This window comes from Vallicoccus soli (assembly GCF_003594885.1).
Classification (GTDB): Bacteria; Actinomycetota; Actinomycetes; order Motilibacterales; family Motilibacteraceae; genus Vallicoccus; species Vallicoccus soli.
Genome location: NZ_QZEZ01000012.1, coordinates 1 through 56,460 on the forward strand (window position 1 = coordinate 1; position 56,460 = coordinate 56,460).

General features: G+C 77.9%; 55 protein-coding genes, 3 tRNA genes, 1 pseudogene and 1 riboswitch (1 of these 60 only partly in view). Of the genes and pseudogenes, 25 read left to right on the forward strand and 34 right to left on the reverse strand.

Translation table 11 applies throughout. The features are described from left to right. The coding region (locus tag D5H78_RS17940) for a methyl-accepting chemotaxis protein (protein WP_133412094.1) at positions 1-1,155 on the reverse strand (1,155 nt) is incomplete at its 3' end. Positions 1,156-1,286: 131 nt separating this feature from the next. On the opposite strand from D5H78_RS17940, the gene D5H78_RS17945 reads away from it, so the two are divergent. Next, positions 1,287-2,390 carry an FUSC family protein gene (locus D5H78_RS17945; RefSeq protein ID WP_119951889.1) on the forward strand — a complete coding sequence of 368 codons (1,104 nt, stop codon included), beginning with the start codon at positions 1,287-1,289 and terminating at the stop codon, positions 2,388-2,390. 28 nt (positions 2,391-2,418) lie between these two features. Next, positions 2,419-3,543, forward strand: a complete 1,125-nt coding sequence (locus D5H78_RS17950; protein WP_119951890.1) for an NAD(P)/FAD-dependent oxidoreductase — start codon at positions 2,419-2,421, stop codon at positions 3,541-3,543. Here the strand turns inward: D5H78_RS17950 and D5H78_RS17955 are convergent. From D5H78_RS17955 to D5H78_RS17975, 5 genes are all read right to left on the reverse strand, one after another. Beyond that, a complete protein-coding gene (locus tag D5H78_RS17955) occupies positions 3,540-5,075 on the reverse strand; it encodes a gamma-glutamyltransferase (RefSeq protein ID WP_119951891.1) in 1,536 nt (511 codons plus the stop codon). The two genes, D5H78_RS17950 and D5H78_RS17955, sit on opposite strands and share 4 nt — an antisense overlap. Before the next feature lie 242 nt (positions 5,076-5,317). Next, positions 5,318-5,578: a hypothetical protein gene (locus D5H78_RS17960; protein WP_165865793.1), complete on the reverse strand. Its 261-nt coding sequence runs from the start codon at positions 5,576-5,578 to the stop codon at positions 5,318-5,320. A gap of 34 nt (positions 5,579-5,612) precedes the next feature. Then, positions 5,613-6,737, reverse strand: coding sequence for a putative manganese transporter (locus D5H78_RS17965; protein WP_165865794.1), 1,125 nt, complete (start codon positions 6,735-6,737; stop codon positions 5,613-5,615). Positions 6,738-6,813: 76 nt separating this feature from the next. Beyond that, the gene (locus D5H78_RS17970; RefSeq protein ID WP_119951893.1) at positions 6,814-7,674 is read right to left on the reverse strand and encodes a manganese catalase; all 861 of its coding nucleotides are present in this window, start codon (positions 7,672-7,674) and stop codon (positions 6,814-6,816) included. Between the two features lie 139 nt (positions 7,675-7,813). Further along, positions 7,814-8,623 (reverse strand): sensor histidine kinase, encoded by an 810-nt coding sequence (locus tag D5H78_RS17975; protein ID WP_119951959.1) that lies wholly within the window; start codon positions 8,621-8,623, stop codon positions 7,814-7,816. Between D5H78_RS17975 and D5H78_RS17980 the strand changes: the two genes are divergently transcribed. Continuing rightward, positions 8,582-9,250, forward strand: coding sequence for a response regulator transcription factor (locus tag D5H78_RS17980; RefSeq protein ID WP_119951894.1), 669 nt, complete (start codon positions 8,582-8,584; stop codon positions 9,248-9,250). The genes D5H78_RS17975 and D5H78_RS17980 overlap by 42 nt on opposite strands. 100 nt (positions 9,251-9,350) lie before the next feature. Here the strand turns inward: D5H78_RS17980 and D5H78_RS17985 are convergent, their stop codons facing one another. Continuing rightward, positions 9,351-9,875, reverse strand: a complete 525-nt coding sequence (locus D5H78_RS17985; RefSeq protein ID WP_119951895.1) for a hypothetical protein — start codon at positions 9,873-9,875, stop codon at positions 9,351-9,353. 102 nt (positions 9,876-9,977) lie between these two features. Further along, a complete protein-coding gene (locus D5H78_RS17990) occupies positions 9,978-10,328 on the reverse strand; it encodes a metallopeptidase family protein (protein ID WP_119951896.1) in 351 nt (116 codons plus the stop codon). A gap of 123 nt (positions 10,329-10,451) precedes the next feature. Here D5H78_RS17990 and D5H78_RS17995 point away from each other — a divergent pair, with 123 nt between their 5' ends. From D5H78_RS17995 to D5H78_RS18010, 4 genes are all read left to right on the forward strand, one after another. Further along, positions 10,452-12,032: a metallophosphoesterase family protein gene (locus D5H78_RS17995; protein ID WP_119951897.1), complete on the forward strand. Its 1,581-nt coding sequence runs from the start codon at positions 10,452-10,454 to the stop codon at positions 12,030-12,032. Positions 12,033-12,145: 113 nt separating this feature from the next. Beyond that, a tRNA-Glu gene (locus D5H78_RS18000) sits at positions 12,146-12,218 on the forward strand. Between the two features lie 39 nt (positions 12,219-12,257). Next, positions 12,258-12,332 (forward strand) — tRNA-Asp (locus D5H78_RS18005). A gap of 144 nt (positions 12,333-12,476) precedes the next feature. Next, positions 12,477-13,481 carry an iron-containing redox enzyme family protein gene (locus D5H78_RS18010; RefSeq protein WP_119951898.1) on the forward strand — a complete coding sequence of 335 codons (1,005 nt, stop codon included), beginning with the start codon at positions 12,477-12,479 and terminating at the stop codon, positions 13,479-13,481. A gap of 3 nt (positions 13,482-13,484) precedes the next feature. Here the strand turns inward: D5H78_RS18010 and D5H78_RS18015 are convergent, their stop codons facing one another. Both D5H78_RS18015 and D5H78_RS18020 read right to left on the reverse strand, forming a co-directional pair. Further along, positions 13,485-13,820 (reverse strand): CDGSH iron-sulfur domain-containing protein, encoded by a 336-nt coding sequence (locus D5H78_RS18015; RefSeq protein WP_245941706.1) that lies wholly within the window; start codon positions 13,818-13,820, stop codon positions 13,485-13,487. Beyond that, positions 13,817-14,428 carry a hypothetical protein gene (locus D5H78_RS18020; protein WP_218566780.1) on the reverse strand — a complete coding sequence of 204 codons (612 nt, stop codon included), beginning with the start codon at positions 14,426-14,428 and terminating at the stop codon, positions 13,817-13,819. The genes D5H78_RS18015 and D5H78_RS18020 overlap by 4 nt, the downstream gene beginning before the upstream one ends. A 102-nt stretch (positions 14,429-14,530) precedes the next feature. Between D5H78_RS18020 and D5H78_RS18025 the strand changes: the two genes are divergently transcribed. After that, positions 14,531-14,604 (forward strand) — tRNA-Phe (locus D5H78_RS18025). A gap of 56 nt (positions 14,605-14,660) precedes the next feature. Here D5H78_RS18025 and D5H78_RS18030 read toward each other — a convergent pair. Further along, positions 14,661-15,554 carry a GGDEF domain-containing protein gene (locus D5H78_RS18030; protein ID WP_218566781.1) on the reverse strand — a complete coding sequence of 298 codons (894 nt, stop codon included), beginning with the start codon at positions 15,552-15,554 and terminating at the stop codon, positions 14,661-14,663. A 65-nt stretch (positions 15,555-15,619) separates the two neighbouring features. Further along, complete coding sequence (locus tag D5H78_RS18035; protein WP_218566782.1) at positions 15,620-16,036, reverse strand: PaaI family thioesterase; 417 nt, start codon at positions 16,034-16,036, stop codon at positions 15,620-15,622. Positions 16,037-16,092: 56 nt separating this feature from the next. Between D5H78_RS18035 and D5H78_RS18040 the strand changes: the two genes are divergently transcribed. Next, positions 16,093-17,970, forward strand: a complete 1,878-nt coding sequence (locus D5H78_RS18040) for a putative bifunctional diguanylate cyclase/phosphodiesterase (RefSeq protein ID WP_119951899.1) — start codon at positions 16,093-16,095, stop codon at positions 17,968-17,970. Between the two features lie 31 nt (positions 17,971-18,001). Here D5H78_RS18040 and D5H78_RS18045 read toward each other — a convergent pair whose 3' ends face one another. After that, on the reverse strand, positions 18,002-18,952 hold the full coding sequence (locus tag D5H78_RS18045) for a UDP-glucuronic acid decarboxylase family protein (protein WP_119951900.1): 951 nt from the start codon (positions 18,950-18,952) through the stop codon (positions 18,002-18,004). 203 nt (positions 18,953-19,155) lie between these two features. Between D5H78_RS18045 and D5H78_RS18050 the strand changes: the two genes are divergently transcribed. Next, positions 19,156-20,076 carry an endonuclease/exonuclease/phosphatase family protein gene (locus tag D5H78_RS18050; RefSeq protein WP_218566783.1) on the forward strand — a complete coding sequence of 307 codons (921 nt, stop codon included), beginning with the start codon at positions 19,156-19,158 and terminating at the stop codon, positions 20,074-20,076. 68 nt (positions 20,077-20,144) lie between these two features. On the opposite strand, the pseudogene D5H78_RS18055 reads toward D5H78_RS18050, so the two are convergent. The 13 genes and pseudogenes from D5H78_RS18055 to D5H78_RS18115 form a co-directional block, all read right to left on the reverse strand. After that, positions 20,145-21,080, reverse strand: a pseudogene (locus tag D5H78_RS18055) (sirohydrochlorin chelatase); the annotation flags it as partial. After that, positions 21,077-21,664: a precorrin-8X methylmutase gene (locus D5H78_RS18060; RefSeq protein WP_119951901.1), complete on the reverse strand. Its 588-nt coding sequence runs from the start codon at positions 21,662-21,664 to the stop codon at positions 21,077-21,079. The gene D5H78_RS18060 and the pseudogene D5H78_RS18055, both read right to left, overlap by 4 nt. Beyond that, the gene (locus tag D5H78_RS18065) at positions 21,661-21,867 is read right to left on the reverse strand and encodes an ATP-binding protein (RefSeq protein WP_119951902.1); all 207 of its coding nucleotides are present in this window, start codon (positions 21,865-21,867) and stop codon (positions 21,661-21,663) included. Before D5H78_RS18065 ends, D5H78_RS18060 begins: the two co-directional genes overlap by 4 nt. Next, complete coding sequence (gene cobJ / locus D5H78_RS18070; RefSeq protein ID WP_119951903.1) at positions 21,852-23,531, reverse strand: precorrin-3B C(17)-methyltransferase; 1,680 nt, start codon at positions 23,529-23,531, stop codon at positions 21,852-21,854. The genes D5H78_RS18065 and cobJ overlap by 16 nt, the downstream gene beginning before the upstream one ends. 46 nt (positions 23,532-23,577) lie before the next feature. After that, positions 23,578-24,780 carry a precorrin-6y C5,15-methyltransferase (decarboxylating) subunit CbiE gene (cbiE, locus tag D5H78_RS18075; RefSeq protein ID WP_119951904.1) on the reverse strand — a complete coding sequence of 401 codons (1,203 nt, stop codon included), beginning with the start codon at positions 24,778-24,780 and terminating at the stop codon, positions 23,578-23,580. Beyond that, complete coding sequence (locus D5H78_RS18080; RefSeq protein WP_119951966.1) at positions 24,777-25,874, reverse strand: cobalt-precorrin-5B (C(1))-methyltransferase; 1,098 nt, start codon at positions 25,872-25,874, stop codon at positions 24,777-24,779. Before D5H78_RS18080 ends, cbiE begins: the two co-directional genes overlap by 4 nt. 50 nt (positions 25,875-25,924) lie before the next feature. Further along, the gene (cobM, locus tag D5H78_RS18085) at positions 25,925-26,737 is read right to left on the reverse strand and encodes a precorrin-4 C(11)-methyltransferase (protein ID WP_119951905.1); all 813 of its coding nucleotides are present in this window, start codon (positions 26,735-26,737) and stop codon (positions 25,925-25,927) included. Beyond that, entirely contained in the window at positions 26,734-27,462 is a 729-nt protein-coding gene (gene cobI / locus D5H78_RS18090; RefSeq protein WP_119951906.1) for a precorrin-2 C(20)-methyltransferase, read from the reverse strand. The genes cobM and cobI overlap by 4 nt, the downstream gene beginning before the upstream one ends. Then, positions 27,459-28,847, reverse strand: coding sequence for a cobyrinic acid a,c-diamide synthase CobB (locus D5H78_RS18095; RefSeq protein ID WP_119951967.1), 1,389 nt, complete (start codon positions 28,845-28,847; stop codon positions 27,459-27,461). The genes cobI and D5H78_RS18095 overlap by 4 nt, the downstream gene beginning before the upstream one ends. Beyond that, positions 28,844-29,458, reverse strand: coding sequence for a cob(I)yrinic acid a,c-diamide adenosyltransferase (gene cobO, locus D5H78_RS18100; RefSeq protein WP_119951907.1), 615 nt, complete (start codon positions 29,456-29,458; stop codon positions 28,844-28,846). Before cobO ends, D5H78_RS18095 begins: the two co-directional genes overlap by 4 nt. Further along, positions 29,458-31,500 carry a magnesium chelatase subunit D family protein gene (locus D5H78_RS18105; protein WP_119951968.1) on the reverse strand — a complete coding sequence of 681 codons (2,043 nt, stop codon included), beginning with the start codon at positions 31,498-31,500 and terminating at the stop codon, positions 29,458-29,460. Before D5H78_RS18105 ends, cobO begins: the two co-directional genes overlap by 1 nt. 125 nt (positions 31,501-31,625) lie before the next feature. Further along, positions 31,626-31,750: riboswitch (cobalamin riboswitch) on the reverse strand. Positions 31,751-31,821: 71 nt separating this feature from the next. Further along, complete coding sequence (locus D5H78_RS18110; protein ID WP_119951908.1) at positions 31,822-33,468, reverse strand: DUF6297 family protein; 1,647 nt, start codon at positions 33,466-33,468, stop codon at positions 31,822-31,824. Then, positions 33,465-34,121, reverse strand: a complete 657-nt coding sequence (locus D5H78_RS18115) for an ABC transporter ATP-binding protein (RefSeq protein ID WP_119951969.1) — start codon at positions 34,119-34,121, stop codon at positions 33,465-33,467. The genes D5H78_RS18110 and D5H78_RS18115 overlap by 4 nt, the downstream gene beginning before the upstream one ends. 92 nt (positions 34,122-34,213) lie before the next feature. Between D5H78_RS18115 and D5H78_RS18120 the strand changes: the two genes are divergently transcribed. The 6 genes from D5H78_RS18120 to D5H78_RS18145 all read left to right on the forward strand — a co-directional run bounded on the left by D5H78_RS18120 (position 34,214) and on the right by D5H78_RS18145 (position 39,605). Continuing rightward, on the forward strand, positions 34,214-35,707 hold the full coding sequence (locus tag D5H78_RS18120; RefSeq protein WP_119951909.1) for an alpha,alpha-trehalose-phosphate synthase (UDP-forming): 1,494 nt from the start codon (positions 34,214-34,216) through the stop codon (positions 35,705-35,707). Positions 35,708-35,716: 9 nt separating this feature from the next. After that, positions 35,717-36,181, forward strand: coding sequence for a GNAT family N-acetyltransferase (locus D5H78_RS18125; RefSeq protein WP_119951910.1), 465 nt, complete (start codon positions 35,717-35,719; stop codon positions 36,179-36,181). Positions 36,182-36,341: 160 nt separating this feature from the next. Beyond that, positions 36,342-37,085 carry a SprT family zinc-dependent metalloprotease gene (locus D5H78_RS18130; RefSeq protein ID WP_119951911.1) on the forward strand — a complete coding sequence of 248 codons (744 nt, stop codon included), beginning with the start codon at positions 36,342-36,344 and terminating at the stop codon, positions 37,083-37,085. A 30-nt stretch (positions 37,086-37,115) separates the two neighbouring features. Next, positions 37,116-37,787: a hypothetical protein gene (locus D5H78_RS18135; RefSeq protein WP_119951912.1), complete on the forward strand. Its 672-nt coding sequence runs from the start codon at positions 37,116-37,118 to the stop codon at positions 37,785-37,787. 73 nt (positions 37,788-37,860) lie between these two features. Further along, positions 37,861-38,535 carry a haloacid dehalogenase type II gene (locus tag D5H78_RS18140; protein WP_119951913.1) on the forward strand — a complete coding sequence of 225 codons (675 nt, stop codon included), beginning with the start codon at positions 37,861-37,863 and terminating at the stop codon, positions 38,533-38,535. Next, a complete protein-coding gene (locus tag D5H78_RS18145) occupies positions 38,532-39,605 on the forward strand; it encodes a glycosyltransferase family 4 protein (RefSeq protein ID WP_119951914.1) in 1,074 nt (357 codons plus the stop codon). The genes D5H78_RS18140 and D5H78_RS18145 overlap by 4 nt, the downstream gene beginning before the upstream one ends. A gap of 259 nt (positions 39,606-39,864) precedes the next feature. On the opposite strand, the gene cobN is transcribed toward D5H78_RS18145, so the two are convergent. Continuing rightward, positions 39,865-43,479 (reverse strand): cobaltochelatase subunit CobN, encoded by a 3,615-nt coding sequence (cobN, locus tag D5H78_RS18150; RefSeq protein WP_119951970.1) that lies wholly within the window; start codon positions 43,477-43,479, stop codon positions 39,865-39,867. A gap of 62 nt (positions 43,480-43,541) precedes the next feature. Here cobN and D5H78_RS18155 point away from each other — a divergent pair, with 62 nt between their 5' ends. After that, complete coding sequence (locus tag D5H78_RS18155) at positions 43,542-44,795, forward strand: glycoside hydrolase family 3 N-terminal domain-containing protein (RefSeq protein WP_218566790.1); 1,254 nt, start codon at positions 43,542-43,544, stop codon at positions 44,793-44,795. A 22-nt stretch (positions 44,796-44,817) separates the two neighbouring features. On the opposite strand, the gene mctP is transcribed toward D5H78_RS18155, so the two are convergent. From mctP to D5H78_RS18175, 4 genes are all read right to left on the reverse strand, one after another. Beyond that, complete coding sequence (gene mctP / locus D5H78_RS18160; RefSeq protein ID WP_119951972.1) at positions 44,818-46,446, reverse strand: monocarboxylate uptake permease MctP; 1,629 nt, start codon at positions 46,444-46,446, stop codon at positions 44,818-44,820. Positions 46,447-46,499: 53 nt separating this feature from the next. Further along, positions 46,500-46,727, reverse strand: a complete 228-nt coding sequence (locus tag D5H78_RS18165) for a DUF3311 domain-containing protein (protein WP_218566791.1) — start codon at positions 46,725-46,727, stop codon at positions 46,500-46,502. 83 nt (positions 46,728-46,810) lie between these two features. Next, positions 46,811-47,806 (reverse strand): inorganic phosphate transporter, encoded by a 996-nt coding sequence (locus tag D5H78_RS18170; protein WP_119951916.1) that lies wholly within the window; start codon positions 47,804-47,806, stop codon positions 46,811-46,813. Between the two features lie 2 nt (positions 47,807-47,808). Further along, a complete protein-coding gene (locus tag D5H78_RS18175; protein ID WP_119951973.1) occupies positions 47,809-48,438 on the reverse strand; it encodes a DUF47 domain-containing protein in 630 nt (209 codons plus the stop codon). 148 nt (positions 48,439-48,586) lie between these two features. Between D5H78_RS18175 and D5H78_RS18180 the strand changes: the two genes are divergently transcribed. Next, on the forward strand, positions 48,587-49,099 hold the full coding sequence (locus D5H78_RS18180; RefSeq protein WP_119951917.1) for a mycothiol transferase: 513 nt from the start codon (positions 48,587-48,589) through the stop codon (positions 49,097-49,099). 4 nt (positions 49,100-49,103) lie between these two features. Then, a complete protein-coding gene (locus D5H78_RS18185; RefSeq protein ID WP_119951918.1) occupies positions 49,104-49,520 on the forward strand; it encodes a hypothetical protein in 417 nt (138 codons plus the stop codon). 79 nt (positions 49,521-49,599) lie between these two features. On the opposite strand, the gene D5H78_RS18190 is transcribed toward D5H78_RS18185, so the two are convergent. Then, positions 49,600-49,824, reverse strand: a complete 225-nt coding sequence (locus tag D5H78_RS18190; RefSeq protein WP_119951919.1) for a hypothetical protein — start codon at positions 49,822-49,824, stop codon at positions 49,600-49,602. Positions 49,825-49,973: 149 nt separating this feature from the next. Here D5H78_RS18190 and D5H78_RS18195 point away from each other — a divergent pair, with 149 nt between their 5' ends. Continuing rightward, positions 49,974-50,528 carry a hypothetical protein gene (locus tag D5H78_RS18195; protein WP_119951920.1) on the forward strand — a complete coding sequence of 185 codons (555 nt, stop codon included), beginning with the start codon at positions 49,974-49,976 and terminating at the stop codon, positions 50,526-50,528. Here the strand turns inward: D5H78_RS18195 and D5H78_RS18200 are convergent. Both D5H78_RS18200 and D5H78_RS18205 read right to left on the reverse strand, forming a co-directional pair. Next, entirely contained in the window at positions 50,512-52,053 is a 1,542-nt protein-coding gene (locus D5H78_RS18200) for a cobyric acid synthase (RefSeq protein ID WP_119951921.1), read from the reverse strand. The genes D5H78_RS18195 and D5H78_RS18200 overlap by 17 nt on opposite strands. Further along, positions 52,050-52,994: a cobalamin biosynthesis protein gene (locus D5H78_RS18205; protein ID WP_119951922.1), complete on the reverse strand. Its 945-nt coding sequence runs from the start codon at positions 52,992-52,994 to the stop codon at positions 52,050-52,052. Before D5H78_RS18205 ends, D5H78_RS18200 begins: the two co-directional genes overlap by 4 nt. 103 nt (positions 52,995-53,097) lie before the next feature. Between D5H78_RS18205 and D5H78_RS18210 the strand changes: the two genes are divergently transcribed. The 5 genes from D5H78_RS18210 to D5H78_RS18230 all read left to right on the forward strand — a co-directional run. After that, positions 53,098-53,628 (forward strand): NUDIX hydrolase, encoded by a 531-nt coding sequence (locus D5H78_RS18210; RefSeq protein ID WP_119951923.1) that lies wholly within the window; start codon positions 53,098-53,100, stop codon positions 53,626-53,628. Beyond that, complete coding sequence (locus tag D5H78_RS18215; RefSeq protein WP_119951924.1) at positions 53,625-54,395, forward strand: nucleotidyltransferase family protein; 771 nt, start codon at positions 53,625-53,627, stop codon at positions 54,393-54,395. Before D5H78_RS18210 ends, D5H78_RS18215 begins: the two co-directional genes overlap by 4 nt. An 88-nt stretch (positions 54,396-54,483) precedes the next feature. Beyond that, complete coding sequence (locus tag D5H78_RS18220) at positions 54,484-54,738, forward strand: BatC protein (RefSeq protein ID WP_119951925.1); 255 nt, start codon at positions 54,484-54,486, stop codon at positions 54,736-54,738. Between the two features lie 83 nt (positions 54,739-54,821). Next, entirely contained in the window at positions 54,822-56,036 is a 1,215-nt protein-coding gene (locus tag D5H78_RS18225) for a cupin domain-containing protein (protein ID WP_218566792.1), read from the forward strand. Then, positions 56,033-56,460, forward strand: the beginning of a protein-coding gene (locus D5H78_RS18230; protein WP_342782504.1) for a ferredoxin family protein. 487 nt of this gene lie beyond the right edge of the window; only the first 428 of its 915 coding nucleotides appear in the window; it begins with the start codon at positions 56,033-56,035; its stop codon lies beyond the right edge, outside the window. The genes D5H78_RS18225 and D5H78_RS18230 overlap by 4 nt, the downstream gene beginning before the upstream one ends.

Sequence of the window (56,460 nt, forward strand, 5' to 3'; positions counted from 1 at the left end):
CGAGGTGATCACCTTGACCACGTTCCCGATCTCCACCGACGACTCGCCCAGCTTCGCCACGGTGCCGTTCGTCGACTCGGCCACGCCCACCGCCTGGGCCGCGACGCGCGCGGCCTCGTTGGCGTTGTGCGCGATCTCGCGGATCGACGCGCCCATCTCCTCCGAGCCCGTCGCCACCGTCTGCACGTTGCGGGTCACCTGCTCGGCCGCGGCCGACACCCGGTCCGCCTGGCGGGCCGAGTCGTCCGCGGAGGACGCGATCTGCTGCGAGGTCACCGACATCTCCTCCGCCGCCGCGGACAGCGCCTGGGACGAGGAGTGGATCGAGGTGACGAGGGTGCGCAGTCCGTCGACCGCCTGGTCGAGGGCCTGGCCGACCCGGCCGACCTCGTCGCGGGAGGCGACCCCGGACACGTGGGTCAGGTCGCCGCCGGCGAGCGCCTCGGACTGCGCCTGCACCTTGCGCAGCCGCGAGACGATGCCGCGCGCCACGACGAAGCCGAGACCGAGCGCCGCCGCGATGCCGACGACGAGCATCGCCACGACCGTCGTCCGGCTGCTGTCGAACGACTCCTGGGCGCTCTGCACCGCCTCCGCCCCGGACTCCTGCTCGCCCTGCACCAGGACGTCCAGCGCGGCCATCATCTTGTCCGCCTGCGGCCGGGCCTTCTCGTCCCGCAGCTGGGTGAAGCGGGGGATGTCGTTGGCCTCGCTCGCCGGGAGCATCTCGTTGCGCAGGACGTCGAGGTAGGCCGCCAGCCCCTCGCGGTACTCGTCCACCCCCGCCTGCTGGTCCGCGCTGAGGTCGTGGCTCGCCGCGTAGCCGTCGACGCCCTCCTGGATGGACGCGACGCTCTCGTCGATCTTGCTCCGGTACGAGTCCATGGTCGCCTGGTCAGGGCTGATGGCGTGGTTCACGGCGTCCAGCCGCATCTGCACGGTGAGGCGGCGGAGCTTGGCGGCCTCGTCGAGGCCCGTGAAGTTCTCCGTGTAGAGCTGCTGGGTCGCGTGGTTCGTCGAGCCGAGCGCGGTCAGCCCGACGACCCCGACGAGCAGCGCGACGAGGCCGGCCACGGCGATGGAGCCGAGGATCTTGACGTTCGCGCCGAGGTCGTCCAGGCGGGGGCGCCGGCGGGAGCCGTCGGTGCTTGCCACGGTGGTTCTCCTTGTGCAGGGCCCGCTGGGTCGGGGCCGTCCACCGGACCCATCGGCAGCCACCTCACGGACCTTGATCGTCGCCAGGTCCGGACCCCGGGGCGCCGCCACCCGCGCGCTACCGTGCCGCCGTGCCCCCCGGTCCCGCGCCCGCAGCCCGCCGCGGCGGGGCGGTCCTGCGCGGTCGGGCGGCCGCCGGCACCGACCGGGCCCGTACGGCCGTCTGGCCGGCCCTGCAGGGCGCGGTGGGGGCCGCGCTGGCGTACGGCCTCGCGCAGCAGCTGCTGGGGCACCCGTACCCGTTCTTCGCGGGCGTGGCCGCCTTCGTCTGCCTCGGCCTCACCGACGAGCGGCGCCTGCGCCGGGTGGCCGAGCTCGCGGCGGGGGTGACGCTGGGCGTGCTCGTCGGGGACGCGTTCGTCCTCACCTTCGGCAGCGGCCCCGTGCAGCTCGCGGTGGTCCTGTCCACGACCGTGCTCGTCGCCGTCCTGCTCGACGGCGGGAACCTCGTCGTCACGCAGGCGGGGGTCCAGTCCTTGCTCGTCGTCGGCCTGCCGCCGACCGCGGGCAGCCCGTTCGCGCGGTGGCAGGACGCGTTCGTCGGCGGCGCGGTCGCCCTGCTCGTCGCGGTCCTGCTGCCCGCGGACCCGCGCCGGCTCGTACGGCGCCGCCTGCGCGCCCTGCTCGACGAGCTCGCCGCCGTGCTCGGGCTCGTCGCGGACGCGCTGCGCCGCGCCGACGCGGCCGCCGCCGAGGCCGCGCTGGAGCGCAGCCGCGCGACCCAGCCGCTCGTCGACGCGGCGCAGGCCGCGGTGCGCGGCGGCCGCGAGGTCACCCGCCTCGCGCCCCGGCGCCGGCGGCACCGCGCGGAGGTGGCGCGGCTCGCCGTCCTCGCCGGCCACGCCGACCTCGCCGTGCGCAACGCGCGGGTCCTGGCGCGGCGCGCCGTGAGCGCGGCGGAGGACGGCCGGCCCCGCCCCGAGGTGGCGGCCGCCGTCGCGGACCTCGCGGACGCCGTACGGGTCATGGCGGCGGTCGACGTCCCCCGCCCCGCGGGCTGGGCGACCCGCCCACGCCTGGAGCGCACCGCGGCCCGGCTCGGTGCGGGCGGGCCGTGGCGCGAGGACCTGGCGGGGACGGCCCTCGTGCTGCTCGTGCGCCCCCTCGTCGTCGACCTGCTGGAGGCGACCGGGCTCGACCACGAGACCGCCCGCCGGGCGCTCCCGCGGACCTGAGGGGCGCAGGGCGGCGGCGCCCGCCAGGATGGGGCGGGTGTGGGACCTCGTCGTCGTCGGAGCCGGCCCCGCGGGCAGCGCGGCCGCGCTCGGCGCGCTGACGGCCCGCCCCCGCGCCCGGGTCCTCCTGCTCGACCGCGCGGACTTCCCCCGCGACAAGCCGTGCGGCGACGGGATCGCCCCGCACGCGCTCGACGTCCTCGCCCGGCTGGGCGTGCACGGGGTCGTGGACGGCTACCGGCCCGTCGCGGGGCTCCGGCTCGCGCCGCCCGCGGGCGCGCCGGTCGCCGGTCGGATGGCGCGCCCGGCCCACGTCGTACCCCGCCGCGTCCTCGACGCCCGCCTCGTCGCCGCGGCGACCGCCCGCGGCGCGGTGCTGGAGCGCCGGCGGGTCCGGTCCCTGGTGCGCGAGGTCGGGCGCGTCCTCGTCGACGGCGAGGTGGCGGCCCGCGCCGTCGTGGGGGCCGACGGGGCGCACTCCGTCGTACGCCGGCTCGTCGGCGCGGGCGAGCCGGGCCGGGTCGCGCTGGCGCTGCGGGGGTACGCGCCGGTGGCGGCCGATGCCCCCGACGCGCAGGTCATCGCCTTCGGCCCCGGTGCGGGGCCGACGTACGCGTGGTCGTTCCCCGTCGGCGACGGGCGGGCCAACGTCGGGTACGGCACGGTCCTCGGGACGGGGCCCGCGCCCACGCGCCAGGGGCTGCTCGACGGGCTCGAGCGGCTCCTGCCCGGCGCCGGGGCCGGCGGACGGGACTGGCGCGCGCACCACCTGCCCCTCTCGTCGCACCGGCCGCGCCAGCCGGACGGCCCGGTGCTGCTCGCCGGCGACGCGCTGTCGCTCGTCAACCCCGTCACGGGCGAGGGGATCTACTACGCGGTGCTCTCCGGCGCCCTCGCCGGCGCCGCGGCGGTGCGGCCGGGCGACCCGGGGCGGGCGTACCGGCGGTCGTTGGACCGCGCGCTCGGCCGGCACCTGCGCCACACCGCCCTCGCCGCCCGGATCGTCGCGCGGCCCCGGCTCCTCGCCGCGGGCCTCGCCGCGTCGGGGCGCGACGGCCGCGCCTTCGACGACCTCGTCGAGCTCGGCCTCGGCGGCGGCACGCTCACGCCGCGGGTGCTCGGCGGGACGCTGCGGGCGCTCGTCCCCGGCTAGGGCTCGACGACCGCCACCGCGGCGTCGCGGCGCGGGTCGGCCGCCGCCTGCAGGGAGCCGTCGCCGCGGCGCAGCGCGGCCTGCACGCCGCCGAAGAACATCGACCGCGGGTCGTGCACCCGTACCCGGGCCGTGAGGCCCGCCGCCTCGGGCAGGTCGAGGTCGCGCTCGACGTGCAGGACCGTCCCGTCCGGCCCGGGCTGCACGTGCAGGCGGGGCAGCGCGATCGCCGTGTCGAGCGGCAGGCCGCCCATGAACCCGGCCACCGCCTGCGTGAGCGCCGTGGTGATGCGGTCGGCACCGGGCGACCCGATCGCGAGGACCGACCCGTCGGGGTGGCGCGCCACCGTCGGCGCCATGTTCGAGGGCAAGCGCTGTCCCGGGGACCAGCCGTGGAAGCCGCGCCGGTTGAGCTCCGGCTCTCCGAGGCAGTTGTTGAGCCAGAGGCCCGTACCGGGGGTCATCACGCCCGAGCCGTAGCCCGCCGACGCCGTCACCGCGCACGCCCCGCCCTCGGCGTCCACGACCGACACGTGGACCGTCGACCCGCTCCCGCGCACCGCCTCCACACCGCCGGGCAGCAGGTCGAGCAGGGCTAGGGCGGCGGCCGTGCGGTCCTCGGCGGCGTCGAGGTGCCTCACGCGGTGGGTGAGGACGGCCTCCTGGACCGCCGCGAGGCGCAGCCGGTCCTGCGGCGTCCAGTCCCCGCGCGGCCGGCCGTCGAGCAGCGCCAGCATCGCGGCGAGCGACACCCCGCCGATGGCCGGCGGAGGGTTGGTCGCGACGTCCCAGTCCCCCACCCGGACGTCGAGCGTCGGCGACACCGCCGGCTCGTACGCGGCGAGGTCGGCCGCCCCGAGCAGGCCGTCGTGCGCGGCCATGTCGGCGGCGACGAGCTCGGCGAGCCCGCCGGTGTAGAGGGTGCCCGGCCCCTCCTCGGACACCTGGTGCAGCGAGTCGGCCAGGTGCGCGATGCGCAGGCGCTCGCCCTCGACGACCGGCGAGCCGTCCGCGTGGTGCAGCGCCCGGCGGCTGTCGGGGTGCCAGCCGAAGACCGGCTCGCGGACGAAGCCCAGGTAGTACGCCGACGCCCCGCCCAGCGGGAAGCCCTCCTCGACCGCCTCGAGGACCGGTGCGACGACCTCGCGCCAGGGGGCGCGGCCGTAGCGGCGGTGCGCCTCCCCCAGCGCCGCCAGCGCGCCGGGCGTCGCCACCGACCCGTGGCCGATCGTCGTGGTGAGGCCGCCGCCGTACGCCGTCGTGACGTCGAAGGCGCCGCGGCCGAACGCCTCGGCCGGCTTGCCCCGCCCGGGCATCTCGACGTTGCCGTCCACCGTGACCGACGGCCCGTCGGCCGGCGCCACCGTGACGAAGGCACCGCCCGCGAGCGCGCAGATGCCGGGCTCGCACACCATCGCGACGAGCACCGCGGCGAGCGCAGCGTCCACGGCGTTGCCGCCCTGCGCGGCCAGGCGGGCGCCCGCCGCCGCCGCCAGCGCGTCGCTCGCGGCCACCGCCGCACCCGTGCCCATGGGGCGCGATCCTCTCAAGCGCCCGGGCTGCGCCATGAGGGGCACCCCCAGGCGGCGCGGTCCCCTGAGGGGCACCCTCAGCAGAGTCGAGCCTGCTGAGGGGCACCCTCAAGCGTCGGGGGCGCCTGAGGGGCACCCTCATGCGTCGGGTGCGCCTGAGGGGCACCCTCAGCAGAGTCGAGCCTGCTGAGGGGCACCCTCAAGCGTCGGGGCGCCTGAGGGGCACCCTCATGGGGCCGCGCTCAGGCGGTGGCGCCCCGGCGGGCGACGCGGCAGCCGGCCTCGCGCAGCACGAGCACCGCCCCGAGGGCGACGGCGGCGACGACGTGGCCGGCACCGCCGGCGGTCACCGCGGCGACGAGGGCGAGGGCGTACACGGCGAGCAGCAGGGCGTGGGCGAGGCCGGGGCGGCGCTCGTCGAGGGGGCCGCACACCGCGCGCTCGACGCGGTCGCGGTGCAGCGGCGCGGGGCGGGCGGCGGCGACGGGCGGGTGGAGCGACACGGGGACCTCCGGGGTCGTGCGGGGGACGGCGGGATCAGAGGACGAGGAGGGCGACGCCGCCGACCGCGAGCGCGGGCAGGGTTGTCAGCGCCGAGGTGGCCATGGCGGCGCGGGGGGCTCGGGCGAGCATCGGGAACAGCGCGTCGCCGTCCTGGCTCACGGCGTTGGCGAGCAGGGTCGACAGCGGCACCGCGCCGGAGACGAACAGGCCGGTGAAGACGATCTGCAGGGCGCAGCCCGGCACGAGCCCGACGAGGGCGCCGACGCCCACACCGACCAGCCCGACGAGGGCGAGGTCCGCGGCGTCGAACCCGGTCGCGGCCACGAGCAGGGACCACCCGGTGGTGGCCACGGCCACGCACGCCGTCACGAGGGCCGCCTCGCGTGCCGCGCCCCGCAGGACGCCGCTCAGGTCGACCGGTGCGTGCGCGTCGGGACAACGCTCTCCGCCACGACCGGCGACCAGCACCCACAGCGCCGCGAGGGTCCCGGCGACGCCGGTGACGAGGTACGGGTCGACCCCGCCCAGCGCCCGGGTCAGGGGTGACAGGTCCGCCTGCGCCATGACCACCGGGAGGCCGACGACCAGGCCGGCGGGGACGAGCAGCCAGAGCGCCGCCACGGGGGCCCCCAGCTCGTCGACGCTCAGCGCCGACAGGCGCAGGGCAGGGCGGGCCGGCGCGGCACCCAGCGCCGGCGACAGGGTCCGCCCGAGGGCGGCGCCGACCGGGATGGGGGGCGCGGGCTCCGGGTCGCCCGGGAGCGTTGGCACGTAGCGGGCGGCGTCGACGGCGTACCCGGTGAGGACACCCGCGACGAGGAGCACCGAGTGCACCTGGAGGGCGAGCACGGGGTCGGCGGCGATGAGCACCCACGCCGAGTCGCCCATGGTGGCGACGACGGCCGCGACGACGGTGCCGTAGGACACGGCGCGGCGCAGGAGCAGCGTCACGAGCACGATCTCCGCGCCGCAGCCGGGCACGGCGCCGAGGACGGCCCCCACGGCGGGGCCGAGCCGCGCGTGGCGCAGCAGCCACTCCGTCAGCCGGTCCCCGTGCCGCAGGCGCGCCCAGCCGAACAGCGCGACGAGGACGAGGACAGGCAGCCCCACCTCGTGGAAGGAGTCGGCCAGCGGGAGCAGGACGAGGTCGGTCGGCACGAGGATCACCTCCCTGGCGGGGCCTCCCGGCCCGGGCGCGTCGTGCGGCGCGCCCGGGCCGTGCGGGGTGGGACCGTCAGGTGAGCTTCTCCTTGATGGTCTGGATCATCCCCTTGGCGTCCATGGGGGGCGTGCTGTAGAGGCGCGGGTCGCCCGGGGGCAGGGTCGGGCGGGAGCCGTACGCCTCCGGCGTCTCCTGCACGGTGACCTGGTGGCGGCCGTCGAAGGACTGGCCCTGCGCCCAGCGACCCTCCGTGGCCTTGTCGCCGTCGCTCGCGTGCACGTAGAGCGCGGCGAACTCGTCGATCTCGTTCTCGAGGTCGAAGGCCTCCGGCACCGGGACGCCGTCGAGCCCGTCGGCCTGCAGCTCCTCGATGGCGCGCAGCCACTGCATCTGGTGCATGTGGTCGCGGGTGATGAGGAACTTGAGGAGCTCCTTGACGCCCGGGTCGTCGGTCATGTGCCACAGGCGCGCCACCTGGAGCCGGCCCTGCATCTCGGCGGTGGCGTTGAGGTGGAAGTCGGCGTAGAGGTTGCCGCTGGCCGTGACGAACAGGCCGTTCCAGGGGTTGCCCATCGAGTCCATGGGCGACGCGGCGTTGCCGTTGTGGATGGGGTGCTGCGGGTTGGAGTGGGCGTACTGCGCCTTGAGCGTGTCGGTCTTGGCGTCGTCGAGCGAGAGCGGCGCCGCGTCGAGCAGGCGGTCGATCATCGTGACGATCATCTCGACGTGGGCGAGCTCCTCGGTCCCGATGTCGAGGAGCATGTCCTTGTACTTGCCGGGGAGCCGCGTGTTCCACCCCTGGTAGAGGTACTGCATCGCGACCGTCATCTCGCCCCACTTGCCGCCCAGGACCTCCTGGAACCGGCGGGCGAAGGCGGGGTCCGGGCCGTCGGGCTTGGCCTCGAACTGCAGGTCCTGGACGTGGCTGAACACAGGTGACCTCCGGGGGCCTCGTCGTCAAGCGGTCGCCGGTGCGTCTGCCCCGGCACCCCCTGCATCCCCGGCCCCGCTGGCCCGCTCGTGCCAGGGAGCGTCCCCGCGGGGCCCTTGTCGCGGCTCGACGAGGAACGCGCTATCCGACGACGGCGCCGGCGACCGGGAGGTGCACCCACAGCGCGAGCCCCCCGCGGTCGCGCGCACCCATCGAGCCGCCCATCGCGAGCGTGAGGCGGCGGGCGATCCACAGGCCCAGCCCGCGCCAGCCGGCCGGCGGCTCGTCGCTCTCGAGGTGCTCGCGCAGCTGAGGGGTCAGGCGCCCCCCGTCCCGGACCTGCAGCGCGAGCCCGCCGCCGCGGCGCAGGCGCGCCGTCACCTCGATGGCCCCCGTCGCGGGCCCGTGCCGCTGGGAGTTCTCGACGAGGTTGGCGACCACCCGGGCCGCCCGGAGGCCGTCCACCGGGACCCGCCCGGCCGCCCGGCTGACCCGCACGGCCACCCGGCCGTGCTCGACGTCGGCGCAGCCCACCGCCTCGCGCACCACGTCGGCGAGCGGGCGCAGCTCCGGCGCCCCGCAGTGCTCGGTGGCCAGCAGGTCGTGCGCCTGGCGCAGCAGCGCCTGCAGCGCGCGGGCGTTGGCCTCGGCGAGCTCGGCCAGCTCCCCCGTCTCCGCCGACGCGCCGGCGCCCGCCCGCGGGCCGAGGTCCTGGCGCAGCCGCCGGGTGATGCCCGCCAGCGAGGCCACCGGCGTGCGCAGCTCGTGGCACAGCGCGCGCACCACGAGCAGCGCGGCGCCGTCGGCCCCCGGGCCCGGTGACGCGTGCCCCGCGGGGGGAGTCAGGCCGGGGTCCGCGGGAAGGGGGTCGACCGCAGCCGGCGCGCGCCGGCGTCGAGGAGGTGGGACGTGCTCGTCGAGGGGCTCGGCGTGCTGCTGGTGGACGACCACCCGCTGTTCCTGCGGGGGCTGGAGATCCTGCTGCCGTCGGTGAGCGACGGGCGCATCCGGGTCGTCGGCACCACCGACGACGCGGCCGCGGCCGCCGGGCTGGTGCGCCGGACCGCGCCGGACGTCGCGGTGGTCGACCTGCACATGCCGGCCCCGGGCGGCGTACGGGCCATCGCGGCCGTCCGCCGCGCGGACCCCCGCGTCCGGGTGGTCGCGATGTCGGGCACCGATGACCAGGAGCTCGCGCTCTCCGCCCTCGAGGCCGGTGCCGAGGGGTACCTGCCGAAGACCGCCGAGCCGGAGGACCTGGTCCCGCCGCTGCTCGCCGTCGTCGAGGGGTGGTCGGTGCTGCCCGCGCCGCTGCTCACCGCGCTGCTGCAGCGCCGCAGCGGCAGCGCCCCCGCGAGCGTGGTCAGCAACTTGAGCCAGGACGAGCTGCGCCTGTGGCGGCTCGTGGCCGCGGGCCGGAGCACGGTCGACATCGCCGCCGAGCTGCACGTCTCCGAGCGCACCGTCAAGCGCTTCACCGCCGCGCTGCTGCGCCGCCTGCACGTGGCGACCCGTGCCGAGGCGGCCGCCCTCGCGGGGCGCACCGGGCTGCTCGACGGGGACGGCGCCCCTGCGTAGGTCGTGCATCCCACCCCTCCCGGCCGGTCCGGGGCGGGATGGCCCCTGGCGCCCGACCGAAACCCGCAGCAGCGGGGACGGCCCCGGGGGGCCAGGGGCGTCAGCGGGTGCGCAGGGCCCGGGACTCGAGGGCGCAGGCGTCGCCGAGCGCGCGCAGCTCCTCCGCCTGCACGGCGCTGCCGCTCGCCAGGAGGGCGCCGCGCAGGTCGGCCGCCGAGCGGGTCACGACCTCCACCTCGGCGCGCAGCCCGGGCAGCGCGCGCCGCACGACGTCGGCGTCGGGCTCGCGGCCGAGGGTGCGCAGCCGCGCGTCGAGCTCGCGGGCCGCGCTCTGGAGCCGGCCGACGAGGGCGGGGGCGTCGCCGAGCGGCAGGCCCTGCTCGCGGGCGGCCGCCACGGCCCGGCGGGCCGCGTCGAGCTCGGTCCGCAGCGCCAGGCGCAGCCGCCCGACGCTCGGGCGCCGGCCCACGCCGTACGAGGCCGCCCGCAGGGTGAGGTCGCCCAGGCCCTCGGACGCCGCCAGGACCAGCCGGCGCGCGACGAGGACGAGGACCGCGACGCCGGTGCCCAGGGCGCACGCGGCGACGACGAAGAGCACGAGGGCCAGGCCCAGCATCTCCTCCATGGAGGAAGGGTAGGCCACCGCGGCCGTCGACGGCGGGCTCGCGCAGGGGGCCGGGGACCGGGGGCTGGGGGCTGGGGGGACGTGCCGCCGGCGACGGGGGTCTCAGCCCCAGCCCAGCGCGTGCAGCCGGTCGTCGTCGATGCCGAAGTGGTGGGCGACCTCGTGCACCACCGTGACGAGCACCTCCTCGACCAGCTCGTCCCGGTCCTCGCACATCGCCAGCAGGTTGCGCCGGAAGAGCAGGATGCGGTCGGGCAGGACCCCCGAGTACCACTCGCCGCGCTCCGTGAGCGGCGTGCCCTCGTAGAGCCCCAGCAGGTCCGGGTCCTCCGGCGGGGCCTCGTCCTCGACGAGGACGACCACGTTGTCGAGCAGGCGCGCCAGCTCCGGCGGGATCTGGTCGAGGGCGTCCGCGACCAGCCCGTCGAACTCGGCGTCGTCGACCTCCAGCACGCGGCCAGTCTGCCGCCCTGCCGCCGCGGGCGCCCGCGCCCCGGCCCGCACCCCACCGGGAGGTGGGACGGACGCGGCCCCGCGGACGTTGCAGGAGCGGACGCAGGGGGCAGGAGCAGCACGATGGCGACGACGGCGGGCGGACCGGTCACGGGGCCGCGGGATGCCCGCGCGCTCCTGGCCGCGGCGCGCCGGGGCGCGGGGCGCGCCCGGCGCTCGGGCCCCGTCCGCTGGGCGGCCGTGGTCGTCGTGGCGCTGCTCGGCGCCTGGCTGGGGGTCCTCGCGGCCGGCACCTCCACGGCCGACGTCGGCCCCGTCGAGGCACGGCTCGCCGTCCGCCCCGCGCTGCAGGGCGAGACGCTGCTGCGCGTGCCCCCGCTCGGGTCGGTCACCCTGGACACCCACGCGGGCCCGCTCCGCCTCGACGTGCAGGTGGTCGGCGTCGACCCGGTCGCCGCCCAGCGCATCGTGCAGGACCCCAGCCGCCTCACCGGCATCGAGGCCCGCATCGTCGCGGACGTGCGCGATGCCGTGCGCGCGCTCGTGGTCCGGGTGGCGGTGGTCGCCGCCCTCGGCGCGGCGCTCGCGGTGCTGCTCGTCCTGCGGCGGCCGCGCCGGGCGCTGGTCGGCGCGGGGACGACGGTCGCGGTGCTCGCGGCGAGCGGCGGCGTCGCCGCGGCCACCTTCGACCCCCGCGCCATCGCCCAGCCGCGGTACGAGGGCCTGCTGACGCTCGCACCCACGGTGGTCGGGTCGGCGGAGGACATCGTCGCGGACGTCGGGAAGTACGGCCAGCAGCTGGCCCAGCTGGTCACGAACGTGACCCAGCTCTACGACGTGGCGTCCACCCTGCCGGCGTACGCGGCCTCGGACGACACGGTGCGGGTCCTGTCGGTCAGCGACATCCACCTCAACCCGGTGGCCTTCGACGTCATCGCGTCGGTGAGCGAGCAGTTCCAGGTCGACCTCATCATCGACACCGGCGACCTCACCGACCACGGCTCGTCGGCCGAGGGCCGCTTCGCGGCGCTCGTCGGTGACCTGGGCACGCCGTACGTCTTCATCCGCGGCAACCACGACTCGGTGACCACCGAGGCGGCGGTGGAGGCGCAGGCGAACACCACGGTGCTGCGCGAGGGGCAGGTGGTCGAGCTGGCGGGCCTGCGGATCGCGGGCATCGGCGACCCCCGCTTCACCCCCGACAAGACCACGCGCGACCAGGACCCGGCGCCCACGGTGGAGGCCAGCGGCGAGCGGCTGGCGGAGTCGCTGCGGGACGCGGCCGAGGACGGCGAGCCCGTCGACGTCGCGCTCGTCCACGACCCCGAGGCGGCCGCCCCGCTGGACGGGCTGGTGCCGCTGGTCCTGGCCGGGCACGGGCACGAGCGGGAGGTGCGCGCGCTCGACGGCGGGACGCTGCTCTTCGAGCAGGGCTCCACCGGCGGCGCCGGGCTGCGCGGCCTCGAGGGCGAGGACCCGACGCCGATCCAGCTGAGCGTCCTGTACTTCGACCCCGCGACCGGCGACCTGCAGGCGTGGGACGACATCGACATGGGCGGGCTCGGGCTGACGTCGGCGGAGATCGACCGGCACGTGGTCACCGAGGCGGACGAGGCCGAGGGCAGCACGGTCTCCACGCCCGGGGCGACGCCGCCCGCCGCCCCGCCCGCGCAGACGCCGGCGCCCGCGCCGGCACCGCGGTGAGCGCCCGCACGGGCGCCTCCCGCGGGAGGAGCCGGGCCACCGCTTTGGTGGTCGGGGCCCTCGTCCCCTATGCTCTCCACGTCCCCGACGGGCTCGGGAGACGGCGGGCCCACGCCCTCATCGTCTAGCGGCCCAGGACACCGCCCTTTCAAGGCGGCAGCACGGGTTCGAATCCCGTTGGGGGCACGCAGGACAGCTCGACCGGCAGGACCAGCACGACCACGGGGTCCCGTGGAGCAGTTTGGAGTGCTCGCCACCCTGTCAAGGTGGAGGCCGCGGGTTCAAATCCCGTCGGGACCGCAGGACGCGGAGGGCGTCGGCCACGAGGCCGGCGCCCTCCGCGCGTACGGGGGACCGGTCGCCCGGTCGCACAACCCGTGGCGCGGTTCGACCGCTCGCCAGCGGGAACGCCCGGCAGGTCGGAACGACCTCGGAAGGGCACCCATGCGACTGCCGGACCCGCGCGGCACGATCTCCGCCGCGCTCGTCGACCACCTGCGCGACGACGCGCCCCTCGACCCCGCCACCGTCGAGCGGCTGCGCGGGCTCGCGGCCGCCGTCGAGGACCCGCTCGGCGACGGCGACCTGCAGCTGGCGCTGGCGGTCGCGTACGAGCCCCACTACAGCGGCTTCGAGGGCGTCGGCGACCACTGGGAGTGGGACCCGGGCCTGCTCGGGGTGCGGGCGGGGCTGGAGCGGCGGTTCGAGGAGGGGCTGCGCGCCGAGGTGGGCGACGCGGCGCAGGTGCGCGCGGGCGTCCCCGTCGACGTCGCCCTGCGCGACGTCCTCGAGCACCCGCGCCTCACCGCGGGCCCGTCGCTGTCGCGCTGGGTCATGCGCCACGCCGACGAGGAGCAGTTCCGCGAGATGCTGCGCCAACGCTCGGTCTACCAGCTGCGCGAGGCCGACCCGCACACCTGGGCCATCCCGCGGATCACCGGACCGGCCAAGGCCGCGCTCATCGAGATCCAGGCCGACGAGTACGGCGGCGGGCGCTACGAGCGGATGCACAGCGTGCTCTTCGCCCGCACGATGCGCGCGTTCGGCCTCGACACGACGTACGGGGCGTACTGGCCGCTGGCCACGCCCGCCACCCTCGCGACGAACAACCTCATCACGTACTTCGGGCTGCACCGGCGCTGGCGCGGCGCGCTCCTCGGGCACCTCGCGGGCGTCGAGATGGACTCCAGCGCGCCGTGCCGCCGCTTCGCCAACGCCCTGCGCCGGCTCGGGTACGGCGAGGACGCGACGTTCTTCTACGACGAGCACGTGGAGGCGGACGCGGTGCACGAGCAGCTCGCGGCGGTCGACATGTGCGGCGGCTTCGTGGGCGAGGACCCGCAGCGCTACGCCGACGTGCTCTTCGGCGCCGCGTCGCTCGTCGCGGTGGAGGGCCGCTTCGCGCAGGCCCTCGTCGGGCCCTGGGAGGCGGCGGCCGCCGCGGCCTGAGCCTCAGGCGCCGCGGCGGTGCGTGCTCTCCCCGGAGCGGAAGCGCGCCGCCTTGTGCGAGCCGTCGCAGAAGGGCTTGAGGGCGGAGCGCCCGCAGCGGCACAGCGCCACCGTCGCGCGCCCCGGGTCGAGCTCGACCCCGTCCTGGTCGACGATCCGGAAGTCCCCGCGCACGACGAGCGGCCCGTCGCGGTACGGGGTGATGGTCACCTCGTCGCGGGGCAGGTCGGGCAGGCCGGTCAGGTCGGCGGGACGCTCGCGCAGGTCGACGACCTCGACGACCTCGACGGCGTCGACCCGCTCGTCCTCGTCGCCCCTGCGGGCGGGCACGGTGCTCACCGCGGGTGCGTGCCCGGGGCCCCCGCCGGGGAAACCCCGAGCACCCGGAGCCGGGCCGGGCCGCGGCGCAGCGCTCCGGACGTGAGGGGCGCCGCCCGCACGCCGCCGCGCCCGCGCAGCGCCCGGAAGGCGCCGGGGGCGAGCACGACGTCCATCCACGCGCAGGGGTTCGCCGGGCGCCCGCAGCGCAGCAGCACCGGGCCCTCGCCGCAGTCGAGCTCCACGTCGTGGCCGCGCAGCGCGTCGACGTCGGCGCCGCGCAGCACCACGTTGCGCCGCAGCAGGGCCGGGTCGGGCGGCTCGGCCAGCCCCAGGTCGCGGGCCACGGCCTCGAGGTCCTCGACCGCGAGCAGGGTCACCGAGGCGCGCGCGTGCGCGGGCCGGGCGAAGTAGCGGTCCCCGCGCAGCCCCTTCCCCGCGACGACCTCGACCCGGTCCAGGTCCTGCGGCGGCGGGGCCGACGGCCCGTCGGCCGGGCGGCCCTCGTACGCGTGCCGGGCCGCGACGAGCAGGTGCAGCACCTCCACGTCCTGCCGGACGGCGTCCGGGTCGCCAGGGACGGCGGGGACGCCGGGGACGCCGGGGACGCCGGGGCGCGGGTGCTCCACGGCGCTCGAGGCTACGGCGCGGCCGGCGCCGGCGGGGCGTGGGCTACACTCGCTCCCGATCGCAGGGGGACCTGCGCATCGCCGACGGGCCCCGGCCCGCCGGGGCAGGTAGCTCAGTTGGTACGAGCGTCCGCCTGAAAAGCGGAAGGTCGGCGGTTCGACCCCGCCCCTGCCCACCCCTCCCGGCCCGCGCACCGCGCGGGCCGGCGCCCTGCCCGCCCCGGTGGACGCTTCAGGCCGCCCGGCGATCGCCCCGCCGGCGGCGGTGCGTCTTCACCCCGTACATGTGCCGGTCCGCGGCGGCGAGCAGCTCCTCGGCCGCGGCGCCGGCGCCCCCGATCGCGACGCCGATGCTGGCGCCGAGCCGGACGAGCCCGTGCGTCGTGGCGTGCGGCGGCTCGAGCGCCGCCTCGAGCCGGTCCCGCAGCGCCGAGGCCCCCGCCTCGTCGGCCCCGGGGCGCAGGACCACGAACTCGTCGCCGCCGTAGCGGGCCACCAGGTCCTGGGGCGTCGTGGCGTCGAGCAGGCGCCGTGCGACGTCGCGCAGCAGCGCGTCGCCGACGTGGTGCCCGTGCGTGTCGTTGGCGGCCTTGAAGCCGTCCAGGTCGCAGAAGAGCACCGTCGCGCCGGCACCGCAGGCCAGGCCCTCCTCGAGGGCGCGCAGCAGCGCGGCGCGGTTGCGCAGGCCGGTGAGGACGTCGCTCTCCGCGCGCTCGCGCAGCAGGGCCTCGGCCGCGCGCTGCGCGGACACGTCGGCCCCGACGCAGACCATCGCGCGCGGGCGGCCCCGCGCGTCGCGCAGGACGCTGTTCTGCATCGCCACCCGCCGGTGCCCGCCCCAGCGGTCCAGCCAGTCGCCCTCCTGCGGCGGCGCGTCGCCGGTCGCCAGGGCGCGCGCGATGGCGTCGGCGGCCAGGTGCCGCTCGTGCGGCACCGCGAGCACGTCGACGAACGGCCGGCCGGCGACCTCGGCGGTCGACCAGCCGGTGGCGCGCTCCAGCGCCGGGTTGAGCAGCACGATCTCGCCGCGCTCGCCGATGACGCACACCAGCGCGGTCGTCGTCGCGACGATCGCCGTGCCGAGGCACCCCACCGCGTCGTGCACCTCGCACGTCCGCTCGTCCACGACCGGCCCCCCTCCGCTCGGGTACGCCGTCCGTCTCGGCCGGCCCCCCACGGACCTGAGCGGTGTCAGCCGGCGCGGTCCGCGCCGTCGAGGTTCTGCAGGCGCACCTGCCCGCGCGCCACCCGCCGCCCGTGCTCGTCGACGACCTCGACCGCCCACACCTGCTGGCTGCGCCCGCGGTGCAGGGGCGCGGCCGTCGCCGTCAGCGCCGTGCCCTCGCGGGCCGCGCGGAAGAAGTCGGTGCTGTTGGACACGCCGACGACCGAGCCGCGGTCACCGAGCCACAGCGCCGCCCCGACGCTGGCCGCCGTCTCGACCACGGCGCAGTGCACCCCGCCGTGCAGCAGCCCGACGGGCTGCAGGTGCTCGGGGCCCACCGTCCAGCGCACGACCACCCGGTCGCCGGACGCCTCGGGCATCTCCAGGCCGAGCAGGTCGAACAGGCCGCCGGTGAGCGCGGGCGGCGCGGGGGTGCCGGTCACCCGCAGGACCCTAGCGCCGGCTCAAGCCCGGCGCCCGCGCTGCCGACAGCAGGACGGTGACCACCCCTGCCCCCGCCCCGCGCCGGCCCGCGCTGCGCGCGCGCCACCGGGCGGCGGTCGACCTCGCGCTGAGCGCGACGCAGGTGGTGCGCCTCTACCACGGCGTCGGCGCCGCGGCCCTGCTCCTGGGTCTGGCCCTGCCCGACCTCGGCCAGTCCCGCGCGGTCATGGCCGGGCTGGCCGCGGCGATGCTCCTCGTCACGCTCGTGCTCGCCGTGCGACCGCGCCCGCTGAGCCGGGTCGCCTGCCACGTGGCCTGCACCGCGGGCGTGGTGTCGCCCTGCCTGCTCGTCGCGACCGGCGGGGACGGACCGGTGGGCGCGGCGTACGGGACGTACCTCGTCTGGACCACCCTCTTCGCCGCCACGTTCTTCAGCCCGCGGGCCACGGCCGCGTACGCCGCCCTGGGGGTGGCCGGCCTCGCCGCCGCCGGCAGCGCCGCCCACCCGCCGGCGACCGCCGTGCTGCTCGCCGTCGTCACCACCTCGGCCGTCGGCGCGGTCACCCTGGTCACCGCGCGGGTGGCCGCGGCGCGCGCGCTCGGGCTCATCACCGACCCGGTGACCACCCTGCTCGACGGCCGCGGCCTGCCGCCCGCGCTCGAGCGGGAGCTCGCCCGGACCGAGGACGAGGGCGCGGGCCCGCTCGCGGTGCTCGTCGTCTCCGTCGACCGCTTCCGCGACGTCAACGACGCCTTCGGGCACCGGCACGGCGACGACGTGCTGTCCGGCGTCGCGCGCGCCCTGCTGCAACTGCCCGTCGAGCCGCTGCTCGTCGCCCGGCTGGCCGGCGACGAGTTCGTCCTCGCCGCGCGCCCCTCGCGGGCCCTGCCGCGCACCGGGCTCACCGGCGCGGAGTGGGCCGCCGCCCTCGCCGAGCGCCTGCGCACGGCCGTGGCGGGGCCGTACCGGGTGCGCGACGTGGACGTCACGCTCGAGACGAGCGTCGGGTGCGTGCTGGCCCCGCAGCACGGGCGCACCGCGGAGACCCTGCTGCGCCGCGCCGAGCGGGCCGTCCTCGAGGCGAAGGCGCAGGGGCTCGGCGTGCAGGTCTGGCAGCCCGCCCCGGACACCGCCTCGGCCACCGACATGCTCCTGCTGGCCGAGCTGCGCGGCGCCGGGGAGCGCGGGGAGCTGCGCCTGCGCTACCAGCCGCAGTGCGAGGCGGCCACGGGCCGGCTGCGCGGGCTCGAGGCGCTCGTGCGCTGGCAGCACCCCCGGCTCGGGCTCCTGTCCCCCGCCTCGTTCGTGGAGCTCGCCGAGCGGACCGACACCATCGTCGACCTCACCGACTGGGTGCTGGCCGAGGCCGCGCGCCAGTGCCGGGCGTGGCGCGACCAGGGCCTCGACCTCGAGGTGTCGGTGAACGTCAGCACCCGGGTGCTCCACGGCGGCGCGCTGGTCCCGCAGCTGCGCTCCGTCCTCGCCGAGCACGGCCTGCCGCCGTCCGCCCTGCGCCTGGAGATCACCGAGACGACGGTGCTGCGGCGCCCCGAGCGGGCCGCGCTCGTCCTCGGCCAGCTGCGCGAGCTCGGCGTCGCGGTGTCGGTGGACGACTTCGGCACGGGCTACACCTCGCTCGCCATGCTCAGCGAGCTGCCGCTCGACGAGCTCAAGCTCGACGCGCGCTTCGTCTCGGGCCTGCTGACCCGCCCCGCGGACGCGGCCATCGCCACCTCGGTGCTCGAGCTCGCCCACCGGCTCGGGCTCGTCACCGTCGCCGAGGGCGTGGAGGACGAGGAGACCGCCGAGGAGCTGCGGCGCATCGGGTACGACACCCTGCAGGGCTACCTCTTCGCCCCTCCGCTCGACCCCGCGGCGCTGCCGCTGTGGCTGCGCGCGCGCGAGGCGGCGGCCGCGTCCCCGCTCCCCTGACCCGGCCCGCGCCGGGCGGGGGCCGTGCGGGTCAGCCGACCTGCCCGGGCGGGAGCTGCTGGAACCAGGCGATGGTGCGCTTGAGCCCGTCCTCGAGGCCGACCACCGGCTCCCAGCCCAGCACCTCGCGGGCCAGGGTGATGTCCGGCCGGCGCACGGCCGGGTCGTCCTGCGGGCGGGGGACGTACCGCACCGTGCTCCGCGAGCCCACGAGGTCGCGGACCGTCTCGGCGAGCTCGAGCACCGTGACCTCGTGCGGGTTGCCGAGGTTGACCGGGCCGGGGTGCCCGCTGCGCAGCATCCGCACGACCCCCTCGACGAGGTCGTCGACGTACTGGATGGAGCGGGTCTGCGAGCCGTCGCCCGCGACGGTCAGCGGCTCGCCGCGCAGCGCCTGCCCGACGAACGCCGGCACCGCCCGGCCGTCGTGCGGCCGCATGCGGGGCCCGTGGGTGTTGAAGATCCGCACGATGCCGGTGTCGACGCCGTGGTGGCTCCGGTACGCCATGGTCAGCGCCTCGGCGAAGCGCTTCGCCTCGTCGTAGACCCCCCGCGGGCCGACCGGGTTGACGTGGCCCCAGTACGACTCCGGCTGGGGGTGGACCTGCGGGTCGCCGTACGCCTCGCTCGTGCTGGCCAGGACGAACCGGGCGCCCTTCTCCATCGCCAGGCCGAGCGCGTGCAGGGTGCCGACCGAGCCGACCTTCATCGTCTGGATGGGCAGCTCGAGGTAGTCGACCGGGCTCGCGGGCGACGCGAAGTGCAGGACGTGGTCCACCCGGCCGGGCACGTGGACGTAGTCGGTGACGTCGCTGCGCAGCAGCCGGAACGGCCCCCGCTCGGCGAGGTGGGCCACGTTGCCCGGGTCGCCGGTGAGGAAGTTGTCGAGGCAGACGACCTCCATGCCCTCGTCGAGCAGCCGCTCGCACAGGTGCGAGCCCAGGAAGCCCGCCCCGCCCGTGACCACCGCGCGCTCCGCCACCTGCGCCCTCCTACCGTCCCCCGCCCTCCCGGCGGCACCGCTGCTGGTCCTGCCCCGCTCCGGGCGCTCCACCCCTCCTGCGCCCGCGCGCGCCCGGGGTACGCCGTCCCGACACCCGCCCGTCGACCGGCGCTGCACAGCGCGTCACCGGCGGTGCCCAGGGTGGGGCCGTCCGCACCCGTACGACCCCCTGGGAGCCACCCGTGCGCCTGCGCGCCGCCCGACTCCTCGCCCTGCCCGCCGCCGCGGCCCTGCTCGCGCTCGCCGCGCCGCTGGCGGCGCCCGCGGCCGCCGCGCCCGCCGCCCCCGGCGCCCGGGCAGCCCGGGCCGCCGACCCGGCGGGTGCGCGCGGCCCGCAGGCGCCGGACCGCGCGGTGGTGGTGGCGTCGTACAACATCCACCACGGGGTCGGCGTCGACGGGCGGCTGGACCTCGAGCGCATCGCCCGCGAGGTCCGTGCCACGGGCGCGGACGTGGTCGGCCTGCAGGAGGTCGACCGGCACTGGGGCGAGCGCAGCGGGTTCCGCGACCAGGCGGCCGAGCTCGCGCGGATGCTGCGGATGCACGTCGCGTACGGCGCCAACCTCGACCTCGACCCGCTGCAGCCGGGCCAGCCCCGCCGCCAGTACGGCACCGCCGTGCTCAGCGACCGGCCGATCCTCGAGGCGCGCAACACCCTGCTGCCGCGGACCGGGGGCCGCGAGCAGCGCGGCGTGCTCGAGGTGCTCGTCAACGTCCGCGGGGTGCCGCTGCGGGTCTTCGGCACGCACCTGCAGCACGACAGCCAGCAGGAGCGGCTGCTCCAGGTCGCCGCGCTCAAGGAGGTCATCGGGACGCCGGACGAGTCGGTCGTCGTCGTCGGCGACCTCAACGCGCGCCCGGGCACGCCGGAGATCGACGCGCTGCTCGAGGACCTCGTCGACGCATGGGCCGAGGCGGGCGTCGGGGACGGGTACACGCTGCCCGCGGAGGACCCGACGGCGCGCATCGACTACGTCATGCACAGCGGCGACGTCGTGGCCCGCACCGCGGCCGTCCTCGCGACCGAGGGCTCGGACCACCGGCCGGTCGTCGCCGACCTCGCGCTCCCCGGCGCGGAGGTGGGCCTCGGGCGCCGCGGCTGAGCCGCGGGCCGGCCCCGCCCCCCCCGCCCCCCGCGCAGGGTCGCGGCGGGGGGGCCGGGCGGTCAGGGGTGGGCGTGGGCGTGCTCGTGGTGGTCGTGGGAGTGCCCGTGGCCGTGCCCGTGGTGGCCGTGCGCGTGCGTCGGGTCGTCGGGGTGGTCGTGGGGGGTCTGGGCCCGCCCGACCTTGTCCTCGAAGCCCGGCATCGCGATGCGGTAGACGCAGGTGTCGCAGTTCATCCGGATGTCGCCGAGCAGCGCCTCGCGGTAGCGCTCGACGACGAGGCCCGCGAGGTCGTCGGTGTCGCCGAGCACGTCGGCCACCCGCACGTCGAGGCCGGGGTGGGCCTGCGCGAAGGCCCGCGACTGCTCGACGATCCGGTCCGGCAGCACGCCGGGGAAGAGGAAGTACGGCGCGACGACGACGCGGCGGGCGCCGAGGAGGCGTACGCGCTCCAGCGCCTCCGGCACCGACGGGTGCGCGAGCGAGACGAAGGACGGCTCCACCATCGCGTAGCCCCGGCCCTCCCACTGCAGGCGCGCGACCTTGGCGACCTCGGCGTTGGCGTCCGGGTCGCTCGAGCCGCGCCCGACGAGCACGACGGCGGTGCCGTCGCGGTCGTCGCCCGCGAGCGCCTCGTCGACCCGGCGGGTGAGCACGTCGTGCAGCGCCGGGTGCGGGCCGAGCGGGCGGCCGTAGCGGTAGCGCAGGCCCGGGTGGCGCACCTGCTCGCGGGCCATGGCCCCGGGGATGTCGCCCTTGCCGTGCCCCGCGGCGACGAGCACGAGGGGCACGGCGACGACGTCGCGGTGGCCCCGCCCGACCAGGTCGGCGACGGCCACGTTGACCGGTGGCGGCGCCAGCTCGATGAAGCCGCCCGCGACGTCCACGCCCTCGGCGGCCAGCCGGCGCCCGGCCCGCGCCACGAGGGCCGCGAACTGCTCCACCCCCGCGGCGCTGCGGGTGCCGTGGCCGACGACGAGCAGGGGCAGGGGGCTGGTGCTCACGGGACCTCCGCGTAGAGCAGGGCGTTGAGGGCGGCGGCGGCGACGGCGGAGCCGCCCTTCTCCGAGGCGTTGCTGACCGCGGGCAGGCCGCTCGCGCGCAGCGCGGCCTTGGACTCGGCGGCGCCGACGAAGCCCACCGGCAGCCCGACGACGAGGGCCGGGCGGGCGTCGAGCGCGAGGAGCTCCACGAGCGCGGTGGGCGCGCAGCCGACGACCCAGACGGCGCCGGGCCCGACCTCGTCGAGGGCGAGGCGGACCGCGGCGGCCGAGCGGGTCAGGCCGGCGCCGCGCGCGAGGTCGGCGGCGCGGGGGTCGCGCACCCGGCACACGACCTCGCGACGGGTGATCCCCGCGGCGACCATCTCGACGTCGGCGACCACCGGCGCCCCGGCCCGCAGCGCTGCGTGCGCCGCGTCCAGCGCCGGCTCGTCGAGGACGAGGTCGTCGACGTAGTCGAGGTCGGCGCTCGCGTGCACGACCCGCTCGACCACGGCCCGGGACAGCGGCGCGAGGGCGGACAGGTCGGCGCGCGCGCGGAGGATGGCGTACGACTCCTGCTCGATCGGGTGGACGGTGCGCGTCACGCCGCGCCCACCAGGGACAGCGCGTCGACGGGGCAGACCTCGACGCACTCGCCGCACCCGGTGCACCGCTCCTCGCGCACGAGGAGCGGCCCGCCGTCCTCGGCCGGCACGGGCAGCAGGGCGTGCTCGGGGCAGGTCAGGAGGCAGGCGCCGCAGCCCTGGCACCCGGCGACGGCGACGGGGGCGCTCACGCGGGCATCCACCGGTAGCCGCGGGGGGTGACCATGCGACCGCCGTGCAGGCGGGTGTTCGTGCTGCCGACGACGACGACGCTGAGCATGTCCACGACCGCCGGGTCGAGGTCGGCCAGCGTGGTGAGCAGGACCTGCTCACCCTCGCGGCTCGCGTTGCGCACCACGCCGACCGGGGTGGTCGGCGGGCGGTGGGCCGACAGGATGGCGAGCGCCTTCGGCAGCTGCCAGTCGCGGTCGCGGCTGCGCGGGTTGTAGAAGGTGACGACGAGGTCGCCCTCGGCCACCGCGCGGACCCGGTGCTCGATGGCGTCCCAGGGCGTGTGCAGGTCGGAGAGGCTGACCATCGCGTGGTCGTGCCCGAGCGGGGCCCCGAGCAGGGCGCTGGCGGCGAGCGCCGCCGTGATGCCCGGGACGCCCACGACGTCGACGTCCTCGCCGACGATCTCCAGCGACGGGGAGGCCATCGCGTAGATCCCGGCGTCGCCCGAGCCGATCAGCGCCACGGCCCGCCCGGCCCGGGCGTGCTCCACGGCGGTGCGGGCCCGCTCCTCCTCCTGGCCGAGGCCGGAGGCGAGCACGGTGGTGCCGGGGCGCAGGAGGTCGCGGACCTGCTCGACGTACTGGTCGAGCCCGACGACGACCGACGCGCGCCGCAGCTCCTCGACCGCCCGCGGGGCGAGCAGGTCGCGCGCGCCGGGCCCGAGCCCGACGAGCGCGAGCCGCCCGCGCGGCGGGCGGCGCACGACGGCGACCGTCGCGGCCGAGGTGGCGCGCTTGGGGACGACCAGCTCGCCGCCGCCCAGGAGGGCGGCGGCCTCGGCCACGCTCGGGGTGCCGACCGCGCCGCGGACCACCTCGGACGGGTTCGGCACCTCGACCTGCGCGAGGTCCTCGGCGCTGTGCACGAGGACGTCCCAGCCGCGCCGCCGGGCGGCCTCGAGGATGCCCTCCTCGTCGGCCTTGGCCTCGACGGTCGCGACGTGCGTGACGCTCGCCGGGCTCAGCCCGGCGTCGGCCAGGGCGGTGTCGACGAGCGAGCCCACCTCGTCGGGGGTGACGCCCCGGCTGCTGCCGACGCCCACGACGAGGCTGGGCGGGCGCAGCAGCGCGGTGCCGGCGTCGCCGTGCAGGTCGAGGTCGGTGACCCGCAGGACGTGCTCGGCGCCCGGCGCGTCCTCGCGGACGTTGGGGGGCAGCGCGGGCAGGGGCCAGGCCGCGTCGGTCTCGAGGCGCACCGGGGCGCCGTCGAGCACCGCCCGCCCCACCCTGCTCACGGCGCCCTCGACCGGCCAGCCGAGCTGGTCCAGGCCGGGCACGCCGACGGCGTCGGAGCCCGTGGTGACCACGGGGCGGCAGCCCAGGACCGCGCTGACCTGCCGGGCCAGCACGTTCGCCCCGCCGGCGTGCCCCCCGACGAGGGCCACGGCCCACTGGCGCGCCTCGTCGACGCAGACCACGCCGGGGTCCTCGTCCTTGGCGCCCACCTGCGAGCCCAGGATGCGCACCGCGACCCCGGTCGCGCAGAACGCGACGACGCGGGTGCTCTCCGCGAAGGCCCGCGGCAGGGCCTCGGTGGCCGGGCCCTCGTAGAGGCGCGTGCGTCCCGGCCACGCCGACGCCAGCTCCGAGGCCGCCTGGCGGCCGGCGGCCGTCAGCGCGACGAGGCCGATCACGGGGACACCTCCGGCGCAGGGGCGCTCGGGCGGGTCGGGCGGGTCGTCATGGGCGGGCTCCCCAGAGCACGAGGACGGGGTTGAGGGCGGCGAGGCGGGATGCTCCACCGGCGCCGGGGAGGGGCTCCAGGCGACTGCTGTGCAGCATCGCACCCTCCACCGAGAACCCGCCCGCCAGCAGCGCCCCGCGCGTCGGCGCGAGCCGCTCCAGCGTGGCGAGGGTCACGACGACGCGGCGCGGGCCGGCGGCGGCGCAGGCCGCCACCACCTCCGGCCCCCCGCCGCCGACGAACACCGCGTCGGGGGCCGGCAGCCCGGCCAGCGCCTCCGGCGCCTCGCCGTGCACCACGCGCACGTCCACGTCGTGGGCCGCCGCGTTGCGGGCGGTGCGGGCGCACTGCTCGGCGTCGCGCTCGACGGCGACGACGGCCGCGCCGAAGCGGGCGCACTCCACGCCCACGGAGCCGCTGCCGGCCCCGACGTCCCAGACCATGGTCCCGAGCCGGGGGGCCAGCCGGGCCAGGGCCAGCGCGCGGACCTCCGCCTTGGTGACCATCGCGCCGCGGTGCTCGTACGCGTCCTCGGGCAGCGCCCAGCCGTCGGGCGCGGTCGGCGGCCCGGCGAGGACGACGGGGCCGGGGCGGCCGGTGCGCCGCGGCGCGAGGGAGAGCACGACGTTGGGCTCGCGCCAGTCGTCGCGCGCCGCGGCCTCCTCGGGCGTGCAGCGGGTGACGCGCTCGTACGGGCCGCCGAGGCCCTCCGCGACGACGAGCGAGCGGCCGCTGCCCCGCAGGGCGGCGCCGAGCAGGGCCGGGCCGGCCCCCGGCGCCGTGAGCACGGCGACCGTGCGGGCGGCCAGGCAGGCGTTGACCGCGGTGCGCGGGTCGCGCCCGTGGGCGCTCACGACGACGGCGTCGTCCCAGGGGACCCCGGCGCGGGCGAAGGCGAGCGCCACCGACGAGACCGCGGGCAGCACCGCCGGCGCGTGGCCCCGCGCGCGCAGGGCGCGCAGCACGCCGAACCAGCCGGGGTCGCCGGAGGCGAGGACCACGACGTCGCCCCCGGCGGCGGCCTCGGCGTCGACCGCGTCGAGCGCGCCCGCGAGGTCGCCCATCGCGACGGTGCGCCCGGCGACCGGCCCCACGGCCTCGAGGTGGCGGCGCCCGCCGACGACGAGCGCGGCGCCGGCGAGCGCCTGCGCGGCGGCGGGCGCCAGCGCGCCCCCGTCGAGGCCGACGACGGTGATCACGCGGCGCCCGCCCAGTCCGCGCGGGTCGCGCCGACCACGCGACGGCCGGTGAAGTCGACCATCGCGACCTCGGCCGCCACCTCGCCCTCCGCGGCGCGCACGAGGACCTCCTGCACCCGCCGGCACAGCTCGTCGCCGGCCGCGCGCAGCAGGCCGGCGCGCTCCCAGATCTCGTACGCGTGCCGCCCGGTGTTCGCCGCCGCCACCTCGGCCGCCAGCGCCGCGTCGCCGCCGGCGGCGCGGGTGACGTCGCCGAGCAGGCCGAGGTCGACCTTGCTGCGCGTGTAGTGGGTCATGAGGACGCCCGCCGCGAGCTTCGCGAGCTTGCCGGCCATGCCGACGAACACGACCTCGCCGACCCCGACCTCGCGGGCGCGCCGCAGGGCCGCCCCGGTGAAGTCGCCCACCTCGACGAAGGACACCTCGGGCAGGTGCGGCAGCAGCGCCATGGCGCCCTTCTCGGTGCGCCCGCCGGTGCAGAGCACGACGGTGCCGACGCCCTGGGCGCCCATGACCGACACGGCCTGCTCGACGGACGCGCGCCAGGACGCGGTGGAGAAGGGGCGGACGACGCCGGTCGTGCCGAGCACGGAGATGCCGCCGAGGATGCCGAGCCGGGCGTTGGTGGTGCGCCGGGCCATGACCTCGCCCTCGGGCACCGAGACGACGACCCGGAGCCCGCCCTCGGGCAGCGCCTCGCGCACGGCCTGCACGATCATCCGGCGCGGCACCTCGTTGATGGCCGGGCCGCCGACCTCCAGCCCGAGCCCGGGCTTGGTGACCACGCCGACCCCGACGCCGCCGTCGAGCTCCACGCCGTCGCCGGCGCCGCGGGTCACGGTGGCCGTGAGGTGGGCGCCGTCGGTGACGTCGGGGTCGTCGCCCGCGTCCTTGACGACGACGGCGGTGGCGCGGCGGGGGTCGTACGTGCAGGAGTCCACCGCGAAGGTGACCCGCCGCCCGCTCGGGAGCGCGACCTCGACGACCTCCTGGGGCTCCTGGTCGCGCAGTGCGGTGGCGGCGGCCTTGGCCGCGGCGGACGCGCAGGTGCCGGTGGTCCAGCCGGTGCGCAGCGCCCGGGGGCGCACCTTCATGGTGCGCGGGAGGTCGGGCTCGCGGATCGGCGGCAGCTCGGGGGGCCCGCTCACGTGGCGCCCTCGGCCCGGAGCCGGCGGCGCGCCTCCCGGTCCGCCTTGCGGAAGCCGTGGAAGTGCCCCGGGTGGTAGAGGTGGCTGCGGGTGCCGCCCGCGCCGAGCGCGGGGCCGACGAGGAAGAGCGTGTGCTTCCAGAGCCGGTGCGCCTTGACCGTCTCCTCGAGCGTCCCGACGGTGCAGGTGACGACGAGCTCGTCCGGCCAGGTCGCCTGGTACGCCACGACGACGGGCGTGTCCTCGGCGTAGCCGCCCTCGAGCAGCTCCTCCTGCAGCTGGCCGGACCGCGCCGCCGACAGGAACAGCGCCATCGTGGTGCCGTGGCGGGCGAGCTCGCGGACCTCCTCGCCGGGCGGCATCGGGGTCTTGCCGCCGCCGAGGCGGGTGAGGATGACCGACTGGGCGACCTCGGGGATCGTGAGCTCGCGCTGGGCGATCGCCGCGACGGCGGAGAAGGCGGACACCCCGGGGACGACCTCGGTGTCCAGGCCCAGGTCGCGGCACCGGTCGAGCTGCTCCTGCACGGCGCCCCACAGCGCCGGGTCGCCGGAGTGGATGCGGGCCACGCGCAGGCCCTCCGCGGCCGCGCGCTCGTAGAGCGGCAGCACGCCCTCCATCGGCAGCTGCGCGGAGTCGACGACCTCGGCGCCCTCGCGCACGTGCTGCAGGACGTCCTCGTGGACCAGGCTCGCCGCCCAGACCACGACGTCGGCCTCGGCGATCGCGCGCGCGGCGCGGAAGGTCAGCAGGTCGGCCGCGCCGGGGCCCGCCCCCACGAAGGTGACCTTGCCCCTGGTGGTGCTCACAGCTTCCCGCCCCTCGTCGTGCGCCGTGCCGGGACGACCAGGGTGGAGAGGTACGGCGCGGGGCCGTCCACCTCCGCCGCCGGCCGCACGTCCTCCTCGGGCAGCCCGAGCGCCGCGCCGTGCACTGCGCCGTCGAGCCTCCCGGTGCGTCGCAGCACCTCGAGCAGCTCCGGCAGGTGCCGGCCGCCCTTGTACGCCACCACGGTGTCGAAGCGCCGCAGCGCCTCCTCGAAGGCGCCGACGCCCGCCGTGATGGGCATGAGCGCGAGCGACTCGGTGCCCTCGCAGAGCACGGTGCCGCTGCGCGCCGCGAGGTCCTGCATCGCCGTGATGCCGGGGACCGTCTCGACGACGAGGTCCTCGACCCGCCCGCGCACCGACGCCGCGAGGTAGGCGAACGTCGAGTAGACGTTGGGGTCGCCGATCGTGGCGAACGCGACGGTCCGGGCGCCGTCGTGGAAAGCGCGTGCCACCGTGTCGGCCGCCGCGTCCCACGCGGCCGCGCGCCGCGGCGTCACCCCGCCCCGGTCGTCGAGGGCGAAGACGCAGCGCTGCACGCGGTCGTGGTCGACGTGCGCGCGGACCGTCGCCTCGGCGCGGCCGGTGACGTCGTCGCCCATGACCGGGACGACGACGAGGTCCGCCTCCCGCAGGACGCGGACGGCCCTCACGGTCACGAGCTCGGGGTCGCCCGGGCCGGTGCCCACCCCGACGAGGGTGCTCATGCCGGCACCGCCGTGCGGGCCGCGGCCGCGACGAAGCGGGCCGCCATCTCGGGCCGGCCGGCCCAGTGCAGGTGGAGGTACGAGGCGTGGACGCCGCCCCGCACGAAGCCGTCGGTGCCGCCGCGCCAGGCCCAGGCGGGCTCGGGGCTCGCCGGGTCGACGGCGGTGCGGTGGAACTCGTGGCCACGGACCCGGGTGCCGACGTCGGCCAGCACGCTCGGCACGCCGGCCACCGCCTCGCGGTAGCCCAGGGTGAGGCGCGGGGTCATCCGCGCGCTGGTGCCGAGGACGCCGCACATCGGCAGGCCGTCGAGGTCGTCGGCGAGGTAGAGCAGGCCGGCGCACTCGGCGGCGACCGGCGCCCCGGAGGCGGCCAGCCGCGCGACGTCGGCCCGGAGCCCGGCGTTGTCGGACAGCGCTTGCCCGTAGACCTCGGGGAAGCCGCCGCCGATGACCAGGCCCGCCGCGCCCTCTGGCAGCCGCTCGTCGGCCAGCGGGTCGACCGTGACGACGCGGGCGCCGGCGGCGTGCAGCAGCTCGGCGGTCTCGGCGTACGAGAACGTGAAGGCCGGGCCGGCCGCCACCGCGACCACCGGCTCCGCACGAGCACGGCCGAGGTCCTCGCGGTCATCGTGCGCGGACGGTGCGGCGGCGAGGGCGTCGTACGGGTCCCAGGCGGGCCCGGGCAGGTCGGGGGCGGAGCGGGCGAGGGCGAGCACGGCGTCGAGGTCGAGCGACGCGGCGACGACCTCGCCGAGGGCCCGCACGGTCGCCAGGGCCTCGGCCGAGCGCTCGGCGGCCGGGACGAGCCCGAGGTGGCGCGACGGGGTGGCGAGGGCGTCGTGCCGGCGCAGGACGCCGAGCACCGGCACGCCGGTGTCCTCGAGCGCCTCGCGCAGGATCCGCTCGTGCCGGTCCGACCCCACCCGGTTGAGGACGACGCCGCCCACGCGCACCGAGGTGTCGTACGTGGTGAAGCCGTGCACCAGGGCTGCGACGCTGCGGCCCTGCGCCGCGGCGTCGACGACGAGCAGGACGGGGGCGCGCAGCAGCCCGGCGACGTGCGCCGTCGAGGCGAAGGCCCCGTGGCCGGCGGCGCCGTCGTGCAGGCCCATGACGCCCTCGACGACCGCGACGTCCGCGCCGGCGGCCCCGTGCAGGAGCAGCGGCGCGATGCGCTCCTCCCCCACGAGCCACGGGTCGAGGTTGCGCCCGGGCCGGCCCGCGGCGAGCGCGTGGTAGCCGGGGTCGATGTAGTCGGGGCCGACCTTGTGCGGCGACACCGCCAGCCCCCGCTGCGCGAGGGCGCGCAGCAGGCCGGTGGCCACGCTCGTCTTGCCGTGCCCGCTCGCGGGCGCGGCGACGACGACGCGGGGCAGGCTCACCACTCGATCCCCCGCTGGCCCTTCTGGCCCGCGTCCATCGGGTGCTTGACCTTCGTCATCTCGACCACGAGGTCCGCGGCGTCCACGAGCCGCGGGTCCGCGCCGCGGCCGGTGATGACGACGTGCTGCTGCCCGGGACGGGAGGCGAGGGTGGCGACGACGTCGTCGACGTCGACCCAGCCCCACTTCATCGGGTAGGTGAACTCGTCGAGCACGTAGAACCGGTAGGTCTGCGCGGCGAGGTCGCGCTTGACCTGCTCCCAGCCCTCGCGGGCGTCCGCGGCGTGGTCGGACTCGGTGCCCGGGCGCTGGATCCAGGACCAGCCCTCGCCCATCTTGTGCCAGGTGACCGGGGCGCCCTCGCCGGTCTGCTCGTGCACGCGCCCCAGCGCCCGCAGCGCGGACTCCTCGCCGACCTTCCACTTGGCGCTCTTGACGAACTGGAACACCCCGACCGGCCAGCCCTGGTTCCACGCGCGCAGCGCGAGGCCGAAGGCGGCGGTCGACTTGCCCTTCATCTCGCCGGTGTGGACGACCACGAGCGGGCGGTTGCGCCGCTGGCGGGTCGTGAGGCCGTCGTCGGGGACGGTGCTCGGCTGGCCCTGCGGCATCAGGCGGCCCTCCTCGGGGTCGTCGGGCCCGTCGGCCTCGTCGTGGTCGCGCGGACGGTGGCGGCGAGGGCGTCGGCGCCGAGCTCCTCGAGGCGTACGAGGTCCGCCTCCAGCACCGCCGCGAGGTCGCCGGCCATGCCGAGGCGGACCGGGCCGGACTCGCAGTCGACGACGACCGCGCTCGTGCCGGTCGCGGCGAGCAGCCCGGCGGCGCGGTGGGCGGCCGGCACCCCGCCGCTCGTCGCGCGCCCGTCGGTGACCAGCACGAGCAGGGGGCGCCGGCGCGGGTCGCGCAGCCGCTCGACCCGCAGCACCTCGTGGGCGCGCAGCAGGCCCGCCGCCACCGGGGTGCGACCGCCGGTCGGCAGGGCGCCGAGGCGGGCCGCGGCCGCGTCCACCGACGAGGTCGGCGGCAGCGCCACCTCGGCCCCGTCCCCGCGGAACGTCACCAGCCCCACCTTGTCGCGCCGCTGGTACGCGTCGAGCAGCAGGCTCAGCACCGCGCCCTTGACCGCGGTCATGCGCGAGCGGGCGGCCATCGAGCCGCTGGCGTCGACGACGAAGAGCACGAGGTTGCCCTCGCGCCCGACCCGCCGGGCCTCGCGCAGGTCCTCGCCGCGCAGCCGCAGCCGGCCGCCGTCGGCCCGCCCGCGGGCGCGCTGGTGCGGGGCCGCGGCCAGCACCGTCGCGGGCAGGTGGATGCCGCGGGCCCGGCCCCGCGGGCGCCGGCTGCCCACCAGCGCGCCGGTGTCGCCGAGCGCGCGCGAGCGGCGCCCGGCGGGCCCGCTGCCCAGGCCGCGGGCCTCGAGCCGGCGGACGCGGTACGCCTCCCCCGCCTGCGCCGTGACCGGCTCGCGGCGGGGGGCGTGGTCGCCGCCGGGGGGCGGGGCGCTCTGCGCGCCCGCCGGGCCGCCGGCCTCGGGGACGCCCGCCTCGGGGACGCCGCCCTCGGGACCGGGGCCCTCGGGACCGGGACCGCCGCCGTCGGGACCGCCGTCGGGGCCGCCGTCGGGGCCGCCGTCGGGGCCGCCGTCGGGGTCGGTCGGGTCCTCCGGGCCGTCCTCGGGCGCCCCGTCGGCGAGCGCCTGCTCGAGCTGGTCCTCGTCGAGCCCGGGGGCGTCGAACGGGTTGCGGCGGCGCCGGTGCGGCAGGGCGAGCCGGGCGGCGACCCGTACGTCCTCCGCCGTCACCTCGACCCCGCCGCGCCAGGCGGCGTGCGCCAGGGCGGCGCGGGCGGTGACGAGGTCCGCGCGCAGCCCGTCCACGTCGAAGGAGGCGCACACGGCCGCGACCTGGCGCAGCGCGGCGTCGGACAGGAGGACCCCGGGCAGCCGGCGCCGCGCCTCGGCGATGCGCCCGGCGAGCGCGCGCTCCTCCTCGGCGAACCGCCCGGTGAACGCGGCGGGGTCGTCGTCGTGGGCGAGGCGGCGGCGCACCACCTCGGCGCGCAGGCCGGTCTCGCGCGGCGCCGCGACCTCGACCGTGAGGCCGAACCGGTCGAGCAGCTGCGGGCGCAGCTCGCCCTCCTCCGGGTTCATGGTGCCGACGAGGAGGAAGCGCGCGGCGTGGCGGACCGAGACGCCCTCGCGCTCGACGTACGAGGTCCCGAGGGCCGCTGCGTCGAGCAGCAGGTCGACGAGATGGTCCTGCAGGAGGTTGACCTCGTCGACGTAGAGGACGCCGCGGTGGGCGGCGGCGAGCAGGCCGGGCTCGTACGCCGCGACGCCCTCGCCGAGGGCCCGCTCGAGGTCGAGGGAGCCGACGAGGCGGTCCTCGCTGGCGCCGACGGGCAGCTCGACGAGCCGGGCCGGGCGGGTGGCGGCGGGCGCGCCGGCCGGGTGCGGGCCGTCGGGGCAGGCCGGGTCGGGCGCGGCGGGGTCGCAGGAGAAGCGGCAGCCCTCGACGACGGCGACGGGCGGCAGGACGGCGGCGAGCGCGCGCACGGTCGTCGACTTGGCCGTGCCCTTCTCGCCCCGCACGAGCACCCCTCCCACCGCGGGCGACACCGCGTTGAGGACGAGGGCGAGGCGCAGGTCGTCCATGCCGACGACGGCGGAGAACGGGTACGTCACGGGGCGGGCCGGGTGGTGGCCGCGGGCGGGCGTGCGCAGGTCATGCGGGTCCTTCCCCCGGGTCCGCGCCCGGAGCAGGTCGGCGCGACGGCGGGAGTCTCCTGGCTCCCGGATCGGCGCCCTCCCCCGGCCTTCCCGCCGCGGTGCGGCAGTGGCCGTGCGCGGGGTCGGGCTCCCCGGTGACAGTGGCGGGACCGCGCCGGACTCGCACCGGCTTCCTCCACTGCCGTCGCAGTGCAGGGGCCATCCTGCGCCCTGGGCGAGCACCGGTCAAAGCAGCGGCGCGGCGCCTCACGCGCGGTGGTGGGCCCCGGCCTGCTGGCGCGCCCACCAGCCGAGCGCCGCCGTCACGGCGGCGGCCCACCCGAGCACCGCCGGCACCGGTACCGGGGCCGCGACCAGCTGCGGGACCAGCAGGACCGGCGCGAGCCCGGCCAGCGCCGCGAGCGGGGCGCGCCACGTCCAGGCCAGGACGCGCAGCGGCCCGACGCTGCCCGCGCCGGTGTCCGGCCCCAGGAAGAGGTGCGGGGGCACCGGCCCGCGGCAGGCGGAGACGAGCGCCGCGAGGACGAGCGCGGGCAGGCCGAGGACGAGCAGCCAGGCGCCCTGGGCGGCGCCGCCCAGGGCCGTGAGGACCCCGGCGGCCAGGGCGCCGCCGGCGGTGAGCGCGAGGGCGGGCACCTCGCCGTGGCGCAGCACGAGGGTCCGGAACCGCAGCGGCAGCACGCGGGAGCGGGTGGTGTCGTCGGCCTCCAGGCGCGCGCCCTCCACGAGCTGCGCGGCGGCGCCGTAGCCGGCGAGCAGCGCCCCCAGCAGCAGGACGGCGCGCGCGGCGCCCGTCGCGGCGGAGGAGACCTCGACGAGGCCCAGGGCCGTCGCGAGCAGCACGGCCGCCCAGGCCGGGCGCGCCGGGTCGCGGCGCCAGCCGACGAGGGTCCGCCACGCGACCGCGAGCCGGGCGCGCCGCGGCGGCGCCGGCAGCCGGCGGGCCGGCACCCCGTCCGCGGTGCGCGTGAGCTGGCGCGCCAGGCGCAGGTCGAGCACCGTCGCGGCGGCGACGACGTCGTCGACCGCGCGGGCCCGCCGGCGCAGGGCCGCCGACGGCACGCCCCCGGCGGCCCGGTCCCCGAGGACGGCCGCTGCCGCCGCGGCGGCCGCGAGCAGCGCGAGGCCCAGCGGCCAGCCGGGGACCCCCGCCCCGGCGCTGAGCACGAGCGGCTGCGCGGCCCACCCCCAGGGCCCCGACCACAGCAGCACGGCGCCGACGGGCCCGGGCACGGAGCCGGCGGCCGTCGCCGCGGCGAGGCCGCCCAGGGCGACGGCGACCCAGCGCAGCCGCAGCGCCGCGGGCGGCACCCGGTCGCGCTGCGCGGCGAGGCCGGCGGCGGCGGCCAGCGCGCCCAGCGCCGCACCGGCGCCGGCCGCGGGCAGCAGGGTCCAGCCGAGCGCCCCCACGCAGACCACGCGCAGCACGAAGGCCGCGGCCGCGGCGAGCGCGGCGCCCAGGGCGGCGTACAGGGCCACCGCCAGGCGCCAGCGGGGGCGCAGGAGCGCGCCGCGGCGCACCGCGGTCGGGAGCAGCCAGTGGGCCGACGCCGCGTCGAGCAGCACGGGCCCGCGCCAGCGCCCGTCGGCCGCGGCGAGGACGAGGGCGCCCAGGGCCAGGGCCGTCGCGCCGGCGGGGGCGCCGGCGGCGAGCCACGAGGCCCACGGCTCGCGCGGGCCGTCGGACACCCGCACGGCGGCGGAGGCGTACGGCACGGCGTAGAAGAGCCCGAAGAGCAGGACGACGTAGAGGACGTACGCCGTCTCGCGCCGCCGGCGCCGCAGCCCGGCGCGGCGCAGCACGGCCAGCCGGGCCAGGGCGTCCTGCGTGACCTCGTCCCACCACGGGTCGTCGCGGCCGGGCAGGACGTCGTCGTCCGGGCGTGCGCTCACCCGGGCAGCACCGCGTGCGGCGGGCCGTCGGCCACGACCCGGCCGTCGGCGAGGACCAGGACGCGGTCGGCGACGGCGCGGGCCAGCTCGGCGTGGTGCGTGGCCAGGAGCACGCCCACGCCCCCCGCCGCCTCGGCCCGGACGCGGTCCCCGAGCCGCTCGCGCGCGCCGGGGTCGAGGCGCTGCTCGGGCTCGTCGAGCACGAGCAGGTCGCGGGGCCGCACGAGCGCGGCGGCCAGCAGCACGGCCTGCACCTGCCCGGAGGACAGGTGCGCCGGCCGGGCGTCGGCGTGGTCGGCGACCCGGCGGTCCTCCAGCGCCCAGTCGACCCAGGCCGCGGCGTCCTCCCCGACCCCGTGCGCCGCCGCGACGAGCTCGAGGTGCTCGCGGACCGTGAGGTCGGGCCAGAAGGCGGGCGCGTCGGCGACGACCGCGACCCGCGCCCGCACGACGGGGTCGTCCTCGTCCACCGGCGCGCCGTCGAGCAGGACCTCCCCCGCCGTGGGGGCGTCGCGCCCGGTGGCCAGGCGCAGCAGCGTGGACTTGCCCGAGCCGTTGTCGCCCATGAGGGCGACGCACTCGCCGTCCCCGAGCCGCAGGTCGACGGGGTGCAGGGCGGTGCGGGGGCCGTACGAGCGGCTCGCCCCGCGCATCTCCAGCAGCACCCTGGGCACGTTAGCCCGCGGGGCGCCAGGAGGGCTGTGCCAGGATCGGCCCCGCCCCCCGAGCCAGGAGCTGGTACGACGTGAGCGACCCCGACCGACCCGAGCCCGGCGAGTACGACGTCGTCGTGGTCTCGAACCGCCTGCCGGTCGACCGCGTGGAGGAGCCCGACGGCTCCGTGTCCTGGCGCAGCAGCCCCGGCGGGCTGGTCGCCGCGCTCGAGCCGTTCATGCGCCGCACCGACGGCGCGTGGGTCGGCTGGTCGGGCGCGCCGGGCGACGCCCCGGAGCCGTTCGACGAGCACGACATGCACCTCGTGGGCGTCCCGCTCTCGGAGGGCGAGGTCGCGGAGTACTACGAGGGGTTCAGCAACGCCACGCTGTGGCCGCTCTACCACGACGTCATCGCGCCGCCGGTGTTCCACCGCCGCTGGTGGGACGTCTACGTGCAGGTGAACCGGCGCTTCGCCGAGGCCGCCGCCCGCCAGGCGTCGCAGGGCGCCACGGTGTGGGTGCACGACTACCAGCTGCAGCTCGTGCCCGGGATGCTGCGGGAGATCCGGCCGGACCTGCGCATCGGCTTCTTCGACCACATCCCGTTCCCCGGGTACGAGATCTTCGCCCAGCTGCCGTGGCGGCGGCAGGTCGTGGAGGGGCTGCTCGGGGCGGACCTGCTGGGCTTCCAGCGCGGCGCCGACGCGGCCAACTTCCTGCGGGCGTGCCGGCGGGCCGCCGGCCTGCGCACCTCGGGCTCGACGGTGCGGGCCGGGGACCGGACGGTCACTGCGCGGGCGTTCCCCATCTCCATCGACACGCCGGGCTTCGGCGACCTCGCCCGCCGGGACGACGTGCAGGCCCGCGCGAAGGAGATCCGCGAGGCCCTCGGCGACCCGCGGCACCTGCTCCTCGGCGTCGACCGGCTCGACTACACCAAGGGGATCCTCCACCGGCTCAAGGCCTTCGGCGAGCTCCTCGACGACGGCCGCCTCGACGTGCACGACACCGTGCTCGTGCAGGTGGCGAGCCCGAGCCGCGAGCGGGTGGAGCAGTACCAGGCGCTGCGCGACGAGGTCGAGGCGACCGTGGGGCGCATCAACGGCGACCACGGCGAGCTCGGCCACCAGCCCGTGCACTACCTGCACCACTCGTACCCGAAGGAGGAGATGGCCGCGCTCTACCTCGCCGCGGACGTCATGCTCGTCACCTCCCTGCGCGACGGCATGAACCTCGTGGCCAAGGAGTTCGTGGCCTGCCGGCACGACGAGACCGGCGCGCTGGTCCTCAGCGAGTTCACCGGCGCCGCCGACGAGCTCGGCGGGGCGTTCCTCATCAACCCCCACGACATCCAGGGCGTCAAGGACACGATCGTGCGCGCGGTCGAGTCGGGCGAGCGCGAGCAGCGCCGGCGGATGCGGACCATGCGCAAGCGGGTGCGCGAGCACGACGTGTCGCGGTGGGCCTCGGACTTCCTCGGCGCGCTCGACGCGGCGGGCGGCGCCCGCGACGACGCGGGGGCCCCCGGCGAGGGCGGGGACGCCGCGACGGCGGGGGACGGGGCCGCGGCGGCGCCCGCGTAGCCTGGGACCGTGCCCACGCCCGTCCTCGACCTGCGCCCGGCGCGCTACGACGACCCGGTCGCGGCCCGCCTCGTCGCCGAGCTCCAGCAGGAGTTCGTCGTCCGCTACGGCGGCCCCGACGAGACCCCCGTCGACCCCGCCGAGTTCGCGCCCCCGCGGGGCACGTTCCTCGTCGCCTGGGACGGCGACGAGCCCGTCGGCTGCGGCGGCTGGCGCATCGTCGAGCCGGGCCTCGGCGAGATCAAGCGGATGTACGTCGTCGCGGCCCACCGCGGCAGGGGCCTGTCCCGCATCGTCCTCGCGGCGCTCGAGGACGCGGCCCGCGCCGCCGGCCTCACCCGCCTGCGCCTCGAGACCGGCGACCAGCAGCCCGAGGCGCTGCGGCTCTACGGGACCAGCGGCTACGCGCCGATCCCCCGCTTCGGCTACTACGCCTGCCACGAGTCCTCGCTGTGCTTCGCGAAGGACCTCTGAGCGGCGCGCTGCCGGCCCTGTCGACCACGCGGAGCACCCGTACGGGTGCCTCGCGAGGCTCCCTGGCCTCGTGAGGCACCCGTACGCCTCGTCCGGCGCGCTCCCTGTCGGCGCCGGCGCCTAGCGTCGCGGGCCTCACGACGAGACGAGGGGGACGTACGTGGACCTGCGCGCCGCGCTGGGGACGGCCCGCGAGCTGCTGGACTCGCACGGGCTGCACGACTGGGAGGTCGGGCTCGACGGAGCGCGGCGCCGTGCTGGCGCCTGCCACCACGGGCGGCGGCTCATCAGCCTGAGCCGGCACCTCACGGAGCTGCACGGGCCCGCGGAGGTGCGCGAGACCGTGCTGCACGAGCTGGCCCACGCGCTCGTCGGCCCCGAGCACGGGCACGACGCGGTGTGGCGGGCGCGGGCGCGGGCCCTCGGCTCCACGGGCGAGCGCTGCCTGCCGGAGGACGCGCCGGTCGTCGCCGGCGACTTCGTCGGCCGCTGCGCGCACGGGCACGAGGCCACGCGGCACCGGCGCCCGGAGCGCGTCGTCGGCTGCGGGCGCTGCGGGTCGCGCACCGCGCTGCTGTCCTGGACGTGGCGCGGGGTCGCCGTGCGCATGCACCCCCGCTACGTCGCGGACCTCGTCACGCTCGCCCCGCGGCACCCCGCCGCCCGCGAGCAGCTCGAGCTCGACGCCGTGCTGGGCGGAGGGCCCGGCCAGCCGGCGGTGCAGGCGCTGCTGGCGCCGCCGGTCGCCCCGGGCACGCGGGTACGGCTCGGGGGGACCGGCCGCTTCGCCGGGCAGGTCGGGGTCGTCGAGTCGCGCGGGCGCTCGCGCTACCGGGTCCGCACCGCGCAGGGCCTGCTCACGGTCCCGCCCGCGCTGCTCACCCCGCTGCGCACGGGGGGCTAGCCGGGCCCCGGCGGCGGGTAGTCGGCGGGGGTGAGCCGCAGCAGCGCCCTGCCCCGCGACGCCTCGACCGCCGAGGCGGTCGCCGCGCGGCTCGACAAGCCGATGGGCGCGCTCGGCGTGGTGTTCGTGCTCGTGGTGCTCGGCCAGTCGCTCGCCGAGGACCCCCGGGTCGTGCGCGCGCTCACCGTGGTCGGCTGGCTGCTGTGGTCGGTGTTCGTGGCCGAGCTCGCGCTGCGCGCGTACCTCGCCCGGGACCAGCGGCGCTTCTGGTCGCGCAACTGGTGGCAGGTGGTCTTCCTCGCGGTCCCCTTCCTGCGCTTCGCCCGGGCGCTGACGCTGCTGCGCGCCGCGCGGGTGGGCAGCGTGCTCTCGGCGGCGGTGCGCGGCTCGCGGTCGGCGGGTCGGCTGCTGTCGAGCCGGGTGGGGTGGCTCGCCGTGGTCACCGTCGTCGTCGTGCTGGCGTCCAGCCAGCTGCTGCTCGTCCTCGGCTCGTACGACGACTACGGCCCGGCCCTGCACGACGCGGCGCTCGCCACCGTCACCGGGGCGGAGCTCGCGGCGGACGACGGCTTCGCCCAGGTGCTCGAGGTGGTCCTCGCGGTCTACTCGGTGGCCGTCTTCGCGACGCTGGCGGCGGCCCTTGGCGCGTACTTCCTGCAGCCGCAGCAGGCGGGGCGGGAGCAGGAGCCGGGTCGGGGGTGAGGCGGGGCCGCGTGTGGCCGCGCCCGCTCCCGGGGAGCAGACTGCCGCAGCCCGCTCCCCCACCGGAGGTCCCGTGCCCCTCGCCACCCGGCCGCGCGCCGTCGTCCTCGACGTCAACGAGACGCTGTCCGACCTCGCGCCGCTCGGCCCCGCGTTCGAGGAGGAGGGCGCGCCGGCGCACCTGGCGCCGCTGTGGTTCGCGTCGGTCCTGCGGGACGGCTTCGGGCTCTCGCTGGCGGGCGCTCCGAGGCCCTTCGTCGAGGTGGCCGCGGGCGCGCTGCGCCCGCTCCTGGCGGCGGCGGGGGTCGAGGACCTCGACGGCGCCGGGCAGCGGGTCCTCGACGCGCTGGGCACGCTGCCGGTGCGCGCCGACGTCCCCGAGGGCCTGCAGGCGCTGGCGGCCGCCGGGCTGCGCGTGGTGACGCTGACGAACGGCGCGGTCGCGACGACGGACGCGCTGCTGCGCCGGGGCGCCGCCCGCCCGCACGTCGACCTCCTGCTCAGCGTCGAGGACGCCGGGGCGTGGAAGCCGGACCGGCGCGCGTACGAGCACGCGGCGCGCGCGACGCGCCTCGCACCGCAGGACCTGCTCCTCGTCGCCGTGCACCCCTGGGACGTCGACGGCGCGGCCCGGGCCGGCCTGCGGACCGCCTGGCTCGACCGCGCCGGGACGCCGTACCCCTCGCACGCGACGCTGCCGGACCTCGTCGCCCGCGACCTCCTCGACCTCGCGGGGCAGCTCGCGTGAGGGTCGTGCTGTGGACCGACGCCACGGGTGTCGGCGGGGCCGAGATCAGCGTCGCCAACCTCGTGGGCGCCGCGCCGGCCGGCCTCGACCTCGTCGTCGCCGGCGTGCACCGCGGGACGGTGGAGCGGCTCGCCGGGGGGCGCGCGGAGCCCGTCGTGCTCGGCGCCGGGCCGGCGGCGACCGCGGCGGGGCTGCGCCGGCTCGGGCCGGACGTGGTGCACGTCAACCGCTACGTCCCCTGGTCCTCGGCCACCGCGGTCGCCGCGGCGCTCGCGCTGCCCGCGGCCCGCGTCGTCACCGTCGACCAGCTGCCGCTGCGCACGACCGCGGCGCACGAGCTGTGGCGCACGCGCGCCCTGACGCTGCGCGCGGACGCCGCGGTCGCCGTGGGCCGGGTCAGCGCCCGCCGCATCGAGGACTTCTACGCGCTCGGTCGCGGCAGCGTGCGCTCGGTGCCCAACGGGGTGCCGCCCGTCGACGTCCCGGTACGGCCCGCCGACGCGGACCTCGTCGTCGGCTCGCTCGGCCGCCTCGACCCGATGAAGGGCTTCGACGTCGCGCTGCACGCGCTCGCCGACGTGCCGGGGGTGCGGCTCGTGGTGCACGGCAGCGGCGGCGCGGGGTCGGACCTGGCCGCCCTGGCCGGGCGGCTCGGCGTGGCCGACCGCGTGCGCTGGGCGCCCTGGACCGACGACCGCGAGGAGGCCCTCGGCGGTCTCGACGCCTTCGTGCTGCCCTCGCGCACCGAGGGCTTCTCGCTCTCGCTCGTGGAGGCGATGTCCGCGGGACTGCCCTGCATCGCGTCGAGCGTCGGCGGCGCCGAGGAGGCGCTCGACGGCGGGCGGGCCGGGCTCCTCGTACGCCCCGACGACGCCGCGGGGCTCGCCGGCGCCCTCACCGCCCTGCGCGACGACCGCGGGCTGCGCGACCGGCTCGGGGCCGCCGCGCGGGAGCGCGCCCGCTCGCTCTACACCGCGCAGGCCATGGCGCGGGCGTACGCCGACCTGTGGGCGGAGGTCGTCGACCGGCCCCGGGCCCCGCGGCTCCGCCCGCCCCGGCCGCGGGCCTGACCGGGGGCGCTCCTGGGCGGCGCGCCGCCCCGGGGCTGCGTGTCCCGGCCGCGCGGCCGCAGGCTCGCGCCCGTGCAGCTGCATGCTCGCCGCCGGGGTCGTGCACGTCCACGGGCGGGGAGCTGCATGATCGCCGCCGGGGTCGTGCGTGATCACGGCCGGGGAGCTGCATGATCACGGTCGGGGTCCTGGATGATCGCGGCCGGGGGGCTGCATGATCGCGGCCGGGGAGGTGCAGGGTGGCGCCGGTGGGGCGGGGTCAGCCCTCGAGGTCGCCCTCCAGCTCGAGGTAGACCTGCTGCAGCGCCTCGAGGGTCGCGGCGTCGGGCTCCGCCCAGAGCCCGCGGTCGGCGGCCTCCAGGAGGCGCTCGGCGATGCCGCGCAGCGCCCAGGGGTTGGAGCGGCGCATGAACTCGCCGACCTGCTCGTCGAGGACGTACGACCGGGCGAGCTGCTCGTACATCCAGTCGTCGACGACGCCGGCGGTGGCGTCGTAGCCGAAGAGGTAGTCGACGGTGGCGGCCATCTCGAAGGCGCCCTTGTACCCGTGGCGCTGCATGGCCGACACCCACTTGGGGTTGACCACGCGCGCGCGGAAGACCCGGTGCGTCTCCTCCCCCAGCGTGCGGGTCCGCACCGCCGAGGGCACCGCGGAGTCGCCGACGTACGCGGCGGGCGAGCGGCCGGTGAGGTGGCGCACCGTGGCGACCATGCCGCCGTGGTACTGGAAGTAGTCGTCGGAGTCGACGATGTCGTGCTCGCGGGTGTCCTGGTTCTTCGCGGCCACCGAGATGCGGCGGAACGCGCTCTCCATGTCGGAGCGCGCCTCGCGCCCGTCGAGCCCACGGCCGTAGGCGTAGCCGCCCCAGACCGCGTACACCTCGGCGAGGTCGGCGTCGGTGCGCCAGTTGCGGGCGTCGACGAGCGGGAGGAGCCCGGCGCCGTACGCCCCGGGCTTGGAGCCGAAGATGCGGGACGTGGCGCGGCGGCGGTCGCCGTGCGCGGCGCTGTCCTCGTCGGCGTGCGCCTTGAGGTAGTTGTCCTCCGGCGCCTCGTCGAGCTCGGCCACGGCGCGCACCGCGTCGTCGATGAGCGCGACGACGTGCGGGAAGGCGTCGCGGAAGAAGCCCGAGATCCGCACGGTCACGTCGATGCGCGGCCGGCCGAGCTCGGCGAGGGGCACGACCTCGAAGCCGGTGACGCGCCGCGAGGCGTCGTCCCACGTCGGGCGGCAGCCGAGCAGCGCCAGCACCTCGGCGATGTCGTCGCCCTGCGTGCGCATCGCGGACGTGCCCCAGACGGTGAGGCCGACCGAGCGCGGGTGCTCGCCGGTGTCGGCGAGGTGCCGGGCGACGAGCGAGTCGGCCAGCGCGACGCCGACGTCCCAGGCGTTGCGCGACGGGATCGCCTTCGGGTCGACCGAGTAGAAGTTGCGGCCCGTCGGCAGCACGTTGACCAGGCCGCGCGTGGGCGAGCCCGACGGCCCCGCCTCGACGAAGCGGCCCTCGAGGGCGCGCAGCACGTTGGCGACCTCGTCGGTCGTGCGGTCCAGCCGCGGCACGAGCTCCTCGACGGCGAACCGCAGCACCGCCTCCACCGCCGGGACGTCCGCCCCCAGCACCTTGCGCACCACGGCCTCGGGGTCGCGGTCGTGGCGCAGCAGCGCCACCAGCTCGAGCGCCTGGTCGTCGAGGCGGTCGACGGCGGCGGACGCGCGGACCCGCCCGGCGTCCTCGTCGCCGTGCCGCAGCGCGTCGGGCACGGCCACGAGGGCGCCCGGCTCCGCGAGCAGGTCGGCCTCGGAGAGGCCGTGGTGCTCGGCAAGCGCTGTCCTGATGCCGGGCAGCGCGCCGTGGCGGCCGCCCCAGACCTGGGAGGACCGCAGCACCGACAGCACGAGGTTGTCCTGCGCCTCGTCCTGCGGGGCCGCGCCGAGCACGTGCAGCCCGTCGCGGATGAGGACGTCCTTGACCTCGCACAGGTAGCCGTCGACGTGCAGGACGAAGTCGTCGAACTCGTCCTCGCCGGGCATCTCCTCCTGGTGGAGGTCGTGGTGCAGCTGGGCGGCCTGGATGAGCGTCCAGATCTGCGCCCGCAGCGTGGGCACCTTGTCCGGGTCGAGCGCCTGGACGGTGGCGTACTCGTCGAGGAGCTGCTCGAGGCGGGCCATGTCGCCGTACGAGTCCGCCCGGGCCATCGGCGGGACGAGGTGGTCGACGACGACGGCGTGCCCGCGGCGCTTGGCCTGCGTGCCCTCGCCCGGGTCGTTGACGATGAACGGGTAGACCAGCGGCAGGTCGCCCAGCACCGCGTCGGGCGCGCACTCCGCGGACAGCCCGAGGCCCTTGCCCGGCAGCCACTCCAGCGTGCCGTGCTTGCCGAGGTGCACCACCGCGTCGGCGCCGAAGGAGGCGTCGAGCCACCGGTACGCCGCGAGGTAGTGGTGCGACGGCGGCAGGTCGGGGTCGTGGTAGATCGCGACCGGGTTCTCGCCGAAGCCCCGGGGCGGTTGCACGAGCAGGACCACGTCGCCGTACACCTGCGCGGCGAGGACGATGTCGTCGCCGTCCACGTAGAGCGAGCCGGGCGGCTCGCCCCACGCCGCGACGACGGCCTCGCGCAGCGGCGCGGGCAGGGCGGCGAACCACTCCTCGTACTGCCTGAGGGGCACCCTCACGGGGTTGGCGGCGAGCTGCTCCTCCGTCAGCCACTCCACGTCGTGCCCGCCGGCGGCGATGAGCCGGTGCACGAGCTCGTCGCCGTCCTCGGGGAACCCGTCGACGCGGTAGCCCGCGCCGCGCAGCGCGCGCAGCAGCGCGACCGCCGAGGCCGGGGTGTCGAGGCCGACGGCGTTGCCGACGCGCGCGTGCTTGGTCGGGTACGAGGAGAGGACCAGCCCCAGCTTCTTGCCCGCGGCCGGCGTGCCGCGCAGCCGCGCCTGGCGCACCGCGATCCCCGCCACCCGCGCGGCGCGCTCGGGGTCGGCGACGTAGACCGGCACCCCGTCGGGCCCGGACTCCTTGAACGAGAACGGCACCCCGACGATGCGCCCGTCGAACTCCGGCACCGCGACCTGCATGGCGGCGTCCATCGGCGAGAGCGCCGCGTCGGACGCCTCCCACTGGGCGCGGGACGTGGTGAGGCACAGCCCCTGCACGACCGGCACGTCGAGCGCCCGCAGCGCGCCCGCGTCCCACGCCTCGTCGTCGCCACCCGCGCTCGCGTCGGCCGCGCGGGTGCCGCCCGCCGCGAGCACCGTCGTCACGAGCGCGTCCGCGCGGCCGAGGAGCCCGAGCAGGTCGGGCCCCACCTCGCGCAGCGACGCGCAGAAGACCGGCAGGGCGTTGGCACCCTGCGCCTCGACCGCGTCGCACAGCGCCTCGACGAACGCGGTGTTGCCGCTCAGCGCGTGCGCCCGGTAGAGCACCACGCCGACGGTCGGCCGGTCGGGCGCCTGCACCCGGTCGCCGAGGACCCCGTGCAGCGGCATCTCCCGCGGCGGGGCGAAGCCCTCCCCGGTGAGCAGCAGCGTGTCCGAGAGGAAGGCGGCGAGCTCGCGGAGGTTGTCGACGCCGCCCTCGCGCAGGTACGCGAGCACCTCGGTCGCCACGCCCGCGGGCACCGTCGAGAGCGCCATGAGCTCGGCGTCGGGGGCGGCCTCGCCGCCGAGCACGACGGCCGGGACGCCGCTCGCCAGCACCGCGTCGAGGCCGGCCTCCCAGGTGCGGCGGCCGCCGAGGAGCCGTACGACGACCGCGCTCGCCCCGCCGAGCAGCGCCGCGACCTCCTCGGGGGACGTGCGGGAGGGGTTCGCGGTGCGCCAGCCCGCGCCGCTCGAGCGGGCGGCGAGCAGCTCGGTGTCGGCGGTGGACAGGAGCACGGGCACGGCGGTCGTCACCGGCCCGATGCTAGGCCCGTGTGGCACGGTGGGCAGCGATGGCACCGACGAGCGGGCACCGGCGGCACCACGAGCGCATGGTCGCGGCGGGGGTGGTGGTGGCGGGGCTGCTGGCCGGGTGCGGCGGCGGGGACCGGGCTGCGCCCGCCCCCGCCCCCGCCCCGGCGCCGCCCGCGACAGCGACCACGAGCCCGACCACGAGCCCGACCACGAGCCCGACCACGAGCCCGACGTCCACGCCCACCGCCACCCCCACCGCCGGCGACTGCGTCGACGCCGTCCTGACCGGGCTCTCCCCCCGCGACCGGGCGGCGCAGCTGCTGCTGCTCGGCGTGCCGGCGGAGGACCCGGCGGACGGGGCGGACCTCGTGGCGCAGCGGCAGCCGGGCGGGGTGTTCCTGTTCGGGCGCAACCGGGAGCGGCTGGCCGAGGTGCGCGCCGGGGTCGACGCGCTGCGGGGCGCGGCCGAGGTGCCGCTGCTCGTGGCCGCCGACCAGGAGGGCGGGCTCGTCGAGACGCTGCGCGGGCCCGACGCCCCCGACGCGCCCACCGCGCTCGAGCAGGGCGGCTGGTCCCCCGGCGAGCTGCGCCGCGAGGCCCGCTCGTGGGGCGAGGACCTGGCCCGCGCGGGAGTCGACCTCGACCTGGCCCCCGTCGCCGACACCGTGGCCGAGGAGGACGCGGACGACAACCCGCCGATCGGCGCGTTCGACCGGCAGTACGGCGACGACCCGGAGCGCGTCGGCCGCTCGGTGGCCGCGTTCGTCGAGGGGCTGCAGGGCGCCGGCGTGCTCGCGACGCTCAAGCACTTCCCCGGGCTCGGCCGGGTCGAGGTCAACACCGACACGGGCACCGGCGCCGAGGACGGCGTGACGGACGCCGGGGACCCGTACCTCGGGCCGTTCCGCGACGGCATCGCCGCCGGCGCCGCGGCGGTCATGGTGAGCTCGGCGACGTACCCGCGGCTGGACCCCGACGACGTCGCGGCCTTCTCGCCCGAGGTCGTCACGGGGCTGCTGCGGGAGCGGCTCGGGTACGGCGGCCTCGTCGTCAGCGACGACCTCGGGCAGGCCGAGGCCGTCGCCGCCGTGCCACCCGGTGAGCGCGCCACCCGCTTCGTCGCCGCGGGCGGCGACCTCGTGCTGACCGTCGTCCCGTCCGACGCCGGGCCGATGGTGCGGGCGCTGCGCGACCGGGCCGCCGAGGACACCGCGTTCCGCGCCCGCCTCGACGAGGCCGTGCGGCACGTGCTCGAGGCCAAGCGCCGTGCGGGGCTGCTGCCCGGCTGCTGACCCCACCCCCGGCGCCCGCGGCTCAGCCCGCGGCCTCCGGCAGGTCGCGGACGCGGGGGTCGCCGGCGTCGGCGTGGTAGTCCGCCTCGGCGGTGGCGTCGTCGACGGCCCGCCCGCGCAGCGCGAGGTTGACGAGGACGGCGACGACGACGTTGAGCAGCACGGCGAGGAAGCCCGCGTACACCTGGGCGTCCGTGCCGAGGCCGAGCTCGTCGAGCCGGAACGCCGAGCCGCCGAAGTGCTCGCGCACGACGACCGGCCCGTCCGGGGTGAACGCCGTCTGCGGGACCGTCCACAGCATCCAGGCCCCCGCAACGAGCCCGGCGGCCCACCCCGCGAGGAGCGCCTGCGGGCGGAACCACGCGGTGCACAGGGCGATCCCGACCGCGGGCAGGGTCTGCAGGATGATGACGCCGCCGATGAGCTGCAGGTCGATGGAGAACTGCGGGTCGAGGGCGAGGATCGCGAGCAGCGCGCCGAGCTTGACCACGAGCGAGGCGAGCTTGCTGGAGCGGGCCTCCTGCGCCGGCGTGGCGTCCTTGTTGAGGTACTCCTTGTAGACGTTGCGGGTCCACAGGTTCGCCGCCGCGATGGACATGATCGCCGCGGGGACGAGCGCGCCGATCGCCACCGCGGCGAAGGCGAAGCCCGCGAACCAGTCCGGGAACATCTGCTCGAAGAGCAGCGGCACCACCGTGTTGGAGTCCGCGCGCGGGCCGACCGGCGTGCCGTCGACCCCGACGAGCTCGCCGGACGTCAGCGGCGTCACGCCCGCAGCGATCGCCATGTAGCCGAGCAGGGCCAGGAGGCCGAGCAGGAAGGTGTACGCGGGCAGCGCGGCCATGTTGCGCTTGATGGTGTCGCGGCTGCGGGCGGCGAGGACGCCGGTCAGCGAGTGCGGGTAGAGGAACAGCGCGAGCGCCGAGCCGAGCGCGAGGGTGGCGTACTGCAGCTGCGCCGGGCCGCCGAGGACGACGCCGTCGCCGGGGTTGGGGCTGGCCGCGAACTTCTCCTCCGCGGCCGCGAAGATGCCGTCCCACCCGCCGACCTGCGAGGGGATGTAGAGCACCGCGACGAGGATGACGACGTAGATGAGCGAGTCCTTGACGAAGGCGATGAGCGCCGGGGCGCGCAGCCCGCTGTTGTACGTGTAGGCCGCGAGCACCGCGAACGCCAGGACGATCGGCAGCTCGCCCTCGATGCCCATCGTCTTCAGCACCGCCTCGATGCCGACGAGCTGCAGGGCGATGTACGGCATCGTCGCCACGATCCCGGTCACGGCGACCGCCAGCGCGAGGGTCGGCGAGCCGGAGCGGGCGCGCACGAAGTCGGCCGGCGTGACGTACCCGTGGACGTGGCTCACCGACCAGAGCCGGATGAGGACGAGGAAGACGATCGGGTACACGACGATCGTGTACGGCACCGCGAAGAACCCGGCGGCCCCGGCGCCGAAGACGAGCGCGGGGACCGCGACGAAGGTGTACGCGGTGTAGAGGTCGCCGCCGACGAGGAACCAGGTGATCCAGCCGCCGAAGCTGCGCCCGCCGAGCCCCCACTCGTCGAGGTGCTCCATCGTGGCGGCGCGCCGCCACCGCGAGGCCAGGAACCCCATGACGGTGACGAGGAGGAAGAGCGCCAGGAAGACGGTCATCTCGCCCGCGTCGATCCCGCCCGGGTCGACCGCCTCCGCGGCCAGCAGCGGGGTCACCGCCGGTCCCCGCGGTGCGCCCGGTAGACGACGACGGTGCACGCGACGCCGACCGGGATGGCGAGCATCTGCCACCAGTAGAAGAACGGGATCCCCGCCAGCTCCGGGTCGACCCGGTTGTAGAGCGGCGGGACGAGGACGAGCGCGCACGGGACGACGAGCAGCCAGTTCAGCGGGTGCGTGTCGGACCGCCGGCGCGGCGGCGTCGGGTCGGGGGCAGCCACGGCGACCTCCATCGGTCGGGCGTCCGGTCGGTGCCGCAGCACGCTACTGCCGGTGACGAGCCGTACCGCCGCGCCGCGCCGCCTCACTCGAGCAGCGGGTGCACCACCCCGTACGCCAGCGCGCCGACGAGCGCGGCCATCGGGATCGTGAGGAACCAGGCCGCCACGATGGTCCGCGCCACCCCCCAGCGGACCGCCGAGAGCCGCCGCGTCGCACCGGCGCCCATGATCGCCGAGGTGATGGTGTGCGTCGTCGAGACCGGCGCCTCGAAGACGAAGGCCGTCGTGTAGAGCACGCCCGCGGCAGTGGACTCGGCGGCGAACCCCCGTGCCGGGTCGAGCTCGATGATCCGCCGGCCGAGGGTGCGCATGATCCGCCAGCCGCCGGCGTACGTGCCCAGGCTGATCGCCGCCGCCGCCGCGAGCACCACCCAGACCGGGATGTGGTCGGTGCTGGTCTGGTAGCCGCCCGCCACGAGCGCCAGGACGATGACGCCCATCGTCTTCTGCGCGTCCTGCAGCCCGTGCCCCAGCGCCATCGCCGCCGCGCTCACGGTCTGCGCGTAGCGGAAGCGCCGGTTGGTGCGGTGCGGGTTGGCGCGGCGGAACAGCCAGAGGATGCCGAGCATGAGGGCGAACGCGATCCCGAAGCCGACCAGAGGCGACACCACCATCGGCACGACGACCTTGTCCACGACGTGCGCCCAGCTCACGTCCGTCGACGAGGCCAGGCCGGCCCCCACGAGCCCGCCGATGAGCGCGTGGGACGAGGACGACGGCAGGCCGAACCACCAGGTGACGAGGTTCCAGGTGATGGCCCCGAGCAGCGCGGCCATCACCACGACCATGCCGGGGACCCCGACCTCGATGTCGAGGATCTCGCCGATGGTGCGCGCGACCCCCTGCCCCAGGAACGCCCCCACGAAGTTCATCACCGCGGCCATGAGCAGCGCGGCGCCCGGCGTGAGCGCCCGGGTGGACACCGAGGTGGCGATGGCGTTCGCGGCGTCGTGGAAGCCGTTGGTGTAGTCGAACCCCAGCGCGACGACGACCACGCAGACGACGATGACGAGCTCCACCGTCACGACTCCTTGACGGCGATCGACTCCACCGTGTGGGCCACGCGCTCGAACGCGTCGGCGCAGTCCTCCAGCTCCTCGACGACGTCCTTGAGCTTGAGCAGCTCGATGGCGTCGTACATGCCGCTGAACAGGGTGGCCATGAGACGCCGGTACGACTGGTCGGCCTCGTTCTCCAGGCGGTTGACCTCGATCCAGTACTCGCTGAGGTCCCCCGGCGAGCGCAGCCGCCCCATCGCCTCCGCGGTGACGTACGCCGCCCGCTCCAGCAGGTCGACCTGCTGGCTCACCTCCGGCGGCAGCTCGCGCGGTCGGTAGAGCACGACGAGGTCGGCGGCTGCGTCCATGTGGTCCATGACGTCGTCGAGCCGGCTCGCCAGGTCGTAGATGTCGGAGCGGTCGAACGGCGTGACGAACGTCGAGTTCACCGCCCGCAGGATCTCGTGCGTGACCTCGTCCCCGGCGTGCTCCGCCGCGCGCATCTCCTGCGCGATCGCCGGCCGGTCGTCGGGCGCCGCCGCGACGAGGCGGCACAGCAGCCTCGCCCCGGTCACGTGCGTCTGCGCCGAGCGGGCGAACAGGTCGTAGAACCGGTCGTCCCGCGGGGTGAACCGCCCCAGGAGCCTCGCCACGTGCACCACCTCCGGGCGGCGCACTACCCCGCAGGCGCGCCACCACCCGTCCACCGGTCCGTCACCTGGCGTACGGCCGCCGTCCTCCCCCGCGCCACCGGGCGCCCGGCCCCTGGGCCGCGCCCGCCGCGAGGGGCAGGATGGGCCCGTGCCGCCGTTCCCGGACCCCACCGGCCCGCCCGCCCCGCGGGCGCAGGTCCTGCTCGGCTACCTCGACTACTTCCGCGGGGTCCTCGCCGAGAAGGTCGCCGACCTGCCGGAGGAGGACGCCCGCACGAGCCGGCTGCCCTCCGGCTGGAGCCCCCTGGAGCTCGTGCACCACCTGGTCCACGTGGAGCGGCGCTGGCTCGACTGGGGCTTCGAGGGCCGCGACGTCGGGGACCCCTGGGCCGACCGGCGCGACGGGCGGTGGCACGTGCCCGAGGCCCTGTCGGGCGCGGACGTGCTCGCGCTGCTCGAGGAGCGCGGCCGCCTCACCCGCGCCGTCGTGGAGCGGCACGCGCTCGACGAGGTCGGCGCGCCGAGCGGGCGCTGGGAGGGCGCCGACCCGCCCGCGCTGGAGCGCGTCCTGCTCCACCTGCTGCAGGAGCACGCGCGCCACGCGGGCCACCTCGACGTCGTGCGCGAGCTCGTCGACGGGCGCACCGGCGAGGACGGCTAGGGACGTGGCCGACCGGGACCCCGTCCTCGCCGGGCTCGCCGCCGCGCAGCTCGCCGCCGGGCTCGCCGGGCTCGTCGTGTCCTGGCGGCGCCGGCTGCCGTACGACGTGGGCGCCGGCCGGCTCGAGGTGGGCCGCGGCGACCCGCGCCACGTGGTCCGCGGGTCGCTGCTCGTGGGGAGCGCGCTGGCCGCGCCCGTGCCGGTGCTCGCCGTGCAGGCCGCGCTCACCGCGGCGGTCGCCGTGGACGGGCGGGGCCGCCGGGCCCTGGGGCTGCTCGCGCTGTCGCTGGTGCCCGGCTACCTCGAGGAGCGCCGGGCGCGGCAGCGCCTCGCGCCCGGCGGCGCGGACCGCGTGGAGTCGCCGCTGGTCGCCGCGGGGCTCGTGCTCGCCGCCGCCGTCGCCGCCCGCGCCCTGCGCTGAGCGCTGGGCGCTGAGCGCTGGGCGGGCGGCCGTACCGCGCCGTCGGACGAGCAGGAGGGCGTCGGTCGCGTCAGCGGCGTCAGCCGCGTCCGTCGCGCCGGAACGCGTCGCGCAGCCGCTGCAGACCCCGGCGCCACCCGGTCGCACCGCGGAAGCGCGGGCAGGAGCAGACGTGGCAGAGCGTGCCGGTACGGCCCTCGACGGCGGCTCCGCCGGGGCGGCCGTGGCCCCCGCGGACGTGGCCGCAGACGCAGGTGTCGTACAGGGCGGTGCCGCTCGGCGCGGCGGGGTCGGTGTCCGGCATCCGCCCCTGTTGCCCCGCGGGGAGCCGGCCACGCCCCGTGGCGCGCGACCGGTCAAGCGCGCCACGGGTTGGTCGAGGCGGGTGTGAGGGCGCGGGCGAGCGGGGAGCAGGGAGCGGCACCCCACGACCCCGACCACCGGAGGACCCGCATGGCCACCCAGACCCTGTCCCGCTCCCTGCACGACGTCGGCCTCGCCGCCTGGTTCGGCGGCACCCTCGCCAACGCCGTCGCCCTCAACCCCGCCTCGGCGACCGCCTCGGCCGACCACGAGAGCGGCCGCGTCGCCAACACCGGCTGGGACCGCTGGACGCCCGTCAACGCGGCCGCGATCGGCGCGCACCTCGTCGGCAGCCTCGGTCAGCTCGCCGGCAACAGCGAGCGCGTGAAGGCCCAGCAGGGCGTCGCGACCATGTCGCTCGTCAAGACCGCCCTCACCGCCGCGGCGCTCGGCGTCACCGGCTACAGCCGCCTGCTCGGGCGCAAGGTCTCCGAGCACCGCGACGTGCCCGTGAGCTCGGCCACCGAGCCGACGCACGGCACCCCGCGCGAGGTGGCGCAGGCGCAGGCGCGGCTCAAGACCCTGCAGTGGGCGGTCCCCGCGCTGACCGGCGCGCTCGTCGTGGTGTCGGCGTACGCCGGCGAGCAGCAGCGGGCCAGCGCGGTCCAGAAGGGCATCGCGGCGCGGCTCACGCCCGGCCTCTGACCGGTCGGTCCCCGACCGGCCGCGTCCAGGCGGGGGGCGCCCCGGGCGGCACGAACGCCAGCCCGGGCGGCGCCCCCCGCTCGACGAGCCGGCGCAGCGCGTCGAGGTCGAGGTGGTCGGCGACGAGGTCGCCGAGCGCGTCGAGCCGCCGCTCGCGCAGCAGCGCGAAGGAGGTGCCGGGCGCCGGCACGAAGCGCCGCCCGCTCGTCGCGGCGACGTCGCGCAGGAACGCGCGGCGGAAGCCGTCGTTCTCGAAGGCGCCGTGCCAGGTCGTCCCCTGCACCGGCCCGGCGGCGCAGCCGTCGAGGAAGGGCTCCCCGCCCTCGACCTCGGCGCGGCCGTGGTGGATCTCGTAGGCGACCACCCGCTCGCCGTACGCGCTGCCCTCCGGGCGGCCCAGCACCTTGTCGGCGCCGAAGCGCACCCGCACGGGCAGCAGCCCGAGGCCCTCGACCCGCCCGGCGCGGCTCTCCACGTCGTCGACGACCTCGCGGGCGAGCATCTGGTAGCCGCCGCAGATGCCCAGCACCCGCCGCCCCTGCGCGGCGCGCCGCAGGACGGCGTCGGCCAGCCCCTCCCGGCGCAGCCACGCCAGGTCCTCCACCGTCGCGCGGGTCCCCGGCAGCACGACGAGGTCGGCGTCGGCGAGCTGCTCCGGGCGGGTGGCCAGCGTGACCGCGACGCCCGGCTCGGCCGCGAGCGCGTCGACGTCGGTGACGTTGCTCAGGCGCGGCAGGCGCACGACGGCGACGCGCAGCACGTCCTCGCCCACGGGAGGCCCGGCCGGCGAGGACGGGCGCGAGGCCAGGTCGAGGGAGTCCTCGACGTCGAGCCACAGCCCCTCGACCCACGGCAGCGTCCCCAGCACCGGGCGGCCGGTGACGGCCTCGAGCTGGCGCAGCCCCGGCGCGAGCAGGCGCTCGTCGCCGCGGAACTTGTTGACGACGAACCCGCTCACGAGCGCCTGGTCCTGCGCGTCGAGCAGGGCGACGGTGCCGTGCATCGCCGCGAAGACGCCGCCGCGGTCGATGTCGCCGACGACGACCACCGGCAGCGAGGCCGCCCGCGCGAGCCCCATGTTGGCGATGTCCGTGGCCCGCAGGTTGATCTCGGTCGGGCTGCCCGCCCCCTCGCACACCACGACGTCGTAGCGCGAGCGCAGGTCCGCCAGGCTGTCGAGCACCACCTCCATGAGGCGCTGCTTGACCGCCCGGTACGACAGCGCGCTCACCTCCCCGTCGGGGCGCCCCAGCACGACCACCTGCGAGGTGCGGTCGCCGCCGGGCTTGAGGAGCACGGGGTTCATCACCGCCTCGGGCTCGACGCCGGCGGCCTGCGCCTGCATCGCCTGCGCCCGCCCGATCTCGGCGCCGTCGCGGGTGACCATCGAGTTGAGCGACATGTTCTGGGCCTTGAAGGGCGCCACCCGCACGCCCTCGCGGGCGAGCCAGCGGCAGATGCCCGCGGTGACGACGCTCTTGCCGGCGTCCGACGTCGTCCCGGCCACGAGCAGGGCGCCCCTCACCGCCGGCCCCCCGCGGCGGCCGCCGCGACGAGCACGGCGGCGGCGCTGACGGCGCGGGCCAGCCGCACCGCCCGGCGCACCGCCGCCGGGTCCGGCGGGGGGCCGTCCCCGAGCCGCCCGCGCACCTCGACCCGGCCGCCGTAGTCGTTCGCGCCGCCCAGCCCGACGCCGAGCGCGCCGGCGAACGCCGCCTCGCAGCGCCCCGCGTTGGGGCTGGGGTGGTCCGCCCCGTCGCGCCACCACGTCCGTACGGCCGCCCCCGGCGAGCCCCCGACGAGCGGCGCGGCGAGGGCGGTGAGGGCGGCGGTGAGCCGGGCGGGCAGCCACCCCAGGACGTCGTCGGCGCGCGCCGCGGCCCAGCCGAAGCGCTCGTACCGGGCGCTGCGGTGCCCGACCATCGCGTCGAGCGTGTTGGCCGCCCGGAACGCGAGCAGGCCCGGCACGCCGAGGGCTGCGCCCCAGACGAGCGCACCGGTCACCGCGTCGGAGGTGTTCTCGGCGAGCGACTCCACGGTGGCGCGCCCCAGCTCCGGCGGGTCGAGGCGCGACGGGTCGCGACCGCACAGGTGCGGCAGCCGGGCGCGCGCCCCCGGGACGTCCCCGGCCTCGAGGAGCGCGGCCATCGCCGCCCCCTCGCGCGCCAGCGACGTGCCGCCGAGCACCACCCAGGTAGCCACCGCCACCGCCGCGGCCTCGGCGACCGGGCCGCGCCGGCGCGCCGCGCGCTCGAGCGCCGCGCCGAGCGCGGCGCAGCCCCCGGTGACCACGAGCGCGTACGCGGCCCCCCGCGCGCGCGAGTCGGCCCACGCGGCCCGCTCGAGCGCCCCCGCCGCCCGGCCGAGCAGCGCGACGGGGTGCCCCCGGCGGGGGTCGCCCAGCACGGCGTCGGCGGCCGCGCCGGCGAGCAGGCCCGCGGCGCGGGGCAGGCGGGGCGCGGGCATGGTCCTCCGGGGTCGGGCGGGGTCGGGCGGGGCGGGGCCGGGCGGGGCGTCGGGCGGGGGTCGGGGCGCGAGGCTACCGCCGGCCGGGCCCTAGGGTGGTGCGGTGCAGCGCCCCAGCGCCGGCGGCCCGAGCGCGGGCGCGCCGGGTCCCCTCGCGGCGGTCCACCGCCTCGCCCTCCAGACCTTCCGCGTGCTGCCGCCGCGGGTCCGCTTCGCCATCGTGCGGCGCACCACGCCGCAGTTCACGGTGGGCACGGTCGTGGCCCTGCAGCGCGGCGACGAGATCCTCGTGCTCCGCCAGCGCCACCACCACGGCTGGACGCTGCCGGGCGGGCTCCTCGACCGGGGCGAGACCCCCCGCGAGGCGCTCGTGCGCGAGCTCGACGAGGAGCTCGCGCTGCGCCTCGACGTGCCCGAGGACCCGACGGCGGTCGTCTTCCAGCCCCGCTTCCGGCACATCGACGCGGTGTTCCACCTGCACCTGCCCGAGGACGCCCGGCCGCGCCTCGAGCCGGACGGCACCGAGGTGCTCGACGTGGCCTGGCGCAGGGCCGACGACCCGGCGATCGCCGAGGTCGCGCTCGTGGCGCTGCGCCGGGTCCCGGGGCTGCCGGGGCTGACCGCCGCCGGATGAGCGGGCTCGCGGGGGTGGTGCTCGCCGCCGGGCTCGGCACCCGGCTGCGCCCGCTGACGGCCGTGCGGCCCAAGCCGCTGTGCCCGCTCGGGTCGACGACGCTGCTCGACGCGGCCCTGGCCCGGGTCGCCCCGCACGTCGTCCGCAGCGCCGTCAACGCGCACCACCTCGCCGACCAGGTCGTCGCGCACGTCGGACGGCGCGCGCACGTCTCGGTCGAGGAGCGCCTGCTCGGCACGGGCGGCGCGCTGGCCCGCCTGCGGCCGTGGCTCGACGGCGCGCCGGTCCTGCTGCACAACGGCGACGCCCACCTCGGGGGCTCCCTCGACCGGCTCGTCGAGGGGTGGGACGGGGAGCGCTGCCGCCTCCTCGTCGTCCCCGCGGGCGGCCCCGCGGACTTCGGCGAGGCGCGGTACGTCGGCGCCTGCCTCCTGCCGCCCGCCGCCGTCGCGTCGCTGCCCGACGGCCCCGGCGGCCTGTACGAGCCCCTCTGGCGCCCCGCCTGGGAGGCGGGCCGTCTCGAGCTCGTCGAGCACGACGACGTGGCCGTCGACTGCGGCACCCCGGCGGACTACCTGCGGGCCAACCTGCTCGTCAGCGGCGGGCGCAGCGTCGTGGGGACGGGCGCCGTGGTCGAGGGCGAGCTGGTGCGCAGCGTCGTGTGGCCGGGCGGGCGGGTCGCCCGCGGCGAGGTGCTCGTGGAGAGCGTCCGGGTCGGCGCGGACCTCACCGTCGACGCGCGGGTGGACCGCGCGGCCCGGGGGTAGTCGTCCGGCTGGCGCCGCGGAGACCTCCGCGGCAGGCTCAGGCGCGGCCGGCACCACCCGGGTCCCGGCCCCGGCAGGAAGGCGACACGTGGCTCTCGACGACGACATGACGACCACCCCGAGCGACGGCGGCGCGGACGGCGGCGCCGACAGCGGCGCCGAGCACGGCCCCGCGGACCACGGCGCGTCGGGCCAGCCCGGCGAGCACGACGGCGGCGCGGACGGCGGCGCGGACGGCGGCGCGGACGGCGGCGCCGAGCACGGCCCGGCCGACCACGGCGCGTCGGGCCAGCCCGGCGAGCACGACGGCGGCGCCGACGGCGGCGCGGACGGTTCGGCCTGACCGCGCAGCTCTCGGGCAGCCGCCCGGCGGCCGGGGCCGGGGCGGTCGGCGCGCACGCCGACCGCCCCGCCCTGCGCCGCTGCGTGGCCGTCGACGCCGACGAGTTCGCGGCGTCGTACTGGGCGCGGCGCCCGCTCCTGTCCACCGCCGGCCAGCTCGGCGGGACCTTCACCGACCTGCTCACCCTCGACGACGTCGACGAGCTCGTCTCGCGCCGGGGGCTGCGCACGCCGTTCCTGCGCATCGCCAAGGACGGCGAGGTCGTCCCTGCGTCGCGGTTCACCGGCTCCGGCGGAGCCGGCGCGACCATCACCGACCAGGTCCGCGACGAGAAGGTGCTCGAGCTCTTCGCGGCCGGGTCCACGCTCGTGCTGCAGGGGCTGCACCGGCTCTGGCCGCCGCTCGTCGCGTTCGCCGGGCAGCTGCGCACCGACCTGGGCCACCCGGTCCAGGTGAACGCCTACGTCACCCCGCCCTCGTCGCAGGGCTTCAGCGCCCACTACGACGTGCACGACGTCTTCGTCCTGCAGGTCGCCGGCGAGAAGCACTGGACGATCCACGCGCCCGTCCTGGCGGACCCGCTGCCCGGCCAGCCGTGGACCGACCGCCGCGAGGAGGTCGCGGCCGCCGCGCAGGGCGAGCCGCTCGTCGACGCCGTCCTGCGGCCCGGCGACGCGCTCTACCTGCCGCGCGGGCACCTGCACAGCGCGGTCGCCCTCGGCGAGGTCTCCGCGCACCTCACCGTGGGCGTGCCCGCGACGACCCGGCGCGACCTCGTCGAGGCGCTGCTCGCCCTGGTCGACGACACCCCGGCGCTGCGCGCCTCGCTGCCGCTCGGCGTGGACGTCACCGACCCCGACGACCTCGCCGGGCCGCTGCAGGACACGGTGGCCGCGCTCGTCGAGCGGCTGCGCGACGTCGACCCGGTCGCCGTCGCGGACCGCATGGCCCGCCGGTCGCTGCAGGCCGGGCGCCCGGCGCCGCTCTCGCCCGTGGCCCACGCCGCGGCGCTGGCGGCGGTCGACGCCGGCTCGCTCGTACGGCTCCGCCCGCACCTCCCGCTCGCGGAGCGCCCGGGGCCCGACGAGGGCCTCGTGCTCGTCCTCGCCGACCGGCGCATCGCCCTGCCGGGCCGGGTCCGCGACGCCGTCGCGGCCCTGCGCACGGGTGCGCCCTGGCGCGTGGGCGACCTGCCCGGGCTCGACGCGCAGGAGCAGGTCGAGCTCGCGCGGCGGCTGCTGCGCGAGGCGGTCCTCGTCCCCGCCGGGCCGCCGGGCGCGGGGGCCGCGCCCGCGTGAGCCCCGCCCCGCCGCGGCCCCCGGCGCCCCGGGGGCCGCGGTGCGCCGCCGCCGCGGTCCTGCGCGGCGACCCCCTGCCCGGCACCGCGCCACCCGTGGCGGGCTGGCTCCTCGTCGAGCAGCCCGGCCCCTGGGGCCGCGACGCGGTCACGTCCTCGCGCCTCGACCCGGCCGTCGGCGCGGCCCTGCTCGAGCGGGCGCGCGCGGCCGGCGTGCGCGTCCTGCTCGTGCGCCGGCCGGGCCGCAGCCCGCTCGCGCGCTACCGGCGCTGGGCCCGGGTCGACTCCCGGCCCGCCCACGAGTCGGTGCGCTGGGGCCGCTTCGCCGACGACCGCGAGCTGCTCGACCTGCCCGGCGACGCCGCGGCCGGGACCCCGTCCGGGGACCCGCTCTACCTCGTCTGCGCCCACGCCCGGCACGACCC

Coding starts and splice junctions, on each gene's coding strand:
- D5H78_RS17950 (WP_119951890.1), top strand. CDS start 2,419: ATGGGGCGGGTGTGGGACCTCGTCGTCGTCGGAGCCGGCCCCGCGGGC.
- D5H78_RS18205 (WP_119951922.1), bottom strand. CDS start 52,994: ATGCCCGCGCCCCGCCTGCCCCGCGCCGCGGGCCTGCTCGCCGGCGCG.
- D5H78_RS18010 (WP_119951898.1), top strand. CDS start 12,477: ATGCGACTGCCGGACCCGCGCGGCACGATCTCCGCCGCGCTCGTCGAC.
- D5H78_RS18115 (WP_119951969.1), bottom strand. CDS start 34,121: ATGCGCGGGGCGAGCCGCTCGTACGGCCCCCGCACCGCCCTGCACCCC.
- D5H78_RS17995 (WP_119951897.1), top strand. CDS start 10,452: ATGGCGACGACGGCGGGCGGACCGGTCACGGGGCCGCGGGATGCCCGC.
- D5H78_RS18195 (WP_119951920.1), top strand. CDS start 49,974: ATGGCCACCCAGACCCTGTCCCGCTCCCTGCACGACGTCGGCCTCGCC.
- D5H78_RS17955 (WP_119951891.1), bottom strand. CDS start 5,075: ATGGGCACGGGTGCGGCGGTGGCCGCGAGCGACGCGCTGGCGGCGGCG.
- cobO (WP_119951907.1), bottom strand. CDS start 29,458: ATGCCGCAGGGCCAGCCGAGCACCGTCCCCGACGACGGCCTCACGACC.
- D5H78_RS18215 (WP_119951924.1), top strand. CDS start 53,625: ATGAGCGGGCTCGCGGGGGTGGTGCTCGCCGCCGGGCTCGGCACCCGG.
- mctP (WP_119951972.1), bottom strand. CDS start 46,446: ATGACCGTCTTCCTGGCGCTCTTCCTCCTCGTCACCGTCATGGGGTTC.
- D5H78_RS18105 (WP_119951968.1), bottom strand. CDS start 31,500: ATGGACGACCTGCGCCTCGCCCTCGTCCTCAACGCGGTGTCGCCCGCG.
- cobI (WP_119951906.1), bottom strand. CDS start 27,462: ATGAGCACCCTCGTCGGGGTGGGCACCGGCCCGGGCGACCCCGAGCTC.
- D5H78_RS18080 (WP_119951966.1), bottom strand. CDS start 25,874: ATGAAGGTGCGCCCCCGGGCGCTGCGCACCGGCTGGACCACCGGCACC.
- D5H78_RS18155 (WP_218566790.1), top strand. CDS start 43,542: ATGGCACCGACGAGCGGGCACCGGCGGCACCACGAGCGCATGGTCGCG.
- D5H78_RS18190 (WP_119951919.1), bottom strand. CDS start 49,824: ATGCCGGACACCGACCCCGCCGCGCCGAGCGGCACCGCCCTGTACGAC.
- D5H78_RS17985 (WP_119951895.1), bottom strand. CDS start 9,875: ATGGAGGAGATGCTGGGCCTGGCCCTCGTGCTCTTCGTCGTCGCCGCG.